Raw genomic sequence first — 57,671 nt, 5'->3', positions numbered from 1 at the left:
TTGAATAAAGAACGGGCTGAGGCTCTCGCGGAGCATCGAAGAGATATCATTAGAGGTTTGACTGGCTGGGCTGAGGATGTATTCCTGCCTCGTTACTATGATGTTACCCGTTCCGAATACGGGAGCAATGAGTATGTGATCAAGCCGGATGCTGTTCTTGAGAATAAGGATGAGCCAAATCAGCCTATTGACCTTCTGTTGTACGGCGCGGTAATGATTATTCGTTATGAGCCGAACTACAGCAAATTTAGGGGACTGACTTTTTTGGAGCTGGCGAAGCAGCTTGGCAGCGGCAAAGCCACACGTATGCTGAAGGAGGGCAGCGACAGCTTCTCTCAAGAAGACGTTCATATGCGCCATGAATTGGTCGAATGCAAGGCTAACGATGTTTTTTCCCTCTTCACCATCGTTATTCGCAAGGAAGAAGCCGGGGCGTATGAAGGGGCAATTTCGTTTATTCTCTCTTTGCTCAGAAAGGGCTTCCCGAAAAGCTACAAAATCAAGTTAAAATCTAGCGTGAGAGAGTATTTGCCCATCAAGGGGCTAGCCAAATCGGAAACGCATCGTTTTTTTGCGAATGCTCTGGCTTATTCCGAGCTGCATCCGTTATTGGAGGAATACGCTCGTGAGGCGATGGTAGAATTCGAATGGTATGAAGATGTGGATGACGAAAAAAGCGTCATGCCTGGCAGTTATGCTGTGTTCGGGCTGGGGCTTTCGTCCGAAGGGTACTTTCCGCTTGTTGAAGCTTACATAGACCTTGTAGATGATGAGCACCAGCTGGTGCATGACAAGTTCACAGCCGTTTTTGTCGAGACCTATGGTATAACGGAACGCTCGACGCCCACCTTGATCTCCTGCCTGCTTCGTTCCCACGATTCGTTAAAGCTGAAAATTCAGCCGGAGCTGGAAAGTGAAGACAAGCTTACGCTATTAGTACAGCAAATAGAGACTTTGTCGGATGATGAGGCCGAACGGGTATTGTACCCGATCTGGGGCAAGGCGGAGAAGCTGGCTGCATTGGCTCGCAAGGCACAGGGAACGCGCAAGGAGCTGTTAATTCGTCTCTTAAAGGCGGCGGGTATAGCCTGACGATGGCTCGGCGATAGCGGCATTGATAAGTATGCTTTTGAGAGATTAAGCGTTAGTCAAAGCCTATGACCTCTTATAATAATAAAACGGTCTTATTTGGATAATTACAATGCTTAAAAGAAAGTGGGAGAAGAACATATACATAAACAAATGGTGGAGAGATTTAATTGGCGGGTCCGATGATTCACTGGCATTAATAGACTATTTAGAACAATTGGACTCAACGGATGTGACGCTCAATCAGATTTTAGAGGAATTGGGTTTCGATGAGCTCCTTTCTGAGGGGGACTTGGAGAACGGCGGAAGTATTGGATTTGATGTGAAAAGTGCTAACGGCACATTTCGAGCAGAAATTGATATTGCCTGCTCAGCTCTAATCGATCTTTCAGCTATTGTGTTGGAGTCTCATAAATCAGGCTATGTCGATTTGCATGATTTGGATGAGGCTAGGCAGCCATGCAAGCTTTATATAGATGCATCCATAGAAAAAAGGAACCTGCTGCGGGACGAATTGTACAAATTTTCCCGTAATCCGCTGGCTTACGAATTAGCCGAGCTTGTTCCGGTCGAGGATATGAGAGAGATTGCGGAAAAGGCGAAAATGATCGCGGATGAGCTGGTATAAGTTGCACATGTTTGTGATAAAGATCCTGTGAATATGGTTATGGGTCATTACTATAAAGATGGTTGCCGGTTAAGTGCCGTGGTGAATTTTCGCCGATAGACCAGTTACGGAGAACCGTACCATAAGTAAATGAGTTTTTTAGAAACTAAGGCGGGAATTTAAAAAATATATTAAAAAGGGAGAATGCGCAAGCATTCTCCCTTTTTATAGGGTGGAAAATGATAAATACATCATGTTTTTTCAAGAGGTTGATAATGATAACTTCTCAATCATTTACGAAAAATATGAAGTATACAAAAGTGTTTACACGTCTACATTTTGTAATCAGATTGTATGCAAAAGTGTTTACAAGTAAACAAACCTGTATACATCTTGTCGCTGTAGGATGTATACAGGTTTGTTGCTAAAGATTACGGAAATGTCTACAAATAGCCATAGTTTACGAAGTGTTTACAGTTGTATATCTTTTGGGTAAAGCTCATTGTAGAATCTAGTAATCTCTTATAGCCTTTTTAATAGTAAAGAAATAAATAAAAAGGAATGATTAAAGATGAACTCTAGAATTGCAGCTGTAGATGTTGGTAATGACTCCATTAAGGCCATTTTTGGTGAATTAGAGTACGAATTAAATATTCCTAATATTGTAGGAATAGACACAGAAGATCGTCCTGTGATTGGAATAGAAGAATTAAATAATAAAAATCCGCTAGAAGGAATACATATCAAGGTTCACTCCCCTGCATTGAAAGATAACAATGCCATCTACCGTGTAGGCCATTTGGCAACAAAAAGTGACAATGCAACAGAGCTAGATCCAGGAAGCGCTAAATCCGAAGAAGATCAAACATTGGTCATGCTTTTTGCCACTCTAGCATTAGATGCCGTAAATGAGGAGAATAGCAATACTTTCCCACGAGTAAAAAATGTTATCGATGCCAATTATACACTTGGAACTGGCCTCCCACTACGTGAAGTAAAGGAAGGTAAGGACGCTGGATACCGCTCCAAATTGGTTGGTTCCGTCCATCAGGTGGAATTCCTTGTTACTCCTAAATATCAAGGTTTAAAAGTGAATATTAAGTTTAATGAAGTAAAGATTTATCCCGAAGGGTTTGCCGCTTATATTAATCTTGTCATGGACAACCAGCTAAAAATCATTAATAAAGATTTAATTGATAAAAGAATAATCATTCAGGACATAGGGGGACTATCGACAGATATTGCTGTCATTAAGAATCGAAATGTTGATGATGATAAGGCACAAGGATTTAATCTAGGTGTATCGGAATCATTAGAGGCTATTAGAGAAGAAATCAGATCGAAACATGCCATCGAATTAGATAGCCGTCGTGATGTTGTCGAAATTATCACGAGAAAAAATGACCGGAATCATATTATGGTGAAGGGAAGTCGGACAAGTGTCCATGATATTACGGATCGGATCTTACTTGAACTAGCAAAAAAACAATATCGTCTATTACGAAATGTATGGCAGAAAAATTCACAAACAGAAATCTGCTATTTTGTTGGTGGGGGAGCGAATGTTTTAAAAGAATATATTAAAACATTGAATAATAATCTAGATGGGTATAATATTGATTTCTTTGAAGATGAGAAAGAGAGTATTTGGATGATGGCGAATGCTTACTATAAGCTTATTACTGATTTTGTGAGGAAGAGTGAAAAGTCTAAACCATCCCAAGAACCTGTGAAGAAATAATAGGGTGATGATATGAAAAGCTCTAGTTCAAAGGAGATTAAGAGAGGGCAAGCCATTTCATTTCGTATCCCTTCAGATACCCCTGATCATCTATTAGGGCATTTACAAAGGCTAAAGGAATTAGAAAGAAGGAATTTTTCGAGTAAGATTGCCGAGTTTGTGTTACAAGGGGTTGGACAATCTTTTTCGAAGGAACGGGAAACGATTACGGTTCCTCTTCCTCATAAATTAAGTAAATCACAACGAGATTGGTTAAAACATGAGCATTCGGAGGCCGTATTGGGTTCGATTGTTTACCAGCTTTTAACGGATCCCATTCGAACAACTGCCTTGCTTGCATCGTTAAATAGTAATTCTCTAGATATTAATGATGCCTTGTATTTGCAAGAAGAATTGCCGAACGAAGAGGTACCTGATACGGAAGCATCCTTAGCGAGTAACTATTTAAGTGCTTTTGAGGAAAAAGCTGATGCCGGAGATTTAAGTATAATGGATGATTTAAATACGTTTGATTGGCAAAAAGCAACAAAAGACAAATCGATAACAGCAGAAGAGCAACAGGCTGACATGGAAAATGATCTAGACAGTCTGTTAGGGGATTTTCTTAATAAAATGAATAAGTAGCATGAAAGAAAAGAGAAAAAATTGCAAATACAAAATAAACCTCATTAACAACTATAACGGGGAACCGTATCATAAGTAAATGAGTTTTTTTGTTATAACTATTTGCGGGAAGCTAAATAGACTGTTTCTACACTCTACACGTTCAGAGTTTATTTGAGGACTCGTATTAAAGAAAGGCAACTATCCCTTCTGATGTGACGCCCGAAAGTTAGAGTTTTATATTATGCAGCTAATTGGCTAGTATGGATACGGTATTGTACCGGACTCATACCTGCCAATTTTTGCTTTATCCGCTTGTTTAAATCCTTCACTATACTTAGCCATAGAAAAACACCTCAAAAATTAGATTTCACTCTAACTTTTGTATGGAGTATATTAATTCATGAAAGTAAAAAAAGATGTCTGGATTTAGGAGACATCCTTTTTGTATTATTTTATTTTGTATAGTTATCGAAGTAACCTTGAATATAGATTATGGGTGTTCCTTTGTCCCCACTACCCGAAGTCAAATCAGATAATGATCCAATTAGGTCTGTTAGTTTACGAGGTGTAGTACCTTGTGCCTCCATTGCACCAACTAGGTCTTCTTTTTTATTCTGGATGTATTCAGAAATAGCTTGTTTTAACTCTTCTCCATGAAGATGTGAGAAGTTGTTATCTGCCAAGTATTTCAATTTCACTTCGTTTGGAGTACCATTAAGTCCTTTAGTGTAAGCAGGTGACACTACTGGATCCGCAAGCTCCCAAATTTTACCGACTGGATCTTTAAATGCCCCATCACCATAAATCATTACTTCAACGGTTTTACCTGTTACTTCTTTGATTCTTGCTTGAATCTCATCAACAATTGGTTGACAATTGTTTGGAAATAGTTTTACGCTGTCTTCTGTTGCTTTGTTTGATCCAAGTAGACCAAAAGCTTCATTAAAGCCGCTATCATTGATTGATTCTGAAAGAATATCATCAAGTCCATATACTTTTTCAGCACCATGGTTTGTTAAGATCCGTTTTGTTCTGAAACGTGAGTGAATATCACAAGTTAATACCTTCTTTGTATAGTCTAAAATGGTTTTTGGGTTGTTTGAGAAAATAACCTCGCAAGTTACACCTTCAGCCTGAATCAGGGATTTATAGTATTCGATGTAATCAACACCTGTAAATGGATGTTGGATAAAACCGAAATGTTCACGGAACTGAGCTTCAGATAATACATCTGTCCATGGATTTATGCCTTTAATGTCTAGTTCGTCGATATCTACAAGGTGGTTCCCGACTTCATCAGATGGATAGCTTAACATTAAGACTATACTCTTTGCCCCTTTTGCTATCCCTCGTAAGCAGTTTGCAAATCGATTACGGCTAAGAATCGGAAAAATGATACCAATTGTTTCGTCACCGAATTTTGCTTTAATATCTGTTGCTATATCGTCAATTGTCGCATAGTTTCCTTGTGCACGAGCGACAATGGATTCAGTTACTGTTACAATATCACGATCCTCTATCGAAAAGCCTTCGATTTTTGCAGCATTTATTACTGTATCAACTACGATTTGTTCGATATTATCTCCTTTGTTAATGATAGGACCGCGAAGCCCACGAACTACTGTTCCAACGGCTCTTGTCAATTTAATCTCTCCTCTAATCGAGTACACTTTATATAGAATTATGTACTTATGTTTTAACGCTATGAGTTTACTATACCTTTCTAAAATGATATAAGTAAAATTAATATTTGTAATATCTGATATAAGGAGAACTTATATGATTGGAAAATTGGATTTATATCGTATATTTAACGTCGTTAGCCGAAATAAAAGTTTTTCTAAAGCAGCACAGGAATTATATATGACACAATCTGCGGTCAGTCAAGCTATTATGAAGCTTGAGAATGAATTAGAAATACAACTTTTCTATCGAACATCAAAGGGCATAGTATTGACAAATGAAGGAAAATTATTAAATGAGCATATTAATTCAGCTTTAGGAATGATCAACGTAGCAGAAGAAAAAATATTAGAATTTAAAACATTAAAGACTGGACAATTACGTATCGGGGTTGGAGATACCATCTCTCGCTATTTTTTATTACCTTATTTGGAAGAATTTCATGCAAGATACCCCGGAATCAAATTAAATATATTAAATGGAACCACAACAGAAATCTGTGATTTTATTAAATCTGGAAAGGCAGATATGGGGATATGCAATTTGCCAATCTATGACGACCACCTTCAAGTCATACCGTGTAAGGAGATTCAAGATATTTTTGTCTGTGGAGAAAAATTTAAAAAATTAACGAATAAACCGATTAGTTTAGAGTATTTAATGGGAATGCCACTAATTTTTTTAGAAAAGAAATCGAATTCACGAATGTTTGTGGAAAATTTCTTTAAAAAGAGGGGCTTTCATGTTTCACCAGTGTTTGAACTTGGGTCATATGATTTAGTTTTAGAATTCACAAAAATAAATTTAGGTATTTCTTGTGTCATAAAAGAGTTTTCAAGGTATTATTTAGAAAGAGAAGATTTATACGAGATAAGGCTGGAAGAGGAAATCCCCAAAAGGAGTATTGGCATATGCTATTTAAAAAATATTCCATTATCGCGTGCTGCGAAGAAGTTTGTAGAAAGTATAAATAACGTCTGAAGCAGTAAAAACTCATTTAGATGTATCAAGGTGAACCGCACCAGTAAATGAAGTTTTCGCAAAAAAAGTAACAGCACCTTCTAATTGGATGGAGAGGTGCTGTTTTATTATTTGAATGACTAGATGATTATTTGCTTCATGAATGGTTGTGTTTGTTCTTGCAATTTTGCTTACTTTAATATTCTCCTTTGATTACAAAAAACGAGCCCCGAATCGTTCCAGCTAGTTTAGACTTCTGCCTAGCAAACTTAAATTTTCCTTCTAATTCTTTTGGTACCTCCATCCCCTCAGAAAGCTTAAAACCAACAGCCCGCTTCTTTGGATCATTAACCGTATACATAACGTTGATCCCCAGACCATCCTCATAAAAGACGTAGGCAAATTTGATATCTTCCACTTGAAAACGTGACGTTTCTAAAGGTTTGGCAGCAAACACAATATCACGTTCTTCTTTCAAAATTTGGTTCACATAATCGAGGGTATCTGAGGACTCGCTAGCTGGTACAACCGTAAATTCATGCTTATATTTGTTCATAAAGTAACGGGCTTCATTAGCACGTAAACCAGCAAGCGCTTCAGCTGCTGGTGAAGACTCTAAACCAGCCGTAGATACATTTTTAAAATCAACGATATAGGACATTTCCATTCCTCCTATTATCTTTTTATTTCCTAACAACAGGAATCCACATTTCACCAAATAGTAAGCCGTTTTGCTGCCCCATCTCAACCGCTGCATTGGGCCCTCCAACATAAGCGACATTTTTTTCTTCTGGCAAAACTTGACCAAAGGCAATGCCAGTAAGCAGATTACTTAACTCTTCCGCTGTCTCAGCTTGCCCTTTAACAACGAGGTATTCCCCTTTAGGGAATTGAATCACTCTTGATGCTTCTGGCAGTGACTTTTCTGTCATGACGCCAGCATAATGCATCATCTTGTTATTCACCGCTTCGTTTACGACAAAGATGTAATCATTTGTGGCGATGGATTTTAATTTTTCAAGCCTTCCGTCCTCTTTAACTGCCTGCCAAAAGTCTGCCTTTTCCTTATTAATGCCGGCATAGTCTGTATAATCGCTCTTAAGTTCAGTCCCAATGCCTAATACAGTAAAGCTTTCTTTTTCTTCTAAAGTATAATTTGTCATTTTCAAAACCTTCCTTTTAAATTAAATTTATCAAATGATTTGTCTTTTCACTTGATGAGTTTATAATAGCTTTAAATCATGTCAAAAAATGATACTGTTTAGGAGGTCCCGATGAAAAAAGTTGAACGGATTAATATCATCATGCGGTATATCAATAACCGCGCCCATTTTACCATTTCTGAAATTATGCGGGAATTTAACATCTCTCGTTCGACAGCTATTAGAGATATCAAAGAAATTGAAGCCATGGGGATGCCGCTTGTCGCTGAAGTTGGAAGGGATGGGGGATATTTTGTCATGAGCAACTCTGTCCTGCCTACTGTTCGCTTTACTGATAATGAGATCAAAGCCCTTTTTATTGCATTTATGGCTACAAGAAATCAACAACTCCCCTATCTAAAGAGCCGTCAGTCTTTAGCTGAAAAGTTACTAGGCCTCATCTCAGAAAATCAGCAAGAGGACCTTGTTCTATTAAATCAAATCTTGCTTTTTGAAGGGACCAACCCTCATAATCCCGATTTACTTGATCTGTCAGACCTTCCCCATCCGATGTTAGAAAAACTCATTCAAATCATTCTGTTGGATAGCTATTTATTGATTACCATCAATGAAGAGAAAGCGATAAAGTCTTATTCAATTTATCTTCTGCACCTTTACCGTGAAAAAAGTCTTTGGCTGATTGAAGGCTTCGACTTAAAGGATGAAAAGAGGAGGATTTTTACTGTCGATAATCTCATCGATGTTAAACCAAACCCGACGAAAAAAAGAATAAGTAAAAAAAAGATTTTAGAAAAACTTAGTAATCAGGAAGAAATAGTCAATCTGGTCCTTGAACTTGGTCCAAAAGCGATTGCCCAGTTCAAAAAATACCATCCTTTAAAAGTTTCCATTTCCTATACGAATCCTTACCAAACCACAGCCATTCTAAAGACTTTTATCCATGTTAATCATTCAGAAGAATTGACCGAAATAACAAATTGGCTGCTTTTCCTCGGTGGGGATATCAAGGTCAGGGAAATGCCGGAAGAAATCTTAGAAGTTTTACAGGGGAGATTACTCCTATACTGCCCATAAGTAGTGCCAGTTAAAACCACTAAAAATTATAAGTTTGACTAGTTGCCAGTCTTCCAAAGGCAATCTTTTTATTTATCAGATTATTCAAAAATAATGATATAATATTATCAGAGTCTATTCATTTTTCTATATCAAGGGTAAGAGGAATGACGCCTATCTTACAGTATTAACCAAATGGATAGATTGAACTTTATATATGCAAAGATTGTTAAACCCCTTAGATATGAGATTAATAAGGAGTGATTGCTTTGGAATTAAATGATGTGATATTTGGACACAGATCCATACGAGAATATGAAGATAGGGAAGTAAGTCAAGAACTGCTAGAGCAAATAATAGATGCAGGTATTCGTGCCTCATCAAGCGGAAATATGCAGTCTTATTCGATTATCGTCACAAAAGACAAAGAACTTAAGCGAAAGTTGTACACCGCACATATGGAACAATCGATGGTTGTTGATGCACCTATCCTATTAACCTTTTGTGCTGATTTTAATAGAATGAGAAAATGGCTTTCGCTCAATGATGCACCTGTCCATTTTGATAATTTTATGAGCTTTATGATCGGTGCTATTGATGCTTCTTTGGCAGCACAAAACTGTGCCTTAGCAGCAGAGAATGCTGGGCTAGGGATTTGTTATATGGGCTCAACGCTTGCAAATTGTGATCAAATTGGTGCACTGCTAAACTTACCGCCCAATGTCGTACCAGTTGTGGGTTATTCATTAGGCTATCCTGCAGAAAGCCCTGCTCCAAGAGATCGATTGCCAAGGCATGGACTTGTTCACTATGATCAGTATCGTGATTATTCAGATGAAGAAATTCTAGAGATCTACAAAGAAAGAAATGAAAAGGGATGGAAACGCTATATGGACATTCCTAGGCTAAAGGAAATGACAGAACGGCTGGGATTAAAGAATCTGGCTCAAGTCTATACAATTGCCAAATATACGCAAGAATCTCACATCGAGTTTTCACATACAGTGCTGAATTACTTGGAGAAGCAGAGCTTTATGAATAATAATGACAGAGAACCTAATCGTAAGTAAATGAGATTTTGATATAAAAAGGGAGCCAATGCGTTGTGCAGTATTGGCTCCCTTTTTTAGTCTTATCCCATTAGGATTGTGCCACTAGCCTTTATAAAAGGTTTTCTTGATGGAAATGATGTCCTGTTTGCAGAAAATTTTAGATATCCATCTGAACGTTCCTGCCGGGGTAGAAAGACAATTGCGGATTCATTTGGTTTTCTTTTGCCGTTCGTACGCTGGGTTTAAGTTTAAAAACCGCTGTATGGCTCCCTAGAGAAGATCGATATTTCTCAACATGGGATTGTGAAAGGCTTTTATCGTAGTAGCCGGGTACGTACTTATCCAGCATGGCTTGCATTGCCGCGGTCGCTTCTGTTAAATCACTTACCTTTTCAAGTACTCCGAACAGCATCACACTCATGTAAGCAGTATCTGTCTTTGCAGGTATAGGGCTTACCATCGTTCCGTAATCTTCAGATACTGTGAAACAACAGTTGGGATTTGCATGAATCAAATTGATTTTTCTTCCTTTTGCGGCACCATGAAAATACAAAGCTTCATTCATCCAGACAAAATTCAAAGGAACCACATAAGGAAGCTCCCCATCCGTTAATCCAAGGTAACCCGTCCGTGCGTGGCTTAAAAACTGATCAATACGCTTTTCATCTGTACATATTAATTTTTCTTGGCGGATCTTATGCATTTTTCATCCCATCTTTCTTTATAAATGATAAAATCATTTTAAGAAATTTCTGTACATGATGAAAGCGGCAGAATTAAAAAGTTTAATAGGGACAGATGGAGGGTTACCAGTGGAAATCACCCCATTTTTACATAGAGAGCTGCCTGAGCCCTTATACAGTCAGTTGTATCATTGGATTAAGAAGGAAATTGAAGAGGGCAGGCTCTTGCCAGGAATGAAGATGCCATCCATCCGTCAGCTAACAGCTCATTTAAAGGTTAGCCGAAATACCGTTGAGGCAGCATATCAGCAGCTGCAATCAGAGGGATACCTCGAAAGTGTACCTAAAAGTGGAATATGGGTAGCTGAGATTGAGAAATCTCCACTGCATCCGAATGAGGTGGAGCATCCTATTAAGTTGGAATGTAAGCCTTCAAGCGAAGTCCTTGTGGATTTTGAATATGGAAATGTCGATCTTGAAAAATTCCCCTTGAAGCAGTGGAAGAAATGTCTTTCAGACGCAGTTGATCAAGAGAACAACTGGTTATTTAAGTATAGTGAAAAGCAAGGTGAGTTTGCATTGAGGAGGGAGATTTCAAACCATTTACTGCAATCCAGAGGTGTACGCTCTGCACCAGAACAGATTCTTATTACGGCTGGAACACAAACTTCTATGGCGTTGATCTGCCGGCTTTTGGCACTTCAGGGACATACCGTGGCCATGGAAGAACCGGGTTACAGTGGCGTACGGTCTGTATTTGAAGACGAGAGATGCCATGTTGAACCCATGCCTCTTGAAAAGGACGGATTGTCAGTTGAGCATATTCAAACGAGCAGGGCAAAAGCCGTATATGTAACGCCTTCTCACCAATTTCCATTCGGTATGGTTTTGTCCATTTCGAAAAGAATGCGGTTGCTAAAATGGGCTTATCAATCTGAGGGATACATTATTGAGGATGATTATGACGGTGAGTTTCGTTACCGGGGACAGCCCATTCCTTCGCTGAAATCCCTGGATGAAGAAGAAAGGGTCATTTATTTAGGTACATTTTCTAAATCATTTCTTCCTTCAGTCCGGTTAAGTTATATTGTATTTCCACCTTCTCTAATGGGTCAATATTTACGAAAGTTCGCGGCTTATAACCAATCTGTCTCTCCTATAATTCAGAGGGCTATGGCTCTGTTCATGCAATCTGGAGAATTCGAAAGGCATATTCGAAGAATGCGCAAGCTGTATCAAAGAAAACATCAGGCTTTGCTAAGAAGTATTGAACAACATATGGGCACTAAAGTAAAAGTTGTTGGAGAAAAGTCAGGCTTGCATATCTTATTGAAACTAAAGGGTGTATCAACCTTAGAGCTAATCGAAAAGGGTCTGCAGAAGGGGGTCAAAGTTTATTCCCCGTTAAGTTTTTGGTTGAATCCAACCCCTGAAGGTCATTCCTATATTATGTTAGGATTTGGGGGATTATCAATTGAAGAAATTGAAAAGGGAATCAGTTTACTCGCTAGCTGCCTCCATGAAGAGGAGATAGGCGAGTCATAGACATATCATTACGCAAAGCCATGCTCATTATTGTACATTTTCTCATCTTCTTTTTTTCTTAGTATATGGAAAAGGAATAAGTGAGTTTAGACATATGACCTAAACCGATATAACCCAGATAACTTGAGTTGATAAGAGTTATCGTTATATTGCGACTGATTAGTGGCTCAAATCGGGAAATAAAATCCGCCTTTAGAATAGTTACGAAGAACCGTACCGTAAGTAAATGAGGTTATCCTTATATGTTTTGTGAAAATATAAAAAAGCTGAGATTTATCTAAATTAGATAAATCTCAGCTTTTTTGAAGGATTGTGAAGTTAAAAAAATTGAAACAGCTTTGGAAGAACTAGACAAGAGATTTAAATAGAAATAAGAGCTCCCTTTCTAAGTTCTAGTTTTCGGTATATAAGTGCAATCAGCATGGCTGGCAGGGTACAAACAATCATTCCGATAAAGGCATATCTTGGCTCAATTTCGTATAAGTAGCCACCAAAGATTGTAAACACTGCAGTGCTCCAGCTAAGTGCAAGTGCTGAATACATGCCTTGTGCTTTTGGTATCTGTGCGTGTGGTATGTTGTTGATTAAGTATTTCATAAAGGCGTAATGCCCCATAGCAAACGAAAATGCATGTAAAGTTTGCGCGATACAGAAAACAAGTACATTTGGAAAGGCAAATATTAATATCCAACGAATGGAAGAACCAATTGCTGCAAATGTCAGTAAAGTGCCTACTGAAAATTTGTTAAAGCTTTTATCTGCAACTGAGAAGAATATGATTTCTGCAATCACGGCAATGTTAATAATGAGACCAATCAGGTATATGGGTGCATGGATATCCTGTAGGAAAATATATCCGTAGTTGTAATAAGTAGCATGTGCGGCTTGCAGTAAAATGACAATCATAAGTACCAAACTAAAGTGTTTGATCCGAAATAAATGGAACATGCCTGCTTTTTGTGTTTGGTCTACTTGCGGCTTTTTAGATAAAGTACTAGGGGCACTCATTAAACTAAGAAGCACAAATCCGATCATTCCAAGCAATAGTGCCCAGAAAATTACCTCATCTCCAAACATTCCTGTAAAAATGGTTAAAACTATGCCCACTGAGACAAACCCAATGGATCCCCATTGACGGCTTCTTCCATAGTGTCTTAATTGTTTGCTTTGTACAAGGATACTGGCAGCACTATCTAAAGCAGGCATCAGAGTAGGATAAAATATGTGTAAAACGATCGTTACTAATAGTAAGCCAGCAAAGGAGTTTACTGGAATATAACAAAGAATGGAGGCTAGGGTGCCAATTCCCGCCACTTTTAACAGGACTTTACTGCTAAATCTCTCTGATAAATATGGAAAGGCAAATAATGTGGACAGGCCTCTCGTAATTAAACCGAAGCTCATGATCAAGCTAGCTTGTGAGACAGTAATTCCTTTTGTATAAATCATCCACCCTGACCAATAAGGCAGAAAAATGCCCCATGTCATAAAAAAACTAAAAAAACGTGTACTCATCCAGCGCTGTGTATTCATTATTTTCCTCCTCATTGAATGCATGATATCATGGGATAAAATATGAATAATATGAGATATCTCATATTTCGAGGTGGAATATGGAAGTTTACAAAGGTGAGAAAAAAAGATTGTATTTGGAGAATAACTCAATCGCACATCTATTTTCATTTCAAGTAGAAGCATTTATAGAAGTTCACGAATACAGGCGGGATGAATGGATCATTCAAGAGGGCATGAGGCCGGACTTTTTATTTTATGTAATGGAAGGAAAAGCAAAAATATATGTAACACATCAGAATGGAAAAGTATCCTTAATTAATTTTATCAATGCTCATGATTATATTGGGGAAATGGAATTATTAAATGATGTGTATTATACAAAGGGGATTCAAGCATCAACGAAGATCATTTGTTTTGCGATTCCGTTTCATCGATATCGCACACAATTACTGGATGATGCAAAATTTCTCCGTGAAATGACTAAATTTTTAAGTGTAAAAGCTACACATATGGCAGCAAAGTATTCACAAAGTCTCGCTTTCCCGCTTGAAAACCGGCTAGCGGATTTTATTTTGCAAACAGCAGATGAAGGAATTTATAAAGAGAAACACGTAACAGTTTGTGATTATTTAGGTGTATCCTATCGGCACTTATTGCATGTACTTACACAATTTTGTGATAAAAATTATTTGCAAAAGGAAGGACGGAACTATCAAATTAAACAATCCCATTCCTTGAATGAACTTGCCGAAGTGTTGAAGAATAAATAACCATTTAGACAACAGGAGGTTGTTCAGTAACAAAATAGGAATTCGCGTATAATAGTAGTTTGTATAAGGAAATGATCTATACGCAAGATAATAAGGTAAATAATTCAAAATAAAAGAGGTTTAGTTATGTGCAGAGAAAGTTTTAAGGATTATAAATTAAGTAATGAAATAGTAGATGCGCTGGAAAGCTTAGAATATGAAAATCCAACAGCTGTTCAAAGTAAGGTTATCCCTCTTGTGTTAGAGAAAATGGATCTTGTCGTAAAATCACAAACAGGGAGTGGAAAGACTGCATCATACGGGATTCCCATTTGTGAATTAATTGATTGGAAGGAAAATAAACCGCAAGCGTTAATTTTGACACCAACAAGAGAACTTGCTGTTCAAGTGAAAGAGGATTTCATAAACATAGGCAGATTTAAACGAATAAAAGCTGCAGCTGTTTATGGAAAACAACCTTTTGCAATCCAAAAAACAGAATTAAAGCAAAAAACGCATGTAGTCGTCGGTACTCCGGGCCGCGTGTTAGATCATATTGAAAGAGGTACTCTACCTTTAGAACGAATTAACTATCTTGTTATAGATGAAGCTGACGAAATGTTAAACATGGGATTTATTGAACAAGTGGAAGCTATCATCAAAGAGTTACCACGAAAACGAGTGACAATGTTATTTTCAGCTACTATGCCGGAGAAGGTCAAAAACCTATCACTTAACTATATGAAAACACCTATCGATATTGAAATTAAGGTGACTGGACTCACAACTGATAAAATTGATCATTCTCTTTTTGAAGTGGAAGAAGACCATAAATTTTCTATGCTTAAAGATGTAACGATTGTTGAAAATCCAGATAGCTGCATAATCTTTTGTCGAACAAAAGATCGAGTAGATACTTTGTGTGATCAGTTAATGGATTTAGGTTATAGCTGCGATAAAATTCACGGCGGCATGGTACAAGAAGATCGGCTTGATGTGATGAATGACTTTAGAAGAGGAGAATTCCGCTATTTAATTGCTACGGATGTAGCCGCTAGAGGAATTGATATTGATAATATAACACATGTCATTAACTATGACCTTCCATTAGAGAAAGAAAGCTATGTCCATCGAACGGGAAGAACAGGAAGGGCAGGGCAAAAGGGGAAAGCTATCACTTTTGTTACACCATTTGAGGATAAGTTTTTAAGTGAAATTGAAGAATATATTGGTTTTGAGATTCCGAGCATGGCTGCTCCTTCAAAAGAGGAAGTCTCAAATAAGAAATCTGACTTTGAAGCAAAAATGAATGTTGAACCAACTATTAAAAAGGCAAAAGGTGAAAAAATAAATAAGCAAATTATGAAGTTGTACTTTAATGGTGGTAAGAAAAAGAAGCTTAGAGCAGTAGATTTTGTTGGAACGATTGCAAAAATTGAAGGAGTAACAGTAGAGGATATTGGTATCATTACAATATTAGATGCTGTTTCTTATGTTGAAATATTAAATGATAAAGGTCCGATTGTGTTGAAACGGATGAAAAACACAACCATAAAAGGTAAGTTGTTGAAAGTATATGAAGCTAATAAAAAGTGAAACGTTGGTGTGTGAAGTAACTAGGAGCAATCAGACAATCTGACTTTTTTCTTGTTAGTAACAATATTAGTAGATATCAAACAGAAAACCTCATTTAGAAATAATACGGTGAACCAAATCGTAAGTAAGTGAGACTTTAATATATCACATTGAAACAGTCTATGAATAAAAGTAGACTGTTTTTTATTTTTTACCCCTACTCATCACTTCGCAACTCTCCTAATAAAAAACCTTAAGAAAATCTTAAGAAACCTATCCACTAGTTTCTAAGATTTTTTTATTAAGATAACCTCATTAGCAAAAGGCAAGACCATAAGTCAGTGGAGGCGAGTTCTTTGAATAATCACAATTCCTTGTTATTTTTACAATCCTTTATCCGTAAGCCAAAGGAAATCGGCAGTGTATGGCCAAGCTCAAGTTTTTTGGCTAGAAAAATGGTCCAGCAGGTGGCGTGGGAGGAAGTGGGTGCAGTAGCGGAGCTTGGTTCCGGTACAGGTGCGATTACAAAAGAAATCCAATCACATGTATCCAATAAAGCAGCTGTTCTTCTGTTTGAGAAGGATGGGGAAATGAGTGGGAACCTTCAGAAGGAATTCCCGGAATACTTGTGTTATCAGAATGCTGTTCAGTTACTAAATATAATGGACCAAAATGGTATTAAGCAATTAGACTGTGTTATTAGTGGACTGCCCTTCTTTAATTTTTCAACGGAACTACGTGAAAGATTACTAAAACAGGTGATTGATTCATTAAAGCCAGGGGGGTATTTCATTGCTTTTCAATATTCTTTACAAATGAAGAAACAGCTTTCTAGAGCTTTCCACATTGAGAGAATCCATTATGTCCCACTAAATTTCCCGCCAGCTTTTGTTTATGTTTGCAAAAAAATTAACTAAAAACGAATAATAGAGGGAGGAGCAGGACTTGTAGTTTATTTTAGGGGTGAATGTAGTGAACATATTGGTTTGTGACGATGATCAGGCAATTGTGGATGCGATAGGAATTTACTTAGAAAATGAGGGCTATACAATTTTCAAGGCTTTTAACGGTTTAGAAGCAATCGAAATAATCGATAATCAGGAAATTCATCTAGTTATTATGGATATTATGATGCCAAAGATGGATGGTATAAGAGCAACCATGAAGATTAGGGAAGAGAATAACATCCCGCTCATTATGCTTTCCGCTAAAACGGAGGATTACGACAAAATACTAGGATTAAATATAGGAGCAGATGACTATATTACGAAGCCATTTAATCCTTTGGAGCTAATGGCAAGAGTTAAATCACAGCTAAGAAGGTACACAACTTTAGGAAGCCTTGAAACGAAGAGCAACGTTTATAAAACAGGTGGGCTCATGATTGATGATGAAAGTAAAATAATTACTGTTGATGGAGAGGCGGTTCAACTTACACCAGTGCAATACAAGATCTTAAAATTTTTAACTGCAAATGCAGGACGAGTGTTCTCTATCGAAGAGATTTACGAAAAGGTTTGGAATGAAACGGCCTTTAGCCCGGAAAACACAGTAACCGTTCATATAAGAAAAATTAGAGAAAAAATAGAAATCAATCCGAAAGAGCCAAAATATTTAAAGGTGGTGTGGGGAATTGGATATAAGGTTGAAAAAATATAGCCACTCAATGACAACAAAATTGATTGTCTTTATGATCATGCTTGCTTGTTTTTCAGGTGTTATGCAAGCAATTGCTAATTTAGTCTCTGTAAATGATGGCGATGTTGGAATCGTTTTTGAAGATAATTACTTCTTTAGCGAGTCTTATGTAAGAGAAAGTGAAAATCTCATAAGTGAACTCACAAGGCTGTTGGGAAAATATAAAAGTGAAGAAAATATTCTAAAGGGCGGAACAATTAATAAAGATGATCAAAGAATGGAAGAACAGAACTTATTTTCAGAATTTCAGATTGATTCCAAGAGTTATAATCCAAATTTAAGTGAAGCGGAAAATTACGAGAAGTTCAAGGTTGATTATGCCGATAAAATTTCTGAGTTAAAGGACCAAATGATAAAGAGGGATTTAAGAGAATTTCATTTCCTATTGAACAATATCGAAGAAGTTAAAGATCCTTTGTATTATGCCAGCGATGGTGTAAATGTTTATACGAATAGTATAATGAAAGATAAAGAACAATTTAAAGACTATCCATCTTACATGGTGTTTGAGGGGTATAAAAGCGATATTTATCCAAAAGAAATAGAGGCAAATAAATATTTAAATCGGATTACAATGGAATTGGATGAATGGGGCACTGAAAACCATGCAATGTATGTTGCTTTTCCAAAGAAGTTTTTAGATTCAAAAATAAATGAGTGGAAAGAAAAGAAAGTGAATTCCACAAAGGGCTTTTATTATTTACTAGGATTTTCAGCAGGATTTATCCTATCCTTTTTATATCTGGCATTTGTGACCGGGAGAAAGTCCTTTAAGGACGAAGAGCTGCGTTTGTATGCAGTAGATAAATTATATATTGATTTGAACATCTTACTATGTATAGGACTTATAACACTTTGGGTTTTAATACTTGATTTTTTGGAAATTCCAAACAACTTAAACTGGGTCATTCCAATCACGATTCCATTTTCCGCTGCTTGTTTTGTACTTATTTTATCAATGGTGAGACATGTTAAGAATAGAACATTGTTTAAGCATACCCTGATTTATCAAATAGTCAAAGGACTTGTTCAATTTGTAAGAAATGTCTATGATAGTGGAAATGTTGGGGTAAAAACAGTTCTGATTGTTATAGGGTATCCGCTATTAATTGCTTTAACATTTTTTATGTTTCCAATAACCATAGGGTTTGCTGCCTGGTTTGCTTTGAAGAAAGTTAAGTCTTTTAAGGCAATTAAAGATGGAGTAGAGAGAATAAAAAATGGAGAAATCCAACACAGTATCGAAATTGGTGGAAAGGGAGAGTTTGCAAATCTAGCTGCCAATATTAACAGCATTACGGATGGGCTGAAAAATGCAGTAGATAACGAACTAAAAAGTGAGAGATTAAAAACAGAACTCATCACCAATGTATCCCATGATATACGAACACCATTAACATCGATTATCACATATGTCGATTTACTTAAAAAAGAAAAGGACCTGTCAAAGATAGCGGAATATACAGAAGTACTGGATCAAAAGTCTAAAAGGCTAAAGTTTCTAACGGACGATTTATTTGAAGCTGCTAAAGCTTCAAGCGGAAATATCCCAGTCCATCTTGAAAAGATTGATATTGAATCATTGATCACTCAGGGGCTTGGGGAAGTAAGTGAAAAGATTGAAGAGCTGAACTTAGAATTTAAGTTTAACCATCCAAATGCCAAAGTTTATGTGACTGCTGATGGGAAATTACTATGGAGGTCTATTGAAAACGTATTATCCAATATCTTTAAGTATGCTCTTAAAGGGTCAAGGGTTTATATCAATATCGAAGATTTAGGAAAAGATATCCTTCTTACCTTCAAGAATATTTCAGCTTATGAATTAAATATTTCAGCTGATGAATTAATGGAGCGTTTTAAAAGAGGCGATGAATCTAGATCTAGCCAAGGCAGTGGATTGGGCCTTTCCATTGCAAAAAGCCTAATTGATATACAGAAAGGGAAATTTATGATTCAAATTGATGGGGATTTATTTAAATCTATCATCTGTATCCCTAAGCATAGTAATGAGTGAGTCATTAATAAATAACATTTAGTTGGCTTGTTTCACGTGAAACAAATAGGATGTAAAGTAAAACTGCGGATTTCAAATGGATGATTTAATGTTCGGCAAAAAAGGGCCTAATTCATAAAATTAGGCCCTTTTTGATATAAATAATTTAATACTATGAGCGATAAAGAACTGGGCTGTGTAATAGGTGGTCATAATTAGGACAGATGCATAGGGGATGTCGGATACAAAGCGATTCCACGCTAGTATCGAATCAGAGATAACGAATAAAATACTCCCAGCAATTGCCCACTTATTACCGGTCATAACGGCAGACCAAGCCATCGCAGAAATGATAATCGTATATACAATAACTGGAATGAATAAAGCACTATTGCCTTTTTCGATAAGAGATTCGGTAAGAATTAGACCAATAAAAATGGCATAGAAACTGATAGGAATAATGGTCAAAACACGGATGAGGGAAAAACGCCACTCCTTAAAGAACCCAATGATATAAAAAATATGACCTATTAAAAAGGCAGATAGTCCTATCAGGAACCAATGAAGTAAACCATCGCCAAACATACAAAACAATAGTCCCGCTAAAATAATCCAACCGGTGAAGGAGCGGTTTCCCCGAAATTGAAGAAACGCATAAGTAATGATTAACCACATTGGAATTAACTTGAAGAGAAGATTAAGAACAAGAGGTGCATCCGGAATAATAAAAATATATAATGCACTCGAGACTAAGATGAGTAATGGTAAAGACAACCGTTTCAATTCGTCACACCTTTCTATAAGTTAATTTTTATCAATATATTAGACTATTCTCCATTTAATACCAGACTCCTTTGGACATCCATGGAATTTATATCATTTATTTGAGAAAGCTTGCTTAGCAAATTTTTTTATACCTTCCACTTGACCTTAAAGTAACTTGAACCTGTAACATAGGATTAAAGGAGTGAGGGATTTGAGCAAACTCATGACAATACAGGATTTTTCCGAGAGAACGGGTATTTCCAAGAGTGCTTTGAGGTATTATGAGTCAAAAAATTTACTGCGTCCAGCAGGTAGGAACTCCAATGGGTATCGAGTATATTCTGAGACCCAAGTTGCAATCATTAAGCTAGTATCCAGTTTACGTTTGGCTGATGTACCGATTAAGGACATCCAAGTATATCTAAAAGAGAAAGATGAAAATATACGAAAAAATATGATGGATGATTGGACTGTAATGATAAAGAAAAGGCTTGATATCTTGAATGTAAGTTTACGATATTTAGAAAGCGATTCTATGAATGATCAAATTTATTTGATCGAAAAAGCTGATGAAAATATCATATGGTTCTCAGCAGAGTCGGAAACTGGGAAATTCGGAGAACACTTTATAAAAAGAGGAAAAGAACTTGAAAAGTTAAATATTCCGATAAAAAGTTGTTATTTAAAATATCTATCGGGCAAAGACTTGATTAAAGCACATATAGGCTTTGGCGTACCATTCGGCATCCCAACAAGCGGATTATCTGAAGTTGAATTAGTAGAACACCTAGCTTCATGCATATATATTGCCTTGTCTTTTAATGCTCCGATGACTGAAATACAAAATGGCTATTGGAAATTAATTAACTATGCAAACGAAAACAAATGGATTCCAACAGGTTCCATACTAGAATGGTATCGAGGGGATGACTTCTCAAATCTTGATTTATTAATGCCAGTCACTAAATTGGAAAAAGGGAGGATATAGTAAAATGTTTAAAAATGAAGAGCTGTCTGTTAGAATAGTAGAATTGAGAGGGGACTATTATCAAATTGGCTTGGAACAAGGCAAAGAATTAATGTCATTATCAAGCTTTCAACAAATAGACCATCTAAGGGAATTGACTACTAATTCTAATGTACAAAAGTCTAAGGAAATACTAGAGAATATTTCCCCGAAACTTTTTCAGGAACTGAGTGGCTTGGCAGAAGGATTAAATATGGAATTAGATAGTACAATAAAACTATTTAGTGGGTACGATGTAGTATTCCCAGAAATGGGGTGTACTACATTGGTAAACGACGGCTATTATGTACGTAATTATGATTTTAGCCCGGAAATGTACGATGCAAGACTTGTATTTATGAGGCCATTAAATGGCTATACTAGTGTAGGGTTTAGTCAGCAAGTAATCGGAAGACTTGATGGGATGAATGAAAAGGGGCTCGTTGTAGGGCTGCATTTTGTAAATAATGAACACAGAGACGAGGGCTTTATTGCAACGACCATTGTTAGAATGCTGCTTGAACAGTGTGCAAATATTGAGGAGGCAATAGCCTTCATCACTGATATCCCTCATGGTTATTGCTACAATTACTCCATTACAGATAAAAGTGGAAAAAGTATACTTGTAGAAGCTTCTCCACAACAACAGATCATAAATTTTGCAAATCCTCTAATATGTACGAATCATTTTGAATCAGAAATATTAAGAAGCAAAAACAGAATAAATATACAAGGCTCAGTAAAACGGAAGGAATATGTGAGTTCCTTACTAACTGGGGAGCTATCTCCAATGTCTGTTTATCATCATTTTAATGATTCAAGTTCCCCATTATTCTTTAAACACTATAAAGAGTACTTTGGTACGTTGCATACAGTTGTTTATTCGCCAAAGGACTTAAGCATCATAATTGGTGTTGGAGAGAATTGTAAACCGATAGTATTTTCTCTTAAAGAATTTATGGAGGGGAGATTGATTCTTCCTGAATATATGAAAGGGGCAATCAATCAAGTTTCCCTATAAGTAAAAAAAGGCTAAAGTACACTGACTAAAAAATGTGCACTTTAGTCTTTTTAAATTGAAATAGAATCCTTCAAAAAGGAAACTATATTCGATATGTTATAAAAGATTTGTTCATTAAGGCATTCCTAGGAGATATTCCTTTTCTATTATTATTTCTCTTTATGATTTATCTGTCATTTCCTCATAGTAATAAGTATGAGATGAAAGGGCATACTAAAGCTTTTCCAGAAAAAAATAAACCTTGTTTTTTCGAAGGAAGATGATTATAGTAAAATGGTAATGACAACTGTCAAGACATCAGGGGGGTAAATATCGTGACAGAAAAGACTATTTCACAGAGAAAGCTTCTTGGCATCGCAGGACTCGGATGGATGTTTGATGCACTGGATGTTGGGATGCTTTCGTTTATTATTGCAGCACTGAAAGTAGAATGGGATTTGACACCAGAACAAATGGGGTGGATCGGAAGTGTGAACTCAATCGGGATGGCTGTTGGAGCGCTCGTTTTCGGTCTATGGGCAGATAAGATTGGCAGGAAGAATATATTTATTATTACCTTGTTATTATTTTCTATTGGTAGTGGTCTTTCTGCATTAACAACTACCCTTTTTGCTTTCTTAGTTCTACGCTTTTTTGTTGGCATGGGGCTCGGTGGAGAATTACCTGTCGCCTCAACTCTCGTTTCAGAAAGTGTATCAGCGAAAGAACGCGGGCGAGTGGTTGTATTACTTGAAAGCTTTTGGGCATTTGGCTGGTTAATTGCAGCACTTATTTCATATTTTGTTATTCCGTCATTTGGCTGGAAAGTGGCTCTAATCCTTAGTGCTTTACCTGCATTTTATGCCATTTATTTACGGTTGAATTTGCCTGATTCACCGGCATTTTCGCCAAAAAAAGCAGAGAAACGGTCCATTCTCCAAAACGTCCGGGAAGTTTGGTCGAAGAAATACGCACGCTCCACTTTCGTGCTTTGGATTGTTTGGTTCACGGTCGTTTTTTCATACTATGGGATGTTTCTTTGGCTGCCAAGTGTCATGGTGATGAAAGGATTTAGTATGATTCAAAGTTTTGAATATGTATTGATCATGACTCTAGCTCAGCTGCCTGGCTATTTTTCAGCTGCCTGGCTCATTGAACGAATGGGAAGAAAGTTTGTGCTTGTTACTTATTTGCTAGGGACGGCAGGTTCAGCCCTTGTTTTCGGTCAGGCAGAAACGACTGCAGTCCTTATCGTGTCGGGTATCTTTTTATCATTCTTCAACCTTGGTGCATGGGGAGCTTTATATGCATACACCCCTGAACAATATCCGGCTGTCATTCGTGGGACAGGCGCTGGTATGGCTGCAGCAATTGGACGTGTTGGTGGGATCCTTGGACCGCTCCTTGTTGGCTCACTTGTTGCTGCAGGTCATTCCATTGGTTTCATTTTTGCACTGTTTTGCGCAAGTATTGTCGTCGGTGTGATTACACTTGCCTTTTTAGGGAAAGAAACACGGCAGACAGAATTAACCTAGAAGAAAGTGTCCAAAAGTTAAAAGATAGGTACCAAGGCTTTTACCTTGATTAAAGATTAACAATAAATTTTTCGTGAGAAGAATGTATATATTTTCATTCAGATTCAATTGGTAAATAATAACCATTCCCTTTAATACAGCATTTGGGGATAAGAGAAAACAACGAGATATTGACTATTCTAAAATAGTATTATAAAGTTAGGAACGTAATAATTTCATATAACAAATCCTCATCAACCGATGAGGTAGAGGTCGCAGTTTTTATCAGTAAGGCGGACGAGATGCAGAGACATTACTTGACTCCGTTTGAAAGGAAAAGCTGCCGAAGCGTGCTTGTTTCTCTGATTAAGCATGCTGGGGCTGTCTCCAAATAGGAACAGAACTGTCACGATTGGACCTACCAGCCATTCGTGTTGGGCTATCTTTCGGAAGGTATGATGCGGGCTATTTTTAATGTCACCTGAATCTACTTCGGTGGCATTTTTTATTCCAAGCTCCTTCCAGATTAGACAAGCTGATGGGTCTTCAGTTAGGGCCTTGTGCTAGAAAAATTGAAGAAAAGGAGTAACATCGATGAAAACAGCAGAAGTAAGAAAAGATAAATTCAGTAAAGGTACAATTTCTTCCGAAAAAGAAAATACCGGCTTAAAACGCAGTTTAAAATCACGCCACTTGACAATGATTTCTCTAGGCGGAACCATTGGAACAGGTCTCTTTCTCGCTAGTGGCGGAGCAATCCACTCCGCTGGTCCCGGAGGAGCTATACTATCCTATCTTGTGATTGGGATTATGGTCTATTTCTTAATGACAGGTCTTGCGGAAATGGGTGCCTATATGCCTGTTGCAGGAAGCTTTAGCACGTATGCCACTAAGTTTGTCGACCCATCACTTGGATTTGCACTTGGCTGGAACTATTGGTATAACTGGGCGATAACTATTGCAGCAGAATTATCAGCCGTCACGATGATTATGAAGTTTTGGTTCCCTCATACGCCTTCCATTATTTGGAGTGCAGTATTCTTAGTAATCATGTTTTTATTAAACTATCTATCAGTAAAAGGCTTTGGTGAAACGGAGTATTGGTTCGCCTTAATTAAAGTGGTTACTGTAATCATTTTCATTATTATTGGTATTTTAATGATTTTTGGAATCTTAGGTGGTCAGGTAATTGGTTTTAAGAATTTTACGGTTGGAGATGCACCGTTTCATGGCGGCTTTATGACCATGCTTGGGATCTTTATGGCTGCTGGCTTCTCCTTTCAAGGCACAGAATTACTTGGTGTTGCTGCAGGTGAAACCGATAATCCTAGTAAAGCAATTCCAAGAGCTGTAAAATCAGTATTTTGGCGCATCCTTCTATTCTATATCCTAGCGATTTTTGTAATTGGTTTAATCATTCCTTATACAAATGAGAATCTTGCAAGCAGCGATGTAACGGTTAGCCCATTCACGATTGTTTTCCAAAAAGCAGGAATTGCTTTTGCTGCTTCCGTAATGAATGCAGTGATCTTAACAGCTGTGCTGTCTGCCGGTAACTCAGGCATGTACGCTTCCACACGTATGCTATGGAATTTGGCCCGTGAAGGGAAAGCACCTAAGTTTCTTGGAAAATTAAATAAAAGAGGTGTTCCTGTAAATGCTTTGATTATCACATCATTAGTCGGAACACTTGCATTCTTGGCTTCATTATTTGGTGATGGTACTGTATATGTTTGGCTGCTAAACGCTTCAGGGATGTCAGGGTTTATCGCATGGCTTGGAATTGCCATTTGTCACTATCGATTCCGCCGGGCATTTGTTGCTCAAGGAAAAGACTTAAACCTCTTGCCATACAAAGCAAAATTATTTCCATTTGGCCCAATTTTTGCCTTTGTGGTTTGTGGCTTTGTCGTACTAGGACAAAACTATTCGGCATTTCTAGGAGATCATATTGATTGGAACGGTATATTGGTTTCTTATATAGGATTACCTTTATTCCTTATTTTATGGCTTGGGTACAAATTTACGAAAAAGACAAAATTGATCCCGTTAAAGGATTGTGATTTATCAAATTGACTTTATTGCACGCAGCAAGCGTGCTTTTTTTTATGCTTTATATGTTTTAGTTATATAAAAAAACTTTAAGGTTGTCTTGGCTATCAAGGGTGGCAAACAGAACATTTTTTACTTCAGCCTGATATAAACTTTTTAAACTTGAAATAACCCATTCTTCACTCTTTTGAATTTCTTTTAATTCCTGGGAGTTAATTTTCCCTTCTTTAATGATGGTCTTTGGAAAATCGAATGGCTGTGTTTCCATCTGAATCAATGAAGGGGTTAAAGGTTCATATTTAGGATCCAAAAAAACAGAAAATTTTCCATCTGCCTCCCAAATGGCTAAGGCTACTTTCTTTACATCTTCTATTTTTTCTTCTCGTAATTCTTCTAATAACACATCTAGAGATATCCTTGCTTTTTTTAATCCGTTATAGATGATTTCTCCATTCTCAACAATGGTTATTGGTGCAGGGGTAATCAGCCTTCTAAACCATGCCCATTTCAGGATTATAAAAATGCCTCCAAGATAGAAGACCACTAATACAATGGTTGTAATGATAGACCCTTTGAGACCTAGATTTTCATCAGATAGAGGATGAGCAATAATATTTCCGATGACTAATGCGATTGCAAAGTCGAGAGGTCTTAATTGGGAGATGGCACGTTGGCCCAATACTCTCGTTACAATTAATAAAAAGAAAAAAGCAACAATAGCTCGAAGAATCCACTCAAAGCTGGTAAGCGTTTCTTGGCCTTGGAAAAAATCCATATAAGACACATCCCTTACAAAATACTATTACATAGTTTAACACTGATGTTATTTTAATAAACGGCAATTCATTTAAAGTAAAATGTAAAAAGAAACGGGAATAACGGAGTGTATCCATATGTATTTTTGGAGTGGTTTAAATAGGATTTATCACCAGTTAAAAACCAAGATGATTTCTCTACCCCTTATCTATTTTTAAATTAACAGACAAGGGGATCATTTCATTAATTAATGCTTAGTTTTTCTAAAGTATGAAAAGCTGAGTAGGCTTGGATCATTGGGAAGGTTTGTAGCCGTTTTTATCCTTGTAAATACCTTTAATCTTCTTGCCTTCTACAAATGAAGGTACATTTAGCTCTAGTAAATCGTAAATAGTAGGAGCGATATCTAAATTAGACATGGAGTTAATCTGTTTCCCTTTGTAAAAGTCTGTCCCGATAGCCATAAAAACAGGTCTTAGCATGTTTCTATCTGCATCTCCTCCATGTGTTCCTAATTCAATTGGCGGAGAGACATTTTTTACAAAGCAGCTGCCCATCACATAGCCTGGAGCCCCAATTAACACAACATCCCCTGAATTTTGATGGTCCAAAAGTGTTTTATTTGTATTTGTATTTTTCATTACTTTTTCATAAGGATGGATTTTTTGTTTGAAAAGGTGTTTCCAAAAATCTTTGACATGTTCTTGAACCTTATTGAATGAGAAGTTGTCCGTTTTAATGGCTGACATGATTGCTTTCATATCATATTGAATGACTTCTCCCTTTTTATATTTAATTTCTACTTCTTTAAAAGCTTGAATAATCTGGCTGCGGACACTTTCATATTCTTCTATAGGGACAATTCCATCTTTTTCACGGTTCTGTAAGTTAATGTATACGTGTGCGGCTGATCCGCTTGGAATAGCATACGCTTTTGATTCAGTAAAGTTGATTTTATTTTTTTGATCGATAGTTAATAACCCGGCATCTTTTAATACTTTGTTCGGTGATAGAGTAGAATGAGCAGGTTCCATCCCATGATCGGAGACTACAAACAAATAGTCATTATCGTTTAGGGACTTCAATGTTTCACCAACCACCTTGTCTGCTAACCGGTACGACCACTCGATATAGCTCATATATTGTTTTGACTTTTCAGGTGAGTATCCAGGCTGTCTGGGATCTATTAATAAATACTTATGTTGTTCATGATCAATCTGGGGGGTATAGAACATCAGTAAATCAGGATTGTATTTCTGTTTTATATAGAGAGCAACTTTTGTGACCCACATGACAAAACGTGTGCTTATCTCCTCATATTCTTTCCTCGTAATCCATCCCTTTTTAAGTGCTGTACCATCATCCTGAGCCGGATAAAACCCAAATTCCTCCTGTATCTCATCAGCAAATCCTTCAGGCCCGCTAATTAAGCTGGAAGTGACTTCTGTCCGATACAAAGAGATAGGAAGGGTATGATCTTGGTTATCTGCTTTCATTTTGAACCAAAAGCCAGCTTTTTGACGATCGTTTATCTGCAATGAAAGAGATCCCCATTGCTTTCCTTTTACAATCGAATCATTAGGATCTATTTTTTTATCCTGAGATAGTATAAAGGTGTCATAGTTTGGCTGTTGATCATCCGTTGAGTCAATCGCTAAAATGTGGATGAGCTGATCCCTTTCATTTTCTATTTTGATCGTGAGTTCCGCTTCTTGTAAAGGAGTGAAGCTTTTGGGAGGGTGAACCCATTCGGCAGCTTTTGTAAAGGTTAGTGATTCTAAATTGCTTGGAGACCATGTTTTTTCAAAGTAAATAGAATAATCACCCTGTTTTCCATCTTTAGGATTAGCCCCTGGAAAAGCAATGGTAGCGGTTGTTTTTCCTTGTTTTCTAGCCTCGACCCACAATGGAGGAACCTGAATTTCCTCTTGGAAACCGCTATCATCATTGCCTAAAGTTTTATTAGGTTCGTGCCAATGATTACTTACAATTCCGGTCTGGTTGGGTGCAGCTCCTGTGGCAATTGCTGCGTGTGAAGGCGCTGTAAGCGAAGGCGTAATAGTAGAGGGCTTTTTTGCCGAGACTCCGTTGTCTAGCAGCTGTTTGATATGAGGCAATTTATTCTCTTTCACATATTTTTTAGTATAGTCATTTTTCATTCCGTCAAAAGAGATAAGTATGACCTTTCTATCAGTTTCTTGATTTTCTGCCGCTCCAACTCTATTAATTGTGGTGAAAAGAAATAAATTTAGAATGATTATGACTGCAAATAAAGGCTTTCTCATTTTATTTATCCTTTCTGTTGGCTATTTCTCTTCAAAAGTAAAAGGCAGAAGGAAGCCCCTTCTGCCTGCTAACTATCCTAATATTCGCAACGATTCCCGAATAAATGCCGGTATGTCATCAGGCTGTCTGCTAGTGACTAGCTGATTCTGGCATACGACCACTTCTTTATCATGGAAATTTCCGCCGGCGTTCTTTAAATCAACTTGTATCGATTTATATCCGGTCACATCGCGTCCTTCGAGAGTTTCTGCGGTAATCAGCAGCTGTGGGCCGTGACAAATAGCTAATACAGGTTTTTTAGCATCCATAAATGCCTTGCTAAAGTGAACAAAACGCTCGTCTGCACGAAGAATATCTGGAGAAAAACCACCTGGGATGAATAAGGCATCAAAGTCCTCAGGGGAAACATCACTAATACTTTTATCAATCATGATTTCACTGTGTCCTTGTTTCCCCTTTACTCTTTTTCCTTCTTCCATTTCAATTGTTGTTACTTCATATCCTTTTTCTTTAAACACTTTTACTGGTTCTGTGTATTCCGAATCCTCAAAATGGTCTGTTACTAAAACGGCAATTTTTTTACTCAATGCAATCAACTCCTTCATTAGTAAACTACCCTTTTTTCCAAGGATGAAACTTTTTTAGCAGTTTCGAAATGCTAGTATCTCACCGATCCCAGAATCGGCCTTGGGCAATGCCTTTAATAAATGATTCAATCGCGGAGTCTGATAAATTGAAAACTCCTGCTCCCTCTAGTTTTACCCTGCTGGAATCTAATGCATGAGGATCACTAAGGGCAAGGGCTAATGGTTTATAGTGTTTAAAGGTTGTTTCTATAAATTCCAGCACAGGTGTCTGAATAAGAGATTCACTACTGATGACTAATACAGCATCAAAAAGGCAGGGGTCTGTTGTGTCATAAGTATCGGTCACTTTTAGGGAATCATCGAAACGTGAAATCTTTTTATCAATGATGCTATAATTTAAACGTTGGTTTGCTAATGTCTGAACCCATTCTGACAGAAGGGGCACATTGGGCTTCCCATTCAATACGATCGCGACATTTTTGGAATCGGGTTTGCAGATGGTATTGGCCATGCTGAGTGCGGGAGATTTTTTATCCGATTGGATTTCGAGATTTTCCTTAGGCAATGGCACTCCGATATTGTCAGCCACCTCTTGTGCTAATTGACGGTCAATATGATTCAAAAGGGCGACTGCATTAGCTTTCACCATATCTGACTTGCATTTTCCAAGTTCGAAGCTAAATGCGTCTTTTACATGCTGCTGTTCAAAGGAGGCCAGACTGTTAAAGAATAGTTTGGCCTGGGAGTAGAAATCTAGAAAGCTATCACTGCGGCCTCTAATTTTCTGTCCATCAATCTTTTCTTGATAATGCTCGTATCCTCCATGTTCGGCTGGAACGGGTGCTGGTTGATTGTCATTTAAACTGTTGCGGTGATAGCTGGTTTGGCCGCGATGGATCGTCATTTGGTGCATGCCCTCACGTTGATTGTTATGAAAAGGACACACAGGCTGATTGATTGGAATTTGATGAAAATTAGGACCGCCTAATCGCGATAATTGTGTGTCAGTATAGGAAAATAATCGGCCTTGCAAAAGAGGATCATTGGAAAAATCAATACCGGGTACAACATGTCCAGGGTGAAAGGCCGCTTGTTCTGTTTCAGCAAAGAAGTTGTCGACATTTCGGTTCAATGTCATTTTGCCGACTATTTTCACGGGAACCTCTTCTTCTGGCCATAGTTTCGTTGGATCTAAAATATCAAAATCAAATGCATGCTCCTTTTCTTCCGGTATCAACTGTAATCCAAGCTCCCATTCAGGATAATCCCCCTTTTCAATCGCTTCGTATAAATCTTGACGATGGAAATCAGGATTTTTCCCAGCTATCTTTTGGGCCTCATCCCAGACTAATGAGTGAACGCCTAGTACAGGCTTCCAGTGGAATTTCACAAAATGGGCTTGTCCTTCATCATTAATGAGCCGGAAGGTATGAACGCCAAAGCCTTCCATCATTCGGTAGCTGCGAGGAATGGCGCGATCACTCATGTGCCACATAACCATATGAGCCGATTCAGGATTCTGTGCAATAAAATCCCAAAAGGTATCATGAGCGCTGGCCCCTTGGGGGATTTCATTGTGTGGTTCTGGTTTGACCGCATGGACAAAATCAGGGAACTTAATCGCATCTTGAATAAAGAACACAGGCATATTGTTGCCGACTAAATCGTAATTGCCTTCATCCGTATAAAATTTAGTGGCAAATCCTCGCACGTCTCTTACGGTGTCATTAGATCCTCTTGATCCTTGCACGGTTGAGAAGCGTACAAAAACGGGGGTTGTTTTGGAGGGATTTGTAAGAAAATCTGCTTTCGTGTATGCCTCTAAGGATTCATAAAGCTGAAAAAAACCGTGTGCACCTACACCGCGTGCATGAACAATTCGTTCAGGAATCCGTTCATGGTCAAAATGGGTCATCTTCTCACGAAAATGAAAGTCCTCCATGAGTGTAGGACCTCTTAACCCAGCCTTTAAAGAAAATTCATCCTGTGCCATTTTTAATCCCTGGTTAGTCGTTAAGGCATGTTTCCCTTGATTATCATTGATGTATTGCTTTAATTGCTCAGTCTTTTTATTTTCCATTAGAATCCTCCTCCATATCATATAATTTTGTGCATACCCTTTTTATTAGGTTAAAAACATGTAAAATTATTTGGTTGAAGACATTTGAGGAAAAATAAAGAAGGGGCTAATAAAAGATCAGGTATCTGACCTTTATTAGCCCCTCTAATTTTTATTTTCTGCAGTATAAGCTATGATGTGTGCTAGTAATAAATCCATTTAAAACAAAGAAAAATCAATTTTCAATTGAGGAAGCCTAATAAATGATGTCTATTGATAAAATAGTTTTGTCTGAAGAATATCTAGGGCACGCTCAATATCCTCTAAATCTTCTTTTGAAGCATGTTGTATTCGATCTAGAAAACGAGCCTCTATAGATGCAAATGCTTCGTTCATCATAATTTTTCCGTCATATGAGAGACAGATATATTGTTTTCGGCGATCCTCTGTATCTTCGATTTTTTCAATCAATCTTTTCTCACTTAATTTTCTAAGCTCTCGACTTGTGTTCGGCATAGACATATTCATACAATTGCTAATTTCGCTTGGAGTCACAGGCTGACTAACCGTAATATATTCAAGAATTTTGTATTGAACTTGAGTGATTGAATCTGACTTGGCATCTTGTGTTAATTCATATGTCACCCGATGAACTGAATTTGTAAAAGATACTAGCTTATAAAAAAGAGCTGTTTTATCCATAATTCTCACCTCTTACAGACAAGATAACAAAAGTGTTGTCAAAATACAATTATCATTTGACAATGAAATTTGAAGAGTGCTATGATTTACTTATCAAATGATAAGTAAGAGGTGCACTATGAAGATGTTAATAATCTACACATATCCTCATCATAAAAGTTTAAATTTTGCATTTTTACAAAATGTGATCAATGGGAGTAAACAGAATCCTAATATTAAAGAGGTACAGGTTTTAGATTTATATGATGAGGGTTTTAACCCAATTCTAGTATTTAACGAGCAAAAACGAAGACGTGATATGCATACTGATCCTGCAATTGAAAAATATAGACAACAACTTACATGGGCAGACAAGATTGTCTTTATCTATCCAATGTGGTGGGGGAGACCTCCGGCGATGCTTTTGGGATATATCGATCAATTATTTGCCTCCAATTTTGCCTATAAAGATAAGAAGGGACTTTTCCCGGAAGGGCTTTTGAAAGGAAAATCCGTTGTATGTGTGTCCACCATGAAGGGGCCAACTCACTATCCATTTCTTTGGTTGAATAATGCACATAAAACTCTAATGAAAAGAGCATTATTTAACTTTGTTGGAATCAAGAAAGTGAAGTTCTTTGAATTTGGAAGTATGGAAAGTCCAAAGGGAAAACAAAAGAAGAAACTAGAAAAAATTTATAAGTATTTTAGTAAACTAGACCATTAAGAAAACCGAAAAATGTTTTATAAAGTGATTTTGATATATAAGAGGGTTGAGTCTATCGGAAAACTAACCCAAAACAAATCCATTCATGCTTCATCTTTTTTCTAAACCCTTTCTTACATCTTTGTTTAGAACTATAATATATCTTAAACAAAGAGTAAGGAGGGGTAAGATGGAAAGGGTCAACCAAGTAATTTGTGAGAAAAGGTCTTATTCTAGAGAGTTTAAATCTCATCAGCATGACTTTGGCCAACTTCTTTTTCCATTACAAGGCTCCTTAGAGATACAAACGAAGGGGCAAGAGATCATTCTGAATTCAGATTACTGTTTCTATCTTCCTCCCCAATTTGATCATAACTACCGATCCATGGACAGGAATGAATTTTTAATTTTAGACATCCCAATACAATATTTACCAGACAATACAAGCAGCATGTATATGCAGTTGGATAAACAGTGGACTTCTATCCGTTATTTGCTTTTAGAGGAGGCGAAGAGTCAGGAGAACAAAGCCTCTTTAGTAGACTTGACTAGATATGTGACCAACAAACTTCATCTCTCTAATACGCCATCTATTGACTATATTCATAAGCATTTTAAAGAGTCAATTAAGTTAGAAACTTTAGCCAAAATTGAACATTACCATCCAGTATATTATTCAGCATGGTTTAAGAAGAGAACGGGGAAAAGTCCAAAAGATTATATTTCTGAACTTCGTTTGAAAGAGGCTAAACATTTATTAATTTCAACAGTGTGGTCCATCACAAAGATTAGTGAGGAATTAGGCTTTGAGAATTCTTCATCGTTTACAAGATGGTTTGTTCGTTGCGAGGAAATAGCTCCACAAAAATATCGAAATCTTAATAATGGGTAAAAAGGATATTAAACTTGGTAAAGGAAATTTTTAAGAAATTTCCTATGATAAGTTTAATATCTTTTTTATTTTTTTGAGGTGGGAACAATGAAGGGAAATTTGTCTCCATTATTCATATTACTTGCAGCAATACTTTGGGGGACGACGGGGACAACTCAGGCACTTGCTCCAGAAACAGCCCACCCAATTGCGATTGGGGCTACTCGTCTAGCTGTAGGAGGAATGTTTTTAGTATTAATTGTTCTGCTAATAGGACAATTCGACTTTAAACATTGGCCAATCAAGACAACAGTATTGGCTTCATTAAGTATGGCGCTGTATCAGCCATTATTTTTCTCGGCCGTTTCGATTACGGGTGTGGCCATAGGGACAGTGGTAGCCATTGGCAGTGCCCCTATTTTATCAGGTCTCATCGAATGGCTATACTTAAAAATTCGTCCTTCTAAGGTTTGGTGGTGTTCTACTTTCCTATCAATAGTAGGTTGTCTATTGCTCTTTGGTAATAAAGAATCAGTAAATGCAGACCCTGTTGGGATAATAATGGCTCTCGGAGCTGGCTTATCGTTTGCAATTTATGCTCTGATCAGTAGAACTTTAGTTGAAAGCCATTCTTCATTATCAGTAGTAGCAGTCGTTTTCACTCTCAGTGCGGTCTTGTTATCCACATTTTTATTTATTTTTGATATGTCTTGGATAATGAGTTTTCGAGGTGTTGGTGTAAGCCTGCAACTTGGCATTATGGCGACTGGGATTGCCTATTTCCTTTTTGCCAAAGGTCTTATCCATGTCTCTTCATCAACTGCCGTTACACTCACGTTAGCAGAACCATTAACAGCAGCATTATTAGGAGTTTTCATATTAGGAAAGTACTTAAATATAACTTCTTGGGGAGGGATTCTGTTCTTAATACTCGGAATCGGAATATTAATATGGCCGTTCAAAAGTTCTAGTAATGAAAAGGAACTTAGTATGATTCAGAAATGAGTAATATAGGAAATTGAAAAAAGGTGGTTCGTTTAGTATGGCAAAAATTGAAGACTTTTTAAAACTAGATATTCGTGTAGGTACCGTCATTCGTGCAACATCTTTTCCTGAAGCAAAAAAGCCTGCTATAAAACTAGAAATTGACTTTGGAGAAGAACTCGGCATAAAGCATTCTTCTGCTCAAATTACACGCAGATATAGCCCTGAACAACTTTGTGGACGACAAGTAGTAGGAGTCGTTAATTTTCCACCCATGCGTATTGCGGGGTATAAATCTGAGGTTTTGGTAATCGGTGGGGTACCGGAAGAGGGGGATGTCATTCTTTTAAAGCCTGATGAAATCATTAGGAATGGAACAAGAATATCATAAAAATATATAAGGAAAACTACCAGTGAATAACGAAAAATATAGCAAAAAGTAGTAAAGAAGAGAAATAAATGTCATTGACTAACAATATTTAGAAGATGGATTTCAATCAAAGAGACTGTCATTATTAGACGGTCTCTTTCATTTTTTAACAACATCTCTCTGTGCAAGCTAAAGAATGATTCCTGCCTAGACACGACATACCACTCGTGACATGTCGTATGTAGATTATTTTTTGTAGAATTTTAAAGAAAATTTAGGAAACCGGTTTCGATAAAGTAGTTGATTTTTCTGAATATTGGGTTTATAATCTGGATTGAAAGCGGTTTCTTCCGTATAAAAGACTAAATTTCTTCTGAAGTTTAGAAATCGGTTTCCGAATTATCTTGCAATAATTTCGTTTTAAGGATCAAATTTCAAATAAAGAAGGTGAATGATACAAAAAAAGGAAAATGATTATTTCAGTGGAGTTTTCAAATTTGCAAGTAATTATTGGCTAAAAAATAGTGGGGGGAATGAAAAGTGAGAAGCTTGAAAAAACTGGTCGCTATAGGATTATCGACAGCCCTGGCATTTACATTAGCAGCCTGTAATAACAATGAAAAGTCATCTTCTGATGATGTTGAAAACGGAGATAAACAAGTGACCTTAAACTTTTGGACGTTCGGTGCTACTGGCTATGAAGATTTAGCCAAAGAATACGAAAAAGAAAATCCGAATGTAAAAATAAAAGTACGAGCAGCTGAAACGGCAGAGCACCATGATGCATTATTTACGGCACTATCGGCTGGGAGCGGTGCCCCAGATATTTCAATGTTGGAAATTGACCAGTTAGACCGTTTTAAAGCAGCGCAAGATCGATTTGAAAATTTATATGACCTCGGAGCGAAGGATATTAAAGCTCAATACTTGGATTGGAAATGGAGTACTGGTGAAAACAATAATGGAGGTTTCTTAATTGGTTTACCGACGGATATTGGGCCGAAAGCTTTATACTACCGCATGGATGTGTTTGAAGAGGCGGGCCTGCCGACTGAACCAGATGAAGTAACAAATTTAATTAGTTCACCGAAGGCATTTGAAGAAGCAGGTTTAAAAGTAAAAGAACAAACGGGTAAACCGTTTATTGATAGTATTGAAATGGCATTCAGAGCTTATTTAGATGCTGCAGAAGAAACCTTTCTTAACCCTGAAGGAGAATTATTACTGGAAGAGGACGGCAATGCTGTCAAAAACGCCTATGACTATGCAGTTAAATTAAACGAGTTAGGCATTGTAGGGAAATTTGAAATGTGGTCGCCGGAATGGGCAAATGCAGTAAATAAAGGAGAATTTGCAGCAGAGCTAGGTGCAGGCTGGCTAAAAGGCTGGATGGAAGGCAATGCAACAGAAGCGATCGGTAAATGGAGAGTGGCTACATTGCCATCAGAATTTGCAGCAAACTGGGGTGGCTCTTTTATCGCCATTCCAAAGGAAACAAAAAATGCGAAGGAAGCGTATGAATTTGTTGAATGGTTAGTATCACCTGATAATCAATTGAAATCATTCCAAGCAAAGGGACTATTCCCATCTGCACCATCTGTTTATGACATGGGTGAGTTTAAGAATAATGAAGATGAGTTCTTTGGCGGGCAGGCAACAGCACCTGTTTTTGCAAAAGCTGCCCAAGATATCAATGGCGCCATTTATAAAGGGGAAAAATATTTCCCAGTTTACCAGGAAGTGTTGAATGCCTTAAAGAATGTCCAATCTAAAGGGGCAGATCCAGAAAAAGAGTGGACTGAAGCCATTAAGCGGGCGAAGGATTTATTAAATCGATAGGTTAATAGTACTTTAGAGGTGGATGTGGGGCTTAATAGCTTCACTTTCCGCCTATTGATCGGAAAAGAGGTGTGAAAATGCATGCTGAAAGTAATAAGGAAAAGGTGAGTAAGAAGGGAGGCGTAAGTGTCTATCAAGAGCCAAGGAAGGAAAAGGTAAAAAAGAAGCGATACAGGTCTGAGGAGAAAAAGGATATGATTTCAGGCTATTTGTATATTGCACCTTTCTTTATCATTTTTTCCCTTGTTGGTTTATATCCAGCCCTATTTAGCATATACTTAGGATTTCAAAAATGGAATGGTTTAAGTCCGATGGAGTTTGTTGGATTATCAAATTTTAAAATTGTTTTAACAGACCCTCTATTTTGGAAATCGGTTTATAATACAATTGTTATGGGGATTATGGGTACCGCCCCACAATTAGTTTTCGGAATCATTTTTGCCTTTTTGCTGAATCTAGCCTTTTTAAAATTTAAACATTTTTTCAGGGTAACGATTTTTATGCCGTATATTACTTCTATGGTAGCCGTAGCCCTTATTTTCAGTGTACTGTTTAGCGATCACGAGTCTTCGTTAGTCAACTATTTGTTAAGTTTGGCAGGTGTTGATCCGGTCAATTGGAGCAGTTCTGAATGGGGGACGAAAATTGCTATTTCAATCATGGTATTTTGGAGATGGGTAGGCTATAACACGATTATTTATCTTGCTGGTATCCAAAGCATTCCAAATGACTTGTATGAAGCAGCCACAATTGATGGAGCAAATAAATTTCAGCAGCTGATCTACATTACGATGCCGATGCTGAAACCATTTATTATTTTAACTGTATTTACCTCGACCGTTGGGGCTTTGCAGCTATTCTCTGAACCTACCGTCTTTTTAGGAAATAGTGCGTTTACAAGAGATGAGGCTATGACTATCGTTATGTATTTGTATCGGGATGCCTTTAAATTGCAATCCTTTGGTACAGCATCTGCAACGGCGATTATTCTCTTAGTGCTGATTACCGTATTTGCACTTATTAATACATCTTTAATTGCAGGGAATGGAAGGAAGAAGCGGGGTGAAAACGCATGAGTAAATTAGAAAAAAGGAGAAGCACCCCTGTTAGCAGAATCCTCATTTATGTACTTTTATCCATCGTGTCATTATTTTCATTGTTCCCATTTTATTGGATGTTTGTCATGGCAACGAGTCCTAGCTCTGCCTATAACTCCATTCCGCCAACAGTTACACCAGGAAGCTTTTTAGTCGACAACTTTAATAAGGTTCTGGATAAAATTGATTTCTTTCAAGCGATGTGGAACTCCTTTGTTGTTTGTTCGATTGTGACCATGGTCGTTTTATTTATTAGTTCATTAGCTGGATTTGCCTTTGCGAAGTTTAAATTTCGAGGGAAAAATATCTTCTTTACGGCCATTCTATTAACGATGATTATTCCGCCGCAATTAGGATTAATCCCACAGTACTTCTTAATATCCAAGGCGGGACTCCTCGATACATTGCCAGGTGTGATGATATTATTCTTCCTAAATCCGCTCGGTATTTTTCTAATGAGGCAGTATATCAGTGAATCTGTACCTGATGAGTTAATCGAAGCTGCGAAATTGGATGGGTGTTCCAACTTTAAAATTTATCGAAGCATTGTGCTTCCGATTATCCTTCCTGCATTTGCAACGCTAGGAATCATCGTCTTTTCTGCAGCATGGGGAGAGTTCCTCTGGCAGTTTACCGTCTTAAGGGATCCGGAAAAATATACAATTCAAGTAGCCTTAGCCCAATTGAGCAATACACAGAATGTCGATTTCGGAATGATTCTATCAGGTGTATTCTGGGCAACGGTGCCGCTTTTGATTATTTTCTTATTATTTAACCGTTTATTTATTTCAAGTATTACTGAAGGATCTGTGAAATAGGAATTTTTTGCAAAATATCTTTGTTATCTATTTAAAACTTTTAGGAATCTAGCAATGATTATCTATTATTTTGTGAGAAATAGAAGGGATTAGAGATGAATTTAACTATTAAAGATATAGCACAAATGGCAGGTGTTTCCCAAGGCACTGTTTCAAAAGTAATTAATAATTATGCAGGCGTTAGTGAGAAAACGAAGAAACAGGTAATGGATGTCATTACGAAAATGGGGTATGAGCCTAACTTTTCTGCTCGAACATTGGCAACAAAGAAGTCAAATCTTATCGGACTTATTTACGCCGGGAAAATTAATGTTGATATGACACACCCTTATTTCAATGAGGTGATCTCATCATTTAAAAAAAATATTGGTTTACTTGGTTATGATATTTTAATGTTTTCTAATGAGCTTTTTCAATCAGACAATGGGAGTTATTTAGCGAGATGCAAGCATTTTCATGTAGATGGCTGTTTGGTTATTGCTGGGGAGGAGGTTGAGGAGGCTGTCTTTGATTTAGCCAAGGAAGGATTCCCTTGCATCGGAATCGATATTGAACTTAATGGTCCGAAGTCTAGCTACATCATGACAGATAATATCGATTTATCAAGAAAAGTAGTTGAATTTTTTTATCTTAATTCTATAAAAAAGATTGGTTATATTGGAGGGAAATGGGATTCAACTATCTCTAATTTAAGAAATCAAGGATTCTTTGAGGCTATGAATCAATTTGGCTTAGACGTTCGCGAAGAGTGGATTCAGTATGGTGATTTCCATGAGAAAAGCGGATATGAGGCGATGAAGAAAATACTAGAAGGCAAGGAGTATCCTGAAGCCATTTTTGCCATCTCTGACTTAATGGCGCTTGGTGCATTAAGGGCGCTGAAGGAGGAGGGACTTCATGCTCCTCACGATATTCGCATAATTGGATGTGACGATATTGCTGCCTGCCGCTATAGTGACCCAAAACTTACTTCAGTTAAACAAGATAAAGAGAAATTTGGAAAATTATCAGCTTATATGCTGAATGACTTAATAAATGGAGAGTCACAATTAAAGCCTGTATTAATTGACTCTGAATTAATAATCCGTGAGTCATGTGGAACAAAACAGTGATAATTTCTATCCCGTTCTTAGTAAGATCTCATTGATAGACATTCCGCTTTAAAGGGTTGATAGGAGGTTGTTTGGTGAATTACTATGCGGTTCTAGATGTTGGAGGATCCTCTATTAAATATGCGCTTATGGATGAATCGGGGGAGTTTATTGAAAAATCCTCTGTTCCTACTCCTAAAGAGAGTCTTGAATTATTTGTGGATCAAGTACATTTCATTGTTAAGGAATATCAAAAAATTCACGAATTAAGAGGCATTGCCATTAGCATGCCAGGTGCAGTAAATGTTGATACAGGGTACATTGCTGGATTAAGTGCACTTCCGTATATCCATGGACCGAATATGAAGGAGCTTCTTCGGGAAAGAACCTATTTAACGGTTGAAATGGAAAATGATGCGAACTGTGCTGCATTAGCAGAAGGGTGGATTGGTGCTGCGAAGGATGTAATGGATTACCTTTGTCTTGTGATTGGCACCGGCATTGGCGGCGCAGTCGTTCTTAATAAAAATATTCGCCATGGGAAAAATCAATTTTGTGGAGAATTTGGCTATATGATTATGGAGGATTATCTCGAAAGGCCAGAAGGAGAAACATGGAGCTCACTAGCTGCAGTTGGCGGATTGATTAAGAGAGTAGCTAAGCGAAAAGGAGTGGACCCAGTTAGCCTAAATGGCAGAAGGGTGTTCGAATTGGCAAATAATGGGGATGAAGAAGTTGCAGATGAAATAGAAAGGTTTATGAAGCGACTAGCTGTTGGGATTTATAATCTTCAGTATATGCTTGATCCGGAGAAAATTTTGATTGGCGGAGCAATCAGCAGTCGCGAAGGTTTTGTTGAACAGATTAATGAAATCCTATCTCAGCTTAAACTTAATCAAAATGACTTAACGATTCACGTTGAAAGATGCCAGTTTGGCAATGATTCAAATTTAATTGGTGCTTTATACCATTTATTACAAAGACAATCCATTGGCGAGAAGAGAGAGGCCATTCCAAATGAATAAGGGGCGTGTAAAATGATACATCATCAAACATTTAAATGTTTCCCAAAGGATTTTTTGTGGGGAGCAGCATCTGCAGCCTATCAAGTGGAAGGTGCGTGGGATAAGGAAGGAAAAGGGATTTCAAATTGGGATCAGTTTGTCCGGATTCCAGGAAAGACGTATAAGGGAACAACAGGGGATGTAGCCGTAGACCACTATCATCGTTATTTGGAAGATGTGAGATTGATGGCGGAGATGGGATTAAAAGCCTATCGTTTTTCTGTCGCCTGGACCCGAATTTTTCCTAATGGACGTGGGAAAGTGAATGAAAAAGGAATAGAGTTTTATGATCATTTAATTAATGAATTAATTAAATATAACATTGAACCAATCTTAACTCTATATCACTGGGATTTGCCTCAGTCACTTCAGGAAGAATATGGGGGATGGGAATCAAGAAGAATTATTGAGGATTTTACAAATTATAGTGTTGAATTGTTTAAGCGTTTTGGTGATCGTGTGAAATATTGGGTTAGCTTAAATGAACAAAATATATTCACAAGCCACGGATATCTTCATGCCACACATCCGCCGGGGATGAATGATGAAAAATTATTCTATCAGGTCAATCATCACGCCAATCTCGCCAATGCTAGTGTCATTAAGGAGTTTCGCAAATATGTTCCTGATGGAAAGATTGGCCCTAGCTTTGCCTATTCGCCTGCATATGCCGCTTCCTCCAATCCGATAGATATCCTAGCAGCCGAAAATGCGGAAGAGTTAAATAGTTACTGGTGGATGGATATATATGCATGGGGGAAATATCCAAAAATGGCATGGAGCTATTTGGAGGAAAAGAGGATTGCGCCTATTATTGGAGAAGGGGATTTCGAATTACTGCAAGAGGGCAAGCCAGACTTTATGGGAGTAAACTATTATCAGTCAACAACCTTTGAAATCAATCCTTTAGAAGGCGGCGTCGGCGCTGGGAAAATGAATACAACAGGTAAAAAAGGGACATCAAAGGATTCGGGAATACCGGGATTATTTAAAACGACAGCCAATCCAAATGTAGAAAGGACGAATTGGGATTGGAATATTGATCCTCAAGGCTTACGAATTGCCTTGCGCAGAATAACGAGCCGTTATGATTTGCCGATATTGATTAGTGAAAATGGATTGGGAGAATATGATCAGGTTGAACAGGGGGATGTCATTCATGATGATTACCGCATTGAATACCTCCGCTCTCATATTATTGCCATCCAAGAGGCCATTTCAGATGGTGTCGATCTGTTCGGTTATTGCGTATGGTCCTTCACCGACCTGTTAAGCTGGTTAAATGGTTTCCAAAAACGCTATGGTTTTGTCTATGTGAATCAGCATGAGGAAGGAAATCACGACCTCCGCCGAATGAAGAAGAAAAGCTTTTTTTGGTATAAAGAGGTTATTGACTCTAATGGAGAAAAATTGTTCTAGTTAAGAACGGATTTAGACGTGATGTAAAGGGGGACAGGGCAATGGCGCCTGGAAAAGTCCGTTGGGGAATGATTGGCTGCGGGGATGTAACAGAAGTGAAAAGCGGACCTGCATTTCAGAAAGCTGCAAACTCTGAGCTAGTTGCTGTTATGAGGAGAACAGGAAAGCTAGCAGAAGATTATGCAAAGAGACACAATGTACGGAACTGGTACGATAATGCGGATGCACTTATTAACGATCCAGAAGTCGATGCGGTCTATATTGCAACACCTCCTAGTTCACATAAGGATTATACCATTAAAGCGGCAAAGGCCGGGAAGCCTGTTTATGTAGAAAAACCAATGGCACTTAATTTTGCAGAATGCAATGAAATGATTGCTGCATGCAAGGCTGCAAATGTTCCTTTATATGTTGCTTATTACCGAAGGGCACAGCCTAAATTTATTAAAATCAAAGAGTTATTAGAAAGCAATAAGATTGGCGATGTTCGTTTCGTATCAACTACACATTATCAAAAGGCTGCTGAAGATGTAAAAAACAAACATAATCCCCCATGGAGAATCAAACCTGAATTGTCTGGTGGGGGGCTGTTTTTTGATTTAGGCTGCCATACACTCGATATATTAGACTTTTTATTAGGGCCTATAAAGGATGTGCAAGGCTTCGCTTCCAATCAAGCAGGCTACTATCGGGCTGAGGATATTGTAACAGGTACCTACCAATTTGAATCTGGCATACATGGTGTAGGATCTTGGTGTTTTTCTGCTTATGAAGATGTAGAATTAAATGAGATCATTGGCAGTACAGGGAAAATAACCTTTTCTACTTTTGGTCCTGATCCGGTGTTGCTAACGACAGTATATGGAACGGAGCAATGGAGTTTTCCGCCATTCCAGCATGTTCATCAACCCCTTATTGAACGGATTGTAGCAGATTTAACAAGAGGTTTTAGTCAGACACCTAGTACAGGATTGACTGGTGCTAGAACGACATGGGTTATGGATAAATTGGTGAAAAGCTTCGGAAGTTAACTGGAAAATTTAAATGATTGGTAAAAAAAGTACCCGCTAAGTAGAATTCATGCGTTTCTACTTTACACGGGTACTTTGAATATTAGCTATTGAACGACCTTAATATAAAAGTAAATATCCTGCCCAAATTTCTCCGGCTCTGCTAGGAGCTGGTATCCATGTTTGACGGCTTCTTCCGGGACACTGCGAAAGGATTGCGGACAATCCGCAATAACCTGGAGAATCTCTCCAATTTTCATCGTTTTTAGCGCATCCAGCGCATAAATAACAGGATATGGTCAAGGTTCACCACGAATGTCTAATGTGTAGTTGACATCTATTATCTGGGACATGAATTATACCTCCTTGGTAACGTGAGACATCCGTTCCGTTTTTTGCTGTTTGATTCCTGTTCCGTAACGGAATCGTTTTTCCCACCAATTTGAGAATAAAAGCCAAGCAGCCAGCATGGCCATTGTTCCAAATAAGGCTCCCATCGGTCCCCATTGTTCAATTAAATTAACTTTTGGCCAATTTTCCACAAGGGCATGGTAAATGCCGAGATGATCCCAGCCATAGGCAAGCACTGTCGCACCAATAATATTACCAGCGCCGACTACCCAATATAATAATTGGCCTTCCATTGCCCGATACATCATTCCCGTTTCGCAGCCACCTGCAAGCACAATGCCAAACCCAAAGAGGAGGCCGCCAATCACTGTGCTGGGAGCAGCTACTTTGATAAGGGCGATAGAGCCGCTTTGAATATAGAAAAATGTAATGACAACGCTGATCATCATACCAACCGCAATAGCTTTTGACATCACGGCACGGCCACTGATCCACAAATCGCGAAAAGCAGAAGTGAAGCAAATTTGACCGCGTTCAATGAGTATACCAAACAAGGCTCCTGCAATACAAGCAACTGCAAGAAGGGTCTTACCTATTGCGAAAAAGTAAAAAATGATTGCTAGGTACAGAATAGCAAATACGAGACCTAAAATCGGCTGAATACTCTTTTTCTGAACATCCGTTGTTCCAACTGGGCTTATCCTGCCTTTTATCATGGTCGGTTTTCCTCGCCACCATTTCGTATTCACGACTTTGACACCAAAGTAGGTTCCGATGGCTGTGGTCACCATAAAGATCCATGCATGGAATGAGAATTGAGGTACGCCTGTGAAAAAAGCCGCTAAATTGCAGCCAAGAGCAAGGCGTGCACCAAACCCTGCGATGATTCCCCCAATGAATCCTTGGAATAACCTTCTCTTTTGTTTTGGTATGCGGATTTTAAAGCTGCTGCTTAGTAAAATCGAAATCATTGCGCCAATAAGCATCCCAATGACAATCCAGCCATCCGTTCGGCTAATGGGATTTCCTTCGAGACCTACTAGTTGGAAATATGCCCATTGCGATACATCAATGCCAAACCATTCTAAAATATGCCCGCCAAATCTGGTGAATTCCCCGGTAACCGCCCAAACCGTACCTGTAATTCCAAAATACAAAGCACTGACCAGGCCTGCAATGCCAATGGCGATGTATGGGTTCCAATACTCTTGGAAGACTTTCTTGTAAAGATTCATGGCATGTAACTCTCCCTTTTATAGAGACTATTGAAACAGTCCTTCAGATAATCATAATGAGAATGTTCCTATAGAATAGTCCTAAAATAATTGTGCAGAAAAAAATGCCTAGGGGTTTCCAGGCATACTTACTCTTAATGTAACTATTTTTATGTTACAAGGCAATTCAATTTATCGATAAGTTAGATCAATAATTATCGTAACTTTGAATATAAGAACAGCCTATAAAAATAAATAAGCTAGACAGAACATATCACTAATGACTTGTCCTATCTAGCTTATATTCTATTAATTTCGGATTAGATAATCAAATGCGCCTAAGGCAGCAGTAGCACCCGATCCCATCGATATAATGATTTGCTTATAAGCACTATCAGTACAGTCGCCTGCAGCAAATACGCCAGGAATATTCGTTGCCCCACGCTTGTCTACAATGATCTCACCGGTTCTAGTGCGGTCAACCGCATCACCTAACCATTCGGTACTTGGTACAAGACCGATTTGAACAAACACACCTTGCAATTCAACATGATGTTCTTCTTCTGTTGCACGGTCAATATACGTAATACCGTTAACCTTATCAGTTCCAGTAATTTCCTTTGTTTGCGCATTTTTTATAACTGTTACATTTGACAGGCTGTAAAGGCGGTCCTGCAATACAGAATCGGCTTTAAGCTCAGGTGCAAATTCAATAACAGTCACATGTTTTACAATGCCTGCAAGATCAATGGCTGCCTCGATGCCTGAGTTGCCGCCACCAATAACTGCAACGTGCTTTCCTTCAAATAATGGACCATCACAATGCGGGCAGTATGCCACACCTTTGTTCTTAAATTCAGCTTCACCTGGGACGCCGACATTACGCCAGCGAGCACCTGTTGAAAGGATGACTGTTTTACTTTTTAGAACAGCTCCGCTTTCTAGTTCTACTTCTATAAGGTCTTTCTTTTCTAAACGTTTTGCACGCTGTAAATTCATTACATCAATATCATATTCTTTTACATGTTCTTCAAGGCTTGCAGCAAGCTTAGGGCCCTCAGTATATTTAACACTAATAAAGTTTTCAATGCCAAGCGTATCCATAATCTGACCGCCAAAGCGCTCTGCTACAATACCTGTACGAATGCCTTTACGTGCTGTGTAAACGGCTGCACTAGCACCGGAGGGACCTCCGCCAATAACAAGGACATCAAATGGATCCTTGTCAGAGAGTTCAGAAGGGTCTGGAATGCTCCCCATTTTCGCAAGGATTTCCTCTAATGACATACGGCCGCTGCCAAAGACTTCTCCATTTAATAAAACAGTTGGTACTGCCATTACGTTCTTGCTTTCAACTTCTTCTTTGAAAGCAGCCCCGTCAATCATTGTATGTGTAATACCAGCGTTGAGAACACTCATTACGTTCAGTGCCTGTACAACATCAGGGCAGTTATGGCAGCTTAAGCTAACGTATGTTTCAAAGTGGTATTCGCCTTTAATGCTTTTCACTTGATCGATTACTTTCTGATCGATCTTCGGAGCTCTTCCGCTTACCTGCAGTAAAGCTAACACTAAGGAAGTGAATTCATGTCCAAGCGGAATCCCGGCAAAAGTTACCCCAGTGTTCTCGCCAATACGATTGACGCTAAAGCTAGGTGTTCTTTCTAATGTTGTATTTTCAACCTTAATTTTAGCTGACATTGTTGCTAGTTCATCAACTAAGGTTAACATATCCTTTGATAATTCATCAGTTCCAGCACTGACTTTGAGCAGTATATCGTTTTCCAGCAATTGTAGATATTGATCGAGTTGTGCTTTAATATCAGCGTCTAGTATCATTTGAATCTTCTCCTTAAATTTTGCCTACAAGATCAAGGCTTGGCTTAAGTGTTGCAGAGCCTTCCTTCCATTTTGCCGGGCAAACTTCACCTGGATTGTTGCGAACATATTGTGCTGCTTTAATTTTGTTAATTAGTGTGCTTGCATCACGGCCAATGCCATCTGCATTAATTTCAACAGCTTGGATAATACCATCTGGGTCGATGATGAACGTACCGCGATCTGCTTGTCCTAATTCTTCAACTAATACGTCAAAGTTACGGGAAATAACATGTGCTGGGTCACCAATCATTGTATAAGTAATTTTGCCGATTGCTTCTGATGAATCGTGCCATGCTTTATGTGTAAAATGAGAATCTCTAGAAACAGAGAATACTTCAACTCCAAGTTCTTGAAGCGCTGGGTATTGCTCTTGAAGGTCTTCTAGCTCAGTAGGGCAAACGAATGTAAAGTCTGCTGGATAAAAACAAACAACACTCCATTGACCTTTGAAATCTGCTTCTGAAACTTCAAAAAATTCTCCATTTCTATATGCATGTGCGTTAAATGGTTTAACCTCTGATCCAATAAGTGACATAGTAAAAATTCCTCCTAAAGTTAGGTTTTAATGGTTATAGATAGTTTGTTCAATGGGTACTGAGAAAAGTTATCTATCTATAACAATTTCTTGTTTATATTAATTATTATATAGGCTTAATTATTAATGTCAACATAAATGCAATAATTATTTTAATTAAATAGTAATTTTACATCCAATGTACTTATTTATTCTGCTTTTTTCTATCAATAGGCAAGGGAATAATGATTTCAAAATACAATATTCCATTCTCATTTAGCGAAGAAGTTGGTAAATGGATGACGTTTCCATTCCACTTCAGTATAATTCAACTATAGAAGAACGATTAGGACGGTGAGAAAAGGGTGAAGAAGATAACCGTTGAAAACTTGGTTCGTGAGTTTGCCTTGAAAGTAGTAGCTGGTCAAAGCCAGCTTCAAAAAAAAATAACACAGTCGCGTGTGCACCGCCCGGGCTTGGAATTTGTAGGCCATTTTGATTTTTTTCCAACAGAACGAGTTCAGATTCTAGGAAAAAAGGAAATTACTTATCTGCATAAGTTAAGTAAAGAAGAACGTAAAGTCCGAATCGGAAACATTGTTCATTATCACCCTCCATGCTTTATTGTAACTGCTGGTGACGATGATCTTACTTATTTAACTCACCATTGTGTCGAACAGGGTATTCCTTTGTTAGTGGCAAAAAGATCTGAGGCCACTTCAGAGTTTATTACTAGATTAGATGCGTATTTATTAAAGGAATTAGCTCCAGAAATTGCAGTACATGGAGTTTGTATGAATGTGTCTGGCATTGGCATCTTACTTCGCGGGAACTCGGGGGTTGGAAAAAGTGAAACGGCACACACATTAATTCGGCGTGGACACCGTCTTGTTGCTGATGACATCGTTGTCCTAAAGAAGCTCAGTCAACAAACAATCTTGGGTACTCATGATGAGAAAACAAAGGAATTTTTAGCGCTTCGAAGTATTGGCTTGCTGAATGTAGTTCGATTGTACGGTCGCAAGGCTTTTCAAGATGAGACACGAATAGCCCTTGATATTCATTTGACGAGATGGGAAAAAGATGCCCTGTATAATGAATTGGATCAGAAGTTTCATTATACAGACTACATGGGGGGTAAAATTCCATCTATTGAAATTCAGCTGCAGCCTGGAAGAGATGTGGCTGGGTTAATTGAAGCAGCGGCAAACAATTGGTATTTGAAGCAGCAAGGCTACAGCGCAGCAGAGGAGTTTATGAGCAGAGTGAGGGAGGATATCTCCGAAAAATGAATTGGTCATTTAAATCTTAAAGTCAGCAGTTAATATAAAAATATCCCGTCTAAGGCTATTTACAGTAGTTTGGTAGAAACTTTTGGACCATATCTCCAACTTTATACAGAGAACAAAAATACGAATAATATTATTTGTTTTTATAAATTGTTCGTGATTTTACGATTTATATCATTTTTTTAGGGTGTCAAAGTATTTTTTTAATCATTTACGAATGATTGTTAGTTGACTTCGTTTGATGGAGAAAATATTTACGTTTATAGAATTTTATTCGAAGTTCTTCCTATTCGCTCCTTTTCATTAATCTAGTAAAGTAATCGGCGCATGCGCCGATTTCTTGAAATTCACCTTAAAAACTGGCAGGTGATTATTTTAATGTAACTGTAAGCTTATATGGAGATGTGCTTGCTTTTCCGAAAGCTTCACTAACTTCGATATAATATTTACCTTTTTCTAATTCTGCGTTTGCTAATTCTTGGTCATTTGCACCATATTGGTCAAAGCTCTTAATCAATTTTCCTTTTGAGTTAAAGATTTTCAATACTCCATCAAGTGAACTTTCCATATTAAGAACCATTGAGACTCTAGATTTCTTGTTTAAGTCTAGGACGAAATGATCGATATCGCCAAATGGAACACCGGCATTCATATATCCTTGGCCTTCAAATTTAGTATTGTTTATTTTTTTCAATTTTAATGGCTTTTCAGGAACATGATTTGTCACTTTTCCATCCTCATCAGCTAATTGATCTTTTAAGCCAACTAACTTAACTTGATAAGGTTTAAGGTTTAGGGAAGAGAACATGGACTCGATAACGATGAAATAACCATTCCCCTTTTTGGCTTTAAAGGATGCTTCAATGTCCCCAGGAGAAAGATTAAATATACTTGCTCCAAAAGGAACGGCTGCTTTAATCTCGTTAGTATCAATTTTTTTGTTTCCGTTTGTATCTTCAATTAGTAAACCCGAGAAAATATGCTCATCTAGCAGGTCTTTAGGCAATTTATTTAATTCTTGAGCAGATAATTTTTTCTCTAAAATTTTTAAATCAATAATTTGATCTTTACCTGTATGTTTATAATAATAAAAATCTGTATCACCTTCATAAATGAAGTAGTTATCATAAACTTTTCCCTGCTGAATGGCAACTGCATTTTCGATGCTGTTATTGTCTAAATCCTTTTCAGGTGAGTTCGTTACTTTCTTAATTGATAGTGTATAAGGATCAGCAGAAATATTACCTGTAGCATTTTCTAGTTCAATGAAATACTGTGTATCTTTTTTTAAGGCAACATATGGAGATGGAGTGCCTGCCATTCCTAATAAGTCAAGAAGGCCTCCTCCACTTGACATGCTTTGATAAGGTATTAGCATTTTTGATTCTGAATCATACTCATAAATTGTCGTATTTATTTGTTGACCAGATCCTTTTTGTGCAAATAGACTATAAATGGAATCTTCAGAAGGGTTAATGGAATAATAGTCCTTATCCCCGGAAATTTGGAAAAATCCTTTTTGCTCTTTTTCTGTTAGTGGAATTGCATTTTTACGAATAGCCTCAGTTTGTATTTCAGAAAAGAAATCATCCTCTTCGCTCAATAGCTCATCGATCTTGTTTGCATGATCAGTAGTATCTTGTTCCTCCAAATTTAATGGTAGACCATCTTCATCCTGAGGAAGCTGAACTTGTTCAATTTTTAAATTATAAGGATAAGCATTATAGTCAAAAGAAATTTCTTCTTCCGTTCCTTCTATACCCAATCCCTCACCTAAAAGAGAGCCAATATCAAAATCAAAGTCTAGCATATTCTCATTTGATACTGTTAATAAGTACTTAACTCCAGGCTCAGCTTGGAATGAAAGATGTTTTTCATTTCCTATTCCATTATCTTCGGCATTTGCGAGTAAAATGGGCTCTGTTTCTTCATCGTTAAGCATGGAAACAAAAAGGGAAGAATTTACACCAGGTATGCCATCTAATGATGTTGATAATATGGTTGGTTCAGCAACTTCGAAAGCAAAGTAATCATAATCAGGCATATTGTCTGTGTTAAAAAGTGTTAATGGTTCATTTTTTTGCTGCTTAGAAGAGTAAGGGAATGCTTTTACTTCGATAGGACTTTGGATTGAGTTAGAATTTGGTATTAATTGGGCGAATTTCTCCGCTTTAAAGGTATATGTAGATTTACCTGATTTACTATAATTTCCGTTTACATCAGTAATACCGATAACTAAAGTACCTTCATTCTCTGCACTAAATAAGTATGCTTCTTGCTCACCTGCTTTTGCCCTATTCATTTTTATTGGCTCGACAGTTTTTGCCTCAGAGCCTTTAGGATAAAAATAAAAATCCATTTTGTAGTCATAATTTTTAGCAGGATCTAATACGGTTTGAACATGCTGCCCGTTTTTAACAGGGATTTTATAATAATGTGATTCCTCTTGTGCAGTTAATTTTCCTTTTTCAATATTTTCACCTTGCTCTTTCAGAGGCTTTGCTGTATTAATTTGTTCAATGCCTTTCAGCTTTTTATACTTAGGAAGCTTTTTTATATCAAATTGTAAAGCTGCAACAGGGTTGATCAATCCATTTGCAAATATAGGATCATACCCTTTTTCACCTAAATCAGTTGCCGTATTTTCAATAATATATTCAATTTCATATGGTGTTAAATTCGGATATTTCGATTTTAATAGTGAAACAGTACCAGCTATGACAGGAGAAGCCATTGATGTTCCAGTTAATTGCATGAAAGTGTTGGGCTTATTGTCTGTATAAGCAGAACTATAAATATCTTCACCAGGAGCAACAATATCTACACTAGGGCCATAGTTAGATGACTCAGACAGCTGTTTTTTACTATTAATATTTCCTACACTAATTACACCTGGATAAGCTGCAGGATAGGAATACTCATCAGTAGATTCATTTCCAGCTGCTGCAACAACCGTAATACCAGCATCAATTGCTTTTTGGACAGCGTCAGCAGTAATTGGTGAACTAGAAGGACCACCAAGGCTCATATTAATGACATCTACTTTTTTCTCGATCGCATGCAAAATGCCTTGGGCAATTATGTAATCATTTGCAAATGGTTGTCCACCAAAAACATCAATTGGCAAGATTTTTGCATTCGGATTCACTCCGTGTCCACCAATGCCATTATTAGCTGTTGCTGCAATGATTCCAGCTACATGTGTACCGTGAAGATCAGGAATGCTTGATTTCGCTGGTGCTGCTGCATTATAAGGTGTTACAACTTGTGCTGATAAATCAGGATGTCGATAGTTAACACCAGCATCAATGACAGCAACCGTTACTTGATGCTTTCCAGCATATTTTAAAGCCTTATCAATATTTAATATTTGCAAATGATACATTTTATTTTTTTTCGGATCAACTTCACCAAATTTTTTATATTTGACACTTGGGGTGATGGATGTAATTTCTGCTTGCTTCTTATAAGTTTTTAAGACATCGCTTAATTTGCGTTTTTTCGGAACATAGACAACATCGTAGCCTAGTCCAGGAAACGAATTAATAACTTGAGTTCCTGCTTTTTTATGAATGTTTCTTGGGATAGCCTTGTTATATTTAATGATTAATGTGTCTACATCAAGGGTTTCATTACTTTTTTTGTTATTTTTATATGCTTCGAGTTTTAGCTCTGCTTCAGATTTAGCTAAGTTTTTTACGATGGCCTCTTTGCTCGCTGCAATACTGCTATAATCTTGATTATTTTCAGCAGCGCTAGCTAACGAAGGGACAACTAGTATAGCAGATGCAGCAACGGCTAGTGATTTTTTCCAAATGTTTCTCACGAGTGTTCCTCCTTCAGTTATGTAATACTAACATTTGTTTTGATTAAATGGTTTTTTAGAATGTTGAAGACAATAAGAATAATGATAGTTTTCTCTAGATTAATTTGAACTGCTTTATTAGAAAAATATTTTTATTATATTTAGTTGTTTATTGCTGAATTTCACCAGCCTTCTCTTTATCTTGCATACGAATGCCTTTTCAAAATTTTAAGATGCACTTTTCATTCCATTATTCTTTTTCTCCAGCGTGATACACTATTAATAATGCTTGCAATTAATAGAGCTTTATTCAAAAACCACTTATTCACGAACATGATGTAATACGTGTATAACTACTTAGTAGTTTCATAAAATAACAAGAATTACTATTAAATGGAAAATAAAAGTATTTTCTTAATATTTCAATTAGGAATTGTAACTAGTTATATCATTAATATATTCATCTCTTAATATTCCTGTTTTTCACAAATGGAAAGGCTGCCCACCTTTTTACCAAATTTAAATAGTTTATTATTATCAGAAATTAGTAGATATTTTAATCTATTAATAATTATAATAGACTATGAGGTAGTTATATAATTAATACAGAGAAGGTGTGTTCCTAAGTGGCTCCAAGATTAGTTGCCACCTATGCAGCAATGCCTACATTTTTTGGCGAATATAGCGGATAAGGAAGGTTATTATGAGCAGCGTACAGAACAAAACAGACGTTATCTTAATTGGTGCCGGAATTATGAGCGCAACTTTAGGATCTTTACTGAAAGAATTAGCACCGGAATGGGAAATTAAAGTGTTTGAAAAACTTGCAAATGCTGGGGAAGAAAGCTCGAATGAGTGGAATAACGCGGGGACGGGTCATGCGGCACTGTGCGAGCTTAACTATACATCCGAAAAACCAGACGGATCGATAGACATTAGCAAAGCGATAAAGGTGAATGAGCAGTTTCAGCTTTCAAGACAGTATTGGGCATATCTTGTTAACAACAATCTGATTCATAATCCGCAAGACTTTATCATGCCAATCCCACATATGAGTTTAGTTCAAGGGGAAGAAAACGTATCCTATTTGAAAAAACGATTGGAAGCGCTGTCAAACAATCCTCTGTTTCAAGGTATGGAATTTTCTGATGATCCTGAAACACTGAAGAAATGGATTCCGCTTATCATGGAAGGCCGTACTTCGAATGAACCGATTGCGGCAACAAAGATTGACTCTGGAACGGACGTCAATTTTGGTGCATTAACACGCATGCTGTTTGACCACTTAACGAGAAACAGTGTTGAGATCAATTACAAGCATAGCGTGGAGGATATTAAACGTACGAACGACGGCTTGTGGGAAGTGAAAGTCCGTGATATTGATGGCGGCAAAACAGAATCTCATACAGCAAAATTCGTCTTTATTGGCGGGGGCGGTGGAAGTCTGCCTTTACTGCAAAAAACCGGTATTCCTGAATCAAAGCATATTGGCGGATTCCCGGTGAGCGGATTATTTATGGTTTGTAATAATCCAGAAATAATCGAACAGCATCATGCAAAAGTATACGGAAAGGCAAAAGTTGGAGCTCCTCCAATGTCTGTTCCGCATCTGGACACAAGATTTATTGATAATAAGAAATCATTGCTGTTTGGACCGTTTGCTGGCTTCACACCAAAGTTCCTTAAAACAGGTTCAAATTTAGACTTGATCGGTTCCGTAAAACCGAATAATGTCATTACAATGCTGGCAGCAGGTGTAAAAGAAATGGCATTGACCAAATATCTGATTCAGCAAGTGATGTTATCAAATGAAAAGCGCATGGAAGAATTACGCGAGTTTATTCCGAATGCAAAGCTTGAGGATTGGGATATCGTGGTAGCAGGTCAACGTGTACAAGTTATTAAAGATACAGATGCAGGTAAAGGAACGCTCCAATTTGGAACAGAAGTGGTTAGTGCTGCGGATGGATCTGTGGCTGCTCTTCTTGGCGCTTCTCCAGGTGCTTCTACTGCCGTACACGTAATGCTGGAGGTATTAGAAAGATGCTTCCCAGAGCATATGTTTAAATGGGAAGCAAAAATAAAGGAAATGATTCCTTCTTATGGCGTGTCACTAACGGAAAATCCTGAACTTTTCCAAGATATTCATACATCAACAGCACAGACGCTTGGTTTAAGCGAAAAGAGCGAAAAAGAATTGGTTTATAGTTAATTCTTTGGTTGCAGATACGCTGTATTGAAAAAATAGATTGTCCCTATGGGTATCTTAATACCTAATAGGGACAATTTTATTTTTACATAATAACAATGGTTTAAATAGCTGGTACTCTTCCGTTGTAATTTGCACTATTTTTCCTCTCTTCGTTTAAAATGATTTCTTCAGCTGCTTGTTTTCCGCTGCTAATGGCTCCTTCTGCCAGAATCGAGTGGGGAGAAGTCCAATCCCCTGCTATATATAATCCCGGAATTTCTGTTTTAGAACGATGAAGATTAAGCTCATCTCCTATTTGCGGTAAGCGCTGATTTACCGTAATGTCAGGGATAAAGCGTTTTGAAATGACATATTGCTGCCAGCCTGGCTGCAGTCTATCTAAAAATTGTTCAAGCTCGTTTTTTACACTTGGTCCATCAACATGTTCATTTGGATAATGATATTTAAATACATGCAGCACTGCATTCTTTGTATGATCAGAGAGGCGGGCGTAAGTGGAATGAACAGAATAATAGAGAGGGTCCGTGGTCCCCATAGCGAACAATTGCTTTGGAATAGGCAGCTGTGTTAAAGCGACATCTAATGTTGCCCCCTTTACAGGTGTTATTTGAGCAAAAAAATCCCTATTAGGAAGGCTCGCTTTTTCCCCTAACATATGAATAAGTTCGTTTGGACCAGTTGTACAAATCACATATTTTCCAAGAGTTTCTTCGCCATTGGATAGAGTAAATTTAAATTGGTCCTTTTTGGGGTCGCGTTCCATTTGTTCAACAAGAGTATGTGAATGAACATGAACTCCGGAGACAATTGCTTTATTGTGAAGCTGGTCAATGATCGTCTGCCAGCCGTCATCAAGATATAGTACGCCTCCCATCGCATATTTTAAATGTGATACTGCTACTCTTGCGCTTATCTTTTCTGGAGCATGACAATAGGTGGCAAGTCTGCCAAGCGTATAAGGTAATGACTTAATAGTGTTTGATTTGGTCATTTGATGAACCCATTGTTGGAAAGTTTGGTTTGTTAATTTTTCAGGATCTGCACTCATGATTTTCAATATAACGGCAATCCACTCCATCCTCTCTTTCGAATGTAGAAATCTAGTTGTGAATAGTTCAAAAGGAGAAAATGGGGCAGTGTATTCAACATTGTTTTCAATTAATGTGCCGCCTAGTTTAGGGGATTTCCCATTAAGATGAATACCTAAATCTTCGAGAATGAACCTGGCTTTTCCTTTTTTATAAAGGGCATGAGGGCCAAGATTGAAATGCTGTCCATTCATCTTATTTGTTCTAGCCCTTCCGCCAACACTTTTTCCCTTTTCCAAAATTAAAATAGATAAATTCGTATTCATTAAATAGTTAGCTGCAACATAGCCTGCTAATCCACCGCCAACAATGACAATATCCCATGTTTGTGTCATATAATAACCTCCTTTTATTCTTTCATAACTCAAGACGATGAAGGGTGAATAGTTGTGACACTGTTTTAAAAAAATAGCAAAGGATTATATTATTGACATGATGTATATAACTTCACAAAATAGATATATTTATGTATAATAAATTTATCCTAGGTATTCATTTTAAAATGAATTTTTTGAAAAATAAGTATACGAGTTTTCTAAATGAAAGGGAGATTATAATGGGACGTTTATCTGGTAAAGTAGCGATTATTACGGGTGCAGCATTAGGTATGGGAGCAGCTGAGGCGAAGCTTTTTGCAGAAGAAGGAGCAAAGGTTGTTGCGACAGATATTAAAGATGATGTGCTGCAGGAAGTAATCAATGAAATCAAAGCAAGTGGCGGTGAAGCCATTGGCTTGAAGCACAATGTCGTTTCAGAAGAAGAGTGGAAGAACGTTATTCAAACAGCGGTTGATATGTACGGTAAAGTCGATATATTAGTTAATAATGCTGGAATAGCAAGTCCAAAAACAATGACACAAATGGAAATGGCTGAGTGGAATAAGGTTATGGATATTAACTTAAACGGTTGTGTCCTAGGAATGAAGTATGTGATTCCAGAAATGCAAAAGGCAGGCGGCGGATCCTTAATTAATATTTCCTCAATCGGTGGAATTGTTGGGATGGCTGGGTCAAGCCCATATACAGCTGCAAAAGGTGCATTACGCTCATTATCAAAATCAGCTGCTGTAGAATATGGCAAGGATAAAATTAGGGTGAATTCTGTTCATCCTGGTATTATTGAAACACCAATGACGGCTGACTCTTTCAAGGATGCACTGCCTTTCTATAAAACATTTACACAACTTCCTTATTTCGGACAACCTGAAGATGTTGCTTACGGTGTATTATTCCTTGCGTCGGATGAATCACGCTTTATGACAGGTGCAGAGCTTGTCATTGATGGTGGCTGGACAGCTCTATAATGTTTACATTAAAAATCCTCTCAAACTATGGGGCTGTTGACAAACTAATAGGATTTACCAATACCTGTGTAGAATTTAATTATTCTATACAGGTTTTGTATTGGGGGAATTTTTATGATGGGTCGTAAAGATGAATATCAAAGTAAACTAGAGTTTATTGATTTAAATACATTTGTTCCTTCAAATCATATTCTTCGCCAAATTAATGAAAAGATAGACTTCTCTTTTGTATATAACAAAATGGAAAAATATTATTCGAAACTCGGCAGGAAATCACTTGATCCTGTACTTTTATTTAAGATGTTACTCATTGGCTATCGTGTA

The 57,671-nt window shown here is 37.6% G+C and carries 49 protein-coding genes and 2 riboswitches (1 of these 51 cut by a window edge); of the genes, 32 read left to right on the top strand and 17 right to left on the bottom strand.

Going from position 1 to position 57,671, the window contains the following annotated elements; genetic code table 11:
* From AN957_RS26275 to AN957_RS26260, 4 genes are all read left to right on the top strand, one after another.
* Positions 1-1,092 carry the 3' portion of a DUF6138 family protein gene (locus tag AN957_RS26275; protein WP_053478335.1) on the top strand. It extends 582 nt beyond the left edge of the window, so only the last 1,092 of its 1,674 coding nucleotides appear in the window; its start codon lies off the left edge, out of view; its stop codon occupies positions 1,090-1,092.
* 109 nt (positions 1,093-1,201) lie between these two features.
* Positions 1,202-1,717: an imm68 putative immunity domain-containing protein gene (locus tag AN957_RS26270; protein ID WP_245637818.1), complete on the top strand. Its 516-nt coding sequence runs from the start codon at positions 1,202-1,204 to the stop codon at positions 1,715-1,717.
* A 550-nt stretch (positions 1,718-2,267) separates the two neighbouring features.
* A complete protein-coding gene (locus AN957_RS26265) occupies positions 2,268-3,437 on the top strand; it encodes a ParM/StbA family protein (protein WP_053478336.1) in 1,170 nt (389 codons plus the stop codon).
* Between the two features lie 12 nt (positions 3,438-3,449).
* Positions 3,450-4,061 carry a hypothetical protein gene (locus AN957_RS26260; protein ID WP_053478337.1) on the top strand — a complete coding sequence of 204 codons (612 nt, stop codon included), beginning with the start codon at positions 3,450-3,452 and terminating at the stop codon, positions 4,059-4,061.
* 434 nt (positions 4,062-4,495) lie between these two features.
* Here AN957_RS26260 and AN957_RS26255 read toward each other — a convergent pair whose 3' ends face one another.
* Complete coding sequence (locus AN957_RS26255) at positions 4,496-5,686, bottom strand: coenzyme F420-0:L-glutamate ligase (protein ID WP_053478338.1); 1,191 nt, start codon at positions 5,684-5,686, stop codon at positions 4,496-4,498.
* 136 nt (positions 5,687-5,822) lie between these two features.
* On the opposite strand from AN957_RS26255, the gene AN957_RS26250 reads away from it, so the two are divergent.
* Positions 5,823-6,707, top strand: a complete 885-nt coding sequence (locus tag AN957_RS26250) for a LysR family transcriptional regulator (RefSeq protein WP_053478339.1) — start codon at positions 5,823-5,825, stop codon at positions 6,705-6,707.
* Positions 6,708-6,882: 175 nt separating this feature from the next.
* On the opposite strand, the gene AN957_RS26245 is transcribed toward AN957_RS26250, so the two are convergent.
* Entirely contained in the window at positions 6,883-7,347 is a 465-nt protein-coding gene (locus AN957_RS26245; RefSeq protein ID WP_053478340.1) for a hypothetical protein, read from the bottom strand.
* Between the two features lie 22 nt (positions 7,348-7,369).
* Positions 7,370-7,849, bottom strand: coding sequence for a GyrI-like domain-containing protein (locus tag AN957_RS26240; protein WP_053478341.1), 480 nt, complete (start codon positions 7,847-7,849; stop codon positions 7,370-7,372).
* A gap of 111 nt (positions 7,850-7,960) precedes the next feature.
* On the opposite strand from AN957_RS26240, the gene AN957_RS26235 reads away from it, so the two are divergent.
* The gene (locus tag AN957_RS26235; RefSeq protein WP_056686993.1) at positions 7,961-8,923 is read left to right on the top strand and encodes a helix-turn-helix transcriptional regulator; all 963 of its coding nucleotides are present in this window, start codon (positions 7,961-7,963) and stop codon (positions 8,921-8,923) included.
* Between the two features lie 248 nt (positions 8,924-9,171).
* On the top strand, positions 9,172-9,972 hold the full coding sequence (locus AN957_RS26230; protein ID WP_056686990.1) for a nitroreductase family protein: 801 nt from the start codon (positions 9,172-9,174) through the stop codon (positions 9,970-9,972).
* A gap of 139 nt (positions 9,973-10,111) precedes the next feature.
* Here AN957_RS26230 and AN957_RS26225 read toward each other — a convergent pair whose 3' ends face one another.
* On the bottom strand, positions 10,112-10,657 hold the full coding sequence (locus AN957_RS26225) for a pyridoxamine 5'-phosphate oxidase family protein (protein WP_056686988.1): 546 nt from the start codon (positions 10,655-10,657) through the stop codon (positions 10,112-10,114).
* A gap of 55 nt (positions 10,658-10,712) precedes the next feature.
* Here AN957_RS26225 and pdxR point away from each other — a divergent pair, with 55 nt between their 5' ends.
* Positions 10,713-12,182 carry a MocR-like pyridoxine biosynthesis transcription factor PdxR gene (pdxR, locus tag AN957_RS26220; protein ID WP_056686985.1) on the top strand — a complete coding sequence of 490 codons (1,470 nt, stop codon included), beginning with the start codon at positions 10,713-10,715 and terminating at the stop codon, positions 12,180-12,182.
* 360 nt (positions 12,183-12,542) lie between these two features.
* Here the strand turns inward: pdxR and AN957_RS26215 are convergent, their stop codons facing one another.
* On the bottom strand, positions 12,543-13,715 hold the full coding sequence (locus tag AN957_RS26215; RefSeq protein WP_053478346.1) for an MFS transporter: 1,173 nt from the start codon (positions 13,713-13,715) through the stop codon (positions 12,543-12,545).
* A gap of 80 nt (positions 13,716-13,795) precedes the next feature.
* Here AN957_RS26215 and yeiL point away from each other — a divergent pair, with 80 nt between their 5' ends.
* The 5 genes from yeiL to AN957_RS26190 all read left to right on the top strand — a co-directional run bounded on the left by yeiL (position 13,796) and on the right by AN957_RS26190 (position 19,736).
* The gene (yeiL, locus tag AN957_RS26210) at positions 13,796-14,467 is read left to right on the top strand and encodes a transcriptional regulator YeiL (protein ID WP_053478347.1); all 672 of its coding nucleotides are present in this window, start codon (positions 13,796-13,798) and stop codon (positions 14,465-14,467) included.
* Positions 14,468-14,593: 126 nt separating this feature from the next.
* Positions 14,594-16,042 carry a DEAD/DEAH box helicase gene (locus AN957_RS26205; RefSeq protein WP_053478348.1) on the top strand — a complete coding sequence of 483 codons (1,449 nt, stop codon included), beginning with the start codon at positions 14,594-14,596 and terminating at the stop codon, positions 16,040-16,042.
* Positions 16,043-16,377: 335 nt separating this feature from the next.
* On the top strand, positions 16,378-16,938 hold the full coding sequence (locus AN957_RS26200; protein ID WP_156319163.1) for a class I SAM-dependent methyltransferase: 561 nt from the start codon (positions 16,378-16,380) through the stop codon (positions 16,936-16,938).
* A gap of 55 nt (positions 16,939-16,993) precedes the next feature.
* On the top strand, positions 16,994-17,680 hold the full coding sequence (locus AN957_RS26195; RefSeq protein WP_053478350.1) for a response regulator transcription factor: 687 nt from the start codon (positions 16,994-16,996) through the stop codon (positions 17,678-17,680).
* Positions 17,655-19,736: a sensor histidine kinase gene (locus tag AN957_RS26190; RefSeq protein ID WP_053478351.1), complete on the top strand. Its 2,082-nt coding sequence runs from the start codon at positions 17,655-17,657 to the stop codon at positions 19,734-19,736. The genes AN957_RS26195 and AN957_RS26190 overlap by 26 nt, the downstream gene beginning before the upstream one ends.
* A gap of 120 nt (positions 19,737-19,856) precedes the next feature.
* Here AN957_RS26190 and AN957_RS26185 read toward each other — a convergent pair whose 3' ends face one another.
* Positions 19,857-20,498: a lysoplasmalogenase gene (locus tag AN957_RS26185; protein ID WP_056686982.1), complete on the bottom strand. Its 642-nt coding sequence runs from the start codon at positions 20,496-20,498 to the stop codon at positions 19,857-19,859.
* A 193-nt stretch (positions 20,499-20,691) separates the two neighbouring features.
* Here AN957_RS26185 and AN957_RS26180 point away from each other — a divergent pair, with 193 nt between their 5' ends.
* From AN957_RS26180 to AN957_RS26165, 4 genes are all read left to right on the top strand, one after another.
* On the top strand, positions 20,692-21,468 hold the full coding sequence (locus tag AN957_RS26180; protein WP_053478353.1) for a MerR family transcriptional regulator: 777 nt from the start codon (positions 20,692-20,694) through the stop codon (positions 21,466-21,468).
* Between the two features lie 4 nt (positions 21,469-21,472).
* Entirely contained in the window at positions 21,473-22,507 is a 1,035-nt protein-coding gene (locus AN957_RS26175; RefSeq protein WP_056686979.1) for a C45 family autoproteolytic acyltransferase/hydrolase, read from the top strand.
* A 371-nt stretch (positions 22,508-22,878) separates the two neighbouring features.
* The gene (locus tag AN957_RS26170) at positions 22,879-24,021 is read left to right on the top strand and encodes an MFS transporter (RefSeq protein WP_425388950.1); all 1,143 of its coding nucleotides are present in this window, start codon (positions 22,879-22,881) and stop codon (positions 24,019-24,021) included.
* Between the two features lie 238 nt (positions 24,022-24,259).
* A riboswitch (Lysine riboswitch) is annotated at positions 24,260-24,450 on the top strand.
* Positions 24,451-24,594: 144 nt separating this feature from the next.
* The gene (locus AN957_RS26165; RefSeq protein WP_082446770.1) at positions 24,595-26,076 is read left to right on the top strand and encodes an amino acid permease; all 1,482 of its coding nucleotides are present in this window, start codon (positions 24,595-24,597) and stop codon (positions 26,074-26,076) included.
* 46 nt (positions 26,077-26,122) lie between these two features.
* Here AN957_RS26165 and AN957_RS26160 read toward each other — a convergent pair whose 3' ends face one another.
* The 5 genes from AN957_RS26160 to AN957_RS26140 all read right to left on the bottom strand — a co-directional run bounded on the left by AN957_RS26160 (position 26,123) and on the right by AN957_RS26140 (position 32,442).
* Positions 26,123-26,827 (bottom strand): DUF421 domain-containing protein, encoded by a 705-nt coding sequence (locus AN957_RS26160; protein ID WP_056686973.1) that lies wholly within the window; start codon positions 26,825-26,827, stop codon positions 26,123-26,125.
* Positions 26,828-27,101: 274 nt separating this feature from the next.
* Positions 27,102-29,093, bottom strand: coding sequence for an alkaline phosphatase family protein (locus AN957_RS26155; protein WP_056686970.1), 1,992 nt, complete (start codon positions 29,091-29,093; stop codon positions 27,102-27,104).
* Positions 29,094-29,165: 72 nt separating this feature from the next.
* Positions 29,166-29,681, bottom strand: a complete 516-nt coding sequence (locus AN957_RS26150; RefSeq protein ID WP_053478357.1) for a type 1 glutamine amidotransferase domain-containing protein — start codon at positions 29,679-29,681, stop codon at positions 29,166-29,168.
* Positions 29,682-29,760: 79 nt separating this feature from the next.
* Positions 29,761-31,761 carry a catalase gene (locus AN957_RS26145; RefSeq protein WP_056686968.1) on the bottom strand — a complete coding sequence of 667 codons (2,001 nt, stop codon included), beginning with the start codon at positions 31,759-31,761 and terminating at the stop codon, positions 29,761-29,763.
* 249 nt (positions 31,762-32,010) lie between these two features.
* On the bottom strand, positions 32,011-32,442 hold the full coding sequence (locus AN957_RS26140) for a MarR family winged helix-turn-helix transcriptional regulator (protein WP_053478359.1): 432 nt from the start codon (positions 32,440-32,442) through the stop codon (positions 32,011-32,013).
* A gap of 118 nt (positions 32,443-32,560) precedes the next feature.
* On the opposite strand from AN957_RS26140, the gene AN957_RS26135 reads away from it, so the two are divergent.
* The 11 genes from AN957_RS26135 to AN957_RS26085 all read left to right on the top strand — a co-directional run bounded on the left by AN957_RS26135 (position 32,561) and on the right by AN957_RS26085 (position 43,711).
* A complete protein-coding gene (locus AN957_RS26135) occupies positions 32,561-33,148 on the top strand; it encodes an NAD(P)H-dependent oxidoreductase (protein ID WP_053478360.1) in 588 nt (195 codons plus the stop codon).
* 169 nt (positions 33,149-33,317) lie between these two features.
* Positions 33,318-34,019, top strand: coding sequence for an AraC family transcriptional regulator (locus tag AN957_RS26130; RefSeq protein WP_053478361.1), 702 nt, complete (start codon positions 33,318-33,320; stop codon positions 34,017-34,019).
* A gap of 87 nt (positions 34,020-34,106) precedes the next feature.
* Positions 34,107-35,003: an EamA family transporter gene (locus AN957_RS26125; protein ID WP_056686965.1), complete on the top strand. Its 897-nt coding sequence runs from the start codon at positions 34,107-34,109 to the stop codon at positions 35,001-35,003.
* A 37-nt stretch (positions 35,004-35,040) separates the two neighbouring features.
* Complete coding sequence (gene csaA / locus AN957_RS26120) at positions 35,041-35,373, top strand: chaperone CsaA (RefSeq protein ID WP_053478363.1); 333 nt, start codon at positions 35,041-35,043, stop codon at positions 35,371-35,373.
* A gap of 519 nt (positions 35,374-35,892) precedes the next feature.
* Positions 35,893-37,191 carry an ABC transporter substrate-binding protein gene (locus AN957_RS26115; protein WP_082446769.1) on the top strand — a complete coding sequence of 433 codons (1,299 nt, stop codon included), beginning with the start codon at positions 35,893-35,895 and terminating at the stop codon, positions 37,189-37,191.
* Positions 37,192-37,268: 77 nt separating this feature from the next.
* On the top strand, positions 37,269-38,267 hold the full coding sequence (locus AN957_RS26110; protein ID WP_231690171.1) for a carbohydrate ABC transporter permease: 999 nt from the start codon (positions 37,269-37,271) through the stop codon (positions 38,265-38,267).
* The gene (locus AN957_RS26105) at positions 38,264-39,106 is read left to right on the top strand and encodes a carbohydrate ABC transporter permease (RefSeq protein ID WP_053478364.1); all 843 of its coding nucleotides are present in this window, start codon (positions 38,264-38,266) and stop codon (positions 39,104-39,106) included. Before AN957_RS26110 ends, AN957_RS26105 begins: the two co-directional genes overlap by 4 nt.
* 95 nt (positions 39,107-39,201) lie before the next feature.
* Complete coding sequence (locus AN957_RS26100) at positions 39,202-40,218, top strand: LacI family DNA-binding transcriptional regulator (protein WP_053478365.1); 1,017 nt, start codon at positions 39,202-39,204, stop codon at positions 40,216-40,218.
* 74 nt (positions 40,219-40,292) lie between these two features.
* Entirely contained in the window at positions 40,293-41,222 is a 930-nt protein-coding gene (locus tag AN957_RS26095) for an ROK family protein (RefSeq protein WP_075209267.1), read from the top strand.
* Between the two features lie 12 nt (positions 41,223-41,234).
* Positions 41,235-42,680: a glycoside hydrolase family 1 protein gene (locus tag AN957_RS26090; RefSeq protein ID WP_281176522.1), complete on the top strand. Its 1,446-nt coding sequence runs from the start codon at positions 41,235-41,237 to the stop codon at positions 42,678-42,680.
* Positions 42,681-42,721: 41 nt separating this feature from the next.
* A complete protein-coding gene (locus AN957_RS26085; protein ID WP_056686962.1) occupies positions 42,722-43,711 on the top strand; it encodes a Gfo/Idh/MocA family protein in 990 nt (329 codons plus the stop codon).
* Between the two features lie 86 nt (positions 43,712-43,797).
* On the opposite strand, the gene AN957_RS27270 is transcribed toward AN957_RS26085, so the two are convergent.
* The 4 genes from AN957_RS27270 to ahpC form a co-directional block, all read right to left on the bottom strand.
* Positions 43,798-43,977 carry a sulfurtransferase TusA family protein gene (locus tag AN957_RS27270; protein WP_268877052.1) on the bottom strand — a complete coding sequence of 60 codons (180 nt, stop codon included), beginning with the start codon at positions 43,975-43,977 and terminating at the stop codon, positions 43,798-43,800.
* A gap of 69 nt (positions 43,978-44,046) precedes the next feature.
* Positions 44,047-45,276, bottom strand: coding sequence for a selenium metabolism membrane protein YedE/FdhT (yedE, locus tag AN957_RS26080; protein WP_053478367.1), 1,230 nt, complete (start codon positions 45,274-45,276; stop codon positions 44,047-44,049).
* Between the two features lie 288 nt (positions 45,277-45,564).
* Positions 45,565-47,094, bottom strand: coding sequence for an alkyl hydroperoxide reductase subunit F (gene ahpF / locus AN957_RS26075; protein ID WP_053478368.1), 1,530 nt, complete (start codon positions 47,092-47,094; stop codon positions 45,565-45,567).
* 13 nt (positions 47,095-47,107) lie between these two features.
* Positions 47,108-47,671 carry an alkyl hydroperoxide reductase subunit C gene (ahpC, locus tag AN957_RS26070; RefSeq protein WP_053478369.1) on the bottom strand — a complete coding sequence of 188 codons (564 nt, stop codon included), beginning with the start codon at positions 47,669-47,671 and terminating at the stop codon, positions 47,108-47,110.
* A gap of 344 nt (positions 47,672-48,015) precedes the next feature.
* Between ahpC and hprK the strand changes: the two genes are divergently transcribed.
* Positions 48,016-48,942 carry an HPr(Ser) kinase/phosphatase gene (gene hprK / locus AN957_RS26065; RefSeq protein WP_056686959.1) on the top strand — a complete coding sequence of 309 codons (927 nt, stop codon included), beginning with the start codon at positions 48,016-48,018 and terminating at the stop codon, positions 48,940-48,942.
* 29 nt (positions 48,943-48,971) lie between these two features.
* Positions 48,972-49,071, bottom strand: a riboswitch (purine riboswitch).
* Positions 49,072-49,309: 238 nt separating this feature from the next.
* On the opposite strand, the gene AN957_RS26060 is transcribed toward hprK, so the two are convergent.
* Positions 49,310-52,765, bottom strand: coding sequence for a S8 family peptidase (locus AN957_RS26060; protein ID WP_056686956.1), 3,456 nt, complete (start codon positions 52,763-52,765; stop codon positions 49,310-49,312).
* 682 nt (positions 52,766-53,447) lie between these two features.
* Between AN957_RS26060 and AN957_RS26055 the strand changes: the two genes are divergently transcribed.
* Positions 53,448-54,956 carry a malate:quinone oxidoreductase gene (locus AN957_RS26055; RefSeq protein WP_056686953.1) on the top strand — a complete coding sequence of 503 codons (1,509 nt, stop codon included), beginning with the start codon at positions 53,448-53,450 and terminating at the stop codon, positions 54,954-54,956.
* A gap of 100 nt (positions 54,957-55,056) precedes the next feature.
* On the opposite strand, the gene AN957_RS26050 is transcribed toward AN957_RS26055, so the two are convergent.
* Positions 55,057-56,379 (bottom strand): phytoene desaturase family protein, encoded by a 1,323-nt coding sequence (locus AN957_RS26050; RefSeq protein WP_056686952.1) that lies wholly within the window; start codon positions 56,377-56,379, stop codon positions 55,057-55,059.
* A 221-nt stretch (positions 56,380-56,600) separates the two neighbouring features.
* Between AN957_RS26050 and AN957_RS26045 the strand changes: the two genes are divergently transcribed.
* Together AN957_RS26045 and AN957_RS28215 are read left to right on the top strand one after the other, a co-directional pair.
* Complete coding sequence (locus tag AN957_RS26045) at positions 56,601-57,347, top strand: SDR family NAD(P)-dependent oxidoreductase (protein WP_053478374.1); 747 nt, start codon at positions 56,601-56,603, stop codon at positions 57,345-57,347.
* Positions 57,348-57,461: 114 nt separating this feature from the next.
* Positions 57,462-57,671: transposase (locus tag AN957_RS28215; RefSeq protein ID WP_075209266.1), on the top strand; the 210-nt coding region annotated here is incomplete at its 3' end.

This window comes from Cytobacillus solani (genome assembly GCF_001420595.1).
Classification (GTDB): domain Bacteria; phylum Bacillota; class Bacilli; order Bacillales; family Cytobacillaceae; genus Cytobacillus; species Cytobacillus solani.
This window is presented reverse-complemented; position numbering and strand designations above follow the sequence as displayed.

What these genes read in the sequence shown, in the direction of transcription:
- AN957_RS26130 (WP_053478361.1), top strand. Translation starts at nt 33,318, where the DNA reads ATGGAAAGGGTCAACCAAGTAATTTGTGAGAAAAGGTCTTATTCTAGA.
- AN957_RS26165 (WP_082446770.1), top strand. Translation starts at nt 24,595, where the DNA reads ATGAAAACAGCAGAAGTAAGAAAAGATAAATTCAGTAAAGGTACAATT.
- AN957_RS26125 (WP_056686965.1), top strand. Translation starts at nt 34,107, where the DNA reads ATGAAGGGAAATTTGTCTCCATTATTCATATTACTTGCAGCAATACTT.
- AN957_RS26145 (WP_056686968.1), bottom strand. Translation starts at nt 31,761, where the DNA reads ATGGAAAATAAAAAGACTGAGCAATTAAAGCAATACATCAATGATAAT.
- AN957_RS26135 (WP_053478360.1), top strand. Translation starts at nt 32,561, where the DNA reads ATGAAGATGTTAATAATCTACACATATCCTCATCATAAAAGTTTAAAT.
- AN957_RS26260 (WP_053478337.1), top strand. Translation starts at nt 3,450, where the DNA reads ATGAAAAGCTCTAGTTCAAAGGAGATTAAGAGAGGGCAAGCCATTTCA.
- pdxR (WP_056686985.1), top strand. Translation starts at nt 10,713, where the DNA reads ATGATGAAAGCGGCAGAATTAAAAAGTTTAATAGGGACAGATGGAGGG.
- AN957_RS26105 (WP_053478364.1), top strand. Translation starts at nt 38,264, where the DNA reads ATGAGTAAATTAGAAAAAAGGAGAAGCACCCCTGTTAGCAGAATCCTC.
- AN957_RS26085 (WP_056686962.1), top strand. Translation starts at nt 42,722, where the DNA reads ATGGCGCCTGGAAAAGTCCGTTGGGGAATGATTGGCTGCGGGGATGTA.
- AN957_RS26155 (WP_056686970.1), bottom strand. Translation starts at nt 29,093, where the DNA reads ATGAGAAAGCCTTTATTTGCAGTCATAATCATTCTAAATTTATTTCTT.
- AN957_RS26270 (WP_245637818.1), top strand. Translation starts at nt 1,202, where the DNA reads ATGCTTAAAAGAAAGTGGGAGAAGAACATATACATAAACAAATGGTGG.
- AN957_RS26250 (WP_053478339.1), top strand. Translation starts at nt 5,823, where the DNA reads ATGATTGGAAAATTGGATTTATATCGTATATTTAACGTCGTTAGCCGA.
- AN957_RS26110 (WP_231690171.1), top strand. Translation starts at nt 37,269, where the DNA reads ATGCATGCTGAAAGTAATAAGGAAAAGGTGAGTAAGAAGGGAGGCGTA.
- AN957_RS26090 (WP_281176522.1), top strand. Translation starts at nt 41,235, where the DNA reads ATGATACATCATCAAACATTTAAATGTTTCCCAAAGGATTTTTTGTGG.
- yedE (WP_053478367.1), bottom strand. Translation starts at nt 45,276, where the DNA reads ATGAATCTTTACAAGAAAGTCTTCCAAGAGTATTGGAACCCATACATC.
- AN957_RS26175 (WP_056686979.1), top strand. Translation starts at nt 21,473, where the DNA reads ATGTTTAAAAATGAAGAGCTGTCTGTTAGAATAGTAGAATTGAGAGGG.
- AN957_RS26205 (WP_053478348.1), top strand. Translation starts at nt 14,594, where the DNA reads ATGTGCAGAGAAAGTTTTAAGGATTATAAATTAAGTAATGAAATAGTA.
- AN957_RS26050 (WP_056686952.1), bottom strand. Translation starts at nt 56,379, where the DNA reads ATGACACAAACATGGGATATTGTCATTGTTGGCGGTGGATTAGCAGGC.
- ahpC (WP_053478369.1), bottom strand. Translation starts at nt 47,671, where the DNA reads ATGTCACTTATTGGATCAGAGGTTAAACCATTTAACGCACATGCATAT.
- AN957_RS26045 (WP_053478374.1), top strand. Translation starts at nt 56,601, where the DNA reads ATGGGACGTTTATCTGGTAAAGTAGCGATTATTACGGGTGCAGCATTA.
- AN957_RS26240 (WP_053478341.1), bottom strand. Translation starts at nt 7,849, where the DNA reads ATGACAAATTATACTTTAGAAGAAAAAGAAAGCTTTACTGTATTAGGC.
- AN957_RS26235 (WP_056686993.1), top strand. Translation starts at nt 7,961, where the DNA reads ATGAAAAAAGTTGAACGGATTAATATCATCATGCGGTATATCAATAAC.
- AN957_RS26170 (WP_425388950.1), top strand. Translation starts at nt 22,879, where the DNA reads ATGTTTGATGCACTGGATGTTGGGATGCTTTCGTTTATTATTGCAGCA.
- AN957_RS26140 (WP_053478359.1), bottom strand. Translation starts at nt 32,442, where the DNA reads ATGGATAAAACAGCTCTTTTTTATAAGCTAGTATCTTTTACAAATTCA.
- AN957_RS26265 (WP_053478336.1), top strand. Translation starts at nt 2,268, where the DNA reads ATGAACTCTAGAATTGCAGCTGTAGATGTTGGTAATGACTCCATTAAG.
- AN957_RS26245 (WP_053478340.1), bottom strand. Translation starts at nt 7,347, where the DNA reads ATGTCCTATATCGTTGATTTTAAAAATGTATCTACGGCTGGTTTAGAG.
- AN957_RS26100 (WP_053478365.1), top strand. Translation starts at nt 39,202, where the DNA reads ATGAATTTAACTATTAAAGATATAGCACAAATGGCAGGTGTTTCCCAA.
- ahpF (WP_053478368.1), bottom strand. Translation starts at nt 47,094, where the DNA reads ATGATACTAGACGCTGATATTAAAGCACAACTCGATCAATATCTACAA.
- AN957_RS26225 (WP_056686988.1), bottom strand. Translation starts at nt 10,657, where the DNA reads ATGCATAAGATCCGCCAAGAAAAATTAATATGTACAGATGAAAAGCGT.
- AN957_RS26055 (WP_056686953.1), top strand. Translation starts at nt 53,448, where the DNA reads ATGAGCAGCGTACAGAACAAAACAGACGTTATCTTAATTGGTGCCGGA.
- csaA (WP_053478363.1), top strand. Translation starts at nt 35,041, where the DNA reads ATGGCAAAAATTGAAGACTTTTTAAAACTAGATATTCGTGTAGGTACC.
- AN957_RS26215 (WP_053478346.1), bottom strand. Translation starts at nt 13,715, where the DNA reads ATGAATACACAGCGCTGGATGAGTACACGTTTTTTTAGTTTTTTTATG.
- yeiL (WP_053478347.1), top strand. Translation starts at nt 13,796, where the DNA reads ATGGAAGTTTACAAAGGTGAGAAAAAAAGATTGTATTTGGAGAATAAC.
- AN957_RS26160 (WP_056686973.1), bottom strand. Translation starts at nt 26,827, where the DNA reads ATGGATTTTTTCCAAGGCCAAGAAACGCTTACCAGCTTTGAGTGGATT.